This is a genomic window from Nitrosomonas sp. Nm51 (assembly GCF_900111165.1).
In the GTDB taxonomy this organism is placed as follows: Bacteria; Pseudomonadota; Gammaproteobacteria; order Burkholderiales; family Nitrosomonadaceae; genus Nitrosomonas.
On sequence record NZ_FOGH01000016.1, the window covers coordinates 1 to 56,717 of the forward strand.

The window sequence follows — 56,717 nt, forward strand, 5'->3', positions numbered from 1 at the left end:
GCTGGTCGGCCAGGTGGTTGCATTGAACCGGGTGCAGAAGCTGGTGAAATCGATGATAGGTATCGTGATTGCCGAGGCCAGCTTGCTCAAGTTTGCCCTTCGTCTTCACCAGGCGCTGGCAACCTGGGAGCATCAGGCTACAGCATGGATGCTCGACGCACCAGCAATCAACGTAGACGAAACATCCTTCCGGGTTGATACGAAGAACCACTGGATCCACGTGTATTCTTCAGGTGACATTACGCTCAAGTTCTTGCACCGAAATCGGGGCAAAGCCGCCATTGACGAAATCAACATCATTCCACGCTATGGGGGCGCCATCATACATGACTGCTGGTCATCCTATTTATCGTACCATGACTGTAATCACGGGTTGTGTGGTTCACATTTGTTGCGTGAACTGACCTTCATTGAATGGTAAACGTGGCAAGCTTGCCAAATCCGACGCACACAACCTTCTGGAAAGACTGAAAGTTCATGAAGCCGCGGTACTGCTGTTTGCTAAAGATCCGCATGTGTCGTTCACCAATAACAGAGCTGAACGGGACTTGAGAATGTCAAAGGTTAAACAAAAAGTCTCGGACCTGAAGTGCATTTATCAGTCTGTAACCGAAGAAGAAGCCTTGCTGGCATTGGATCAATTTGCCGCACGCTGGGACGAGAAATATCCGCAGATCAGCCGATCATGGCGCACACATTGGGACAATATTTGCACGCTCTTCAAATACCCCGAGGATATCAGAAAAGCTATCTATACAACCAATGCCATCGAATCACTCAACAGCGTTATTCGGAAAGCGGTCAAAAAACGTAAATTATTTCCAACCGATGGTTCCGCCAAAAAAGTCATCTTTTTGGCAATTCAGGAAGCTTCCAAAAACTGGGCGATGCCGATTAAAAACTGGAAAGCGGCTTTGAACCGGTTTATGATCGAATTCGAAGATCGACTGATTGAGTATGTTTAACCCAGACAGTTACACAGTTTAATTTACAGTCCCTGTGCCGATGTTGTATCGCGCTGTGTCAACTGAACAACCCCCGCCTTTTGACGGGAATTGTTCAGTTTGGTTGTAATTTACTATAAATTAACCAGATTTTCTTCTGGTGATTCTGGCGAAAATTCACCTTTTTTGTATTGCTGTATTCTAATCTTTGTCCTGACAACGCTTTGTTTATAGCGTAATACTGGTTGCCGGTTTCGATAAGTTGTAATGGCGCATCAATTATCCGAGGTCACGGTGGTCATTTTGGCGCCGATAGGAACGCTATGCCATTCTGCAAATGCGAGATCGGTGATAGTGATCACGCTGATTTGTTCATAAAATCCGGAACAAATTCAAAGAATGGAAAATGGTTTGTTATCGGGAGAGAGGCAGTAAAGAAGCGAGGCGAACGTTATTTCAAGTTAAGTATGTGTTATTAGAAAATATTGATCATAAGAGTAAATCAATTATTCTGATGAGTATGATAATATTCCGCTTATAGTGATTGCCTGATCATTATTGAAAACTTTTTGATGTTACATCTGACGCTACGACAACTGACGGTATTTGAGACTGTCGCCCGCCACTTAAGTTTTTCACGGGCTGCGGAGGAGTTGTACCTATCCCAACCTGCTGTTTCAATGCAGATAAAACAGCTGGAGGAAAATGTAGGCTTGCACTTGTTCGAACAAATAGGCAAGCAAATTCATTTAACTGAGGCAGGAAACGAACTCTATCAGTATAGCCGGGATATTTTGCAGCGTTTGTCTGATCTGGAAGTGGCGTTGGACGAACTGAAAGGCATGGAGCGCGGCAAACTCAATATTGCAGTCGTCACTACCGCTAATTATTTTGCTCCGCATCTGTTGGCCAAGTTCTGCCAGCGCTATAGCGGCGTTACGATAAGCCTGAATGTTTCCAACCGTGAGTCAATACTGAAACAGCTCGACGAAAATACGATTGATCTGGCGATTATGGGGCAGCCTCCGGAAAATCTGGATATTACCAGTCAGTCATTTATGGAAAATCCGCTGGTTGTGATCGCGCCACCAAATCATCCGCTTTGTCAAAGACAAAATATTACACTTAAACGTCTGGCTCAGGAAACTTTTCTGGTTCGTGAGCCCGGATCAGGTACACGCAGCGCTATGGAGCGGTTTTTTCAACAACATGACGTTCGTATCAACAAAGGCATGGAAACCGACACAACCGAGGCTATTAAACAGGCGGTGCAGGCGGGCATGGGGTTAGGCATCGTGTCGCTGCATACTGTAGAGCTGGAATTGGAAACAAAACGATTAAAAATTCTCGATATTCAAGGATTTCCAATACATCGTTTCTGGCATGTGGTCAACCGGAAAAACAAGCGCTTGCCTGCATTGGCGCAGACATTCAGAGATTTTTTACTACAGGAGGCCGCCGCGTTGATACATAAATCCGAGAAGACCGATTAAGTGTGATAGTTCAAATCATTCTAAATGGTATAGTCGCCTATTCCTGACCTCGCATGCGCATCGGACCGATATATTGCGATGCGATTACCAGATTATCGATGTATACAAAATACGTGGATGCCGGTTTGGCGGTGCCGCCATGGAAAAAATTGAGCCACAAGCTTTCTATTTTCAGTTCAGTCGTTTCACGAAAGCGGAAATCAGATTTATGAAAGACCTTGCGGCCATCGATCCATACCGTTAACTCGCCATTGGCCATGTCAGGGTCGTTCAGTTTCAAAAATTGTTCAACTGCGTACCAGCGGTTTTTCTGCAACAGACTCAGCGTATTGTTCCAGGAAATCATGTCACCGTAATTTGATTGACTGTCTAGGTGATAGACATAATTGCCAAGCGGAATTGCACCACTGTACTTTGAGTTGGGCGACGCTTGCAGAAAGTAGGCGCCACGCGCTGACCAGCCGTTATAACCGTCAATAGCCCGGCCACCCCACCCAGCCTTGTTGTAAGTACCGGAAAAGCCAGGCATTTTACCGGTCTCGTTCGGTCGCCAGTTATTACCAAAGCGCAGATAATAGCGGAAAAACATTTGTTCCGGTTCGCGGCCAATAAGCTGTTGAAAACGGTAATGGCCGGTAAAACCAAAATTTGTTTTGGGATTAAAGGCGATTTGCAAAGCGCTGCCATCCAGTGGTTCGTAGCGATTGGCGCTGTAATCACCATTGACCAGTTGAAATGTGTCGTGATGACCTAAATCGCTAAGGGATTCTTGCCAGCCGGTATTCAGTGCTAAAAAACTTCGTGACTTATCAAAAGTCTCGGCGAGAATGACGTCGGGATGGTCTGCCAGATTGCGGTCGCCCGGATAATGCCAGGCGATGCCGCGTTCGATTTCGCCGGCCGCAACCATTGGAGCAACTGCGTAGACACCGATCCGTACGTCGCCAAATTGTTTATCGGTGGTTGTTAAGTATAAGCTTGCTTTGGTGATTCTGGTACTGTCCAGTTCCAGAAACTGTTCATTAAACGCAAGCAGGGCGGCGGCATTTGAAGTGACCTGAAATTGAGTTTGATGCCCCAGCGATTGATGCGTTGTAGTCGATAATGTCGCATCGCTGACGACTTCAAATGTTTTAACTTCATTATCGCTTGTATAAATGGCCAAAAAGGGTGCTGCCGTATGGCCGGTTTCAGACGCATTAAAAACAACTGTGCCACGGCCGGATTCCTCTTTCAGATAGGCGCCATGATAACTGTCTGGCTTGTCGAGCCAGTATTTGACCAGCAGGGTAGCATCCAGCGAGACCAGTCTGGCTGCATCAATATCTTCGATAAGCGTAGTTGAAAATGCCGCTTTACCGTACGGTTCACCATGGCGGTCGATCCAGTCACCAAGTTCGCGCCGCCATAACAGTTTTGCAGAACCGTCCGCATAGATAAACGTTGCACCGTCCCTGATTGCTTCGCTGCCCTGTGACCAGTATACATTTCCGAGTGTATTAAAGGAGAGTAAGAGCAGATAGACTGTGATGATGAAATGAAACATAGTATGTAAAAGGTTAGGGTTGGGCAAGCTAGTTTTAATGTATGTATTGTTGCATATAATACACATGCGTGTTAACAATTAATTGTTCAGCGTGTCCAGCCCTGTTATCCCTGTGAATTGTCGCTGATTCGCCGCTGTTACAGGAGCAACGGAAATAATTCACCGATTGTTAACACCTCTCAAATGTGCTTTTCCATATATTCAATTGTCAATCCTGGCACTTTAGGGGCGCCGGTTTTCAACTGTAACGGATAGGCTTGTGCGTTGCCGATGCGCTGATAGCCCCGGCGTTCATAAAATGCGATTAGTTCAGGGCGCTGCGAAACAACAAAAATGCGGATTTTTGCGGCGGTAAGCTGTTGCCTGGCGATGGCTTCAGCCTGACGCAGGATATGCTTGCCTACGCCGCGGCCCTGGTAATCCGGATGCACCGAGAAAAAACCGACATATGCAAAGTACCGTTCTTTTGCCAGATAAATACATGCGGCCAGCAATTGCCGCTGATAAACGACATAAAATTGTGCATCAGGCTTTGCCATTGCTGCGGCAATTTCGTCAAGCGTAGTGCGGTTGCCACCAATGATATGGGTTTCACGGGTCCAGCCGGTTTCTCCGCGATACGTCAAATTGACCAGATCGCAGATGTCGCTGCAGTGGCCGGGGATAGCCTGTTGAAGGGTGAACCGGGAAAAATCGATGGCTTCCGGTTTCAATGTCAGTAGGTGCTAGGTGTTTTTTAAAACAAGCCCAGAACGGGGCTTTTGGTTAGTGCGACCATTACAATATAAATAAAGACGCATTCGGCAGCAACCCAGGCTCTAATTCGTGCCCGACGCGTTTTGCCAAAGCGCATCGCGACCATGCCCAGACCAATGTAGATCAGAATACCGATGACTTTGGCTGTTAGCCAGGCATCTATAAACGGGCTTTGCTGGATTTTAAAGGCCAGAGTAATCGCGCTGGTCAGCAGAATGGTATCGACGGCATGCGGCAGAATCCTGACCCAGCGCTGGCGCAGCATGGGTGAATCCTTGATCAGCCAGATACCGCGTACGAAGAAAAGCAAAAAACTGGTGATTACACTGCCGACATGGATCATTTTGATTAACGCATAACTCATATGCGGCCTCCCGGTATCAGCCAGCCGTGGCTGCCTGCAACCGCGCCGGCGATGGTGATCAGGCTCAGAATGAGCAGAATCATATGCTTGCGCTGGATTCTGGTGAACGTTTGTGCAGTGATATTGGTTTGTGACGGCTGCTTTCGCCGTCTTGATCGCGGTTCAAAGACGAAGAGCATGACGGTAAACAACAGCCAGATCAATACCATGGTATGCATCCACCAGTATTGCCATTGCATGAAACGATGCCAGGCATCGAGAACATAGGTCATATACAAACCACTCAGGCCAACCAGTAACGTCGTATAGCGCGCCTGGGCGGCAAAACGGCGTCTGAAGTCTATAAAAAAGTTCATGGCTTCAGCGGGTGACGCCATGCGCTTCAATCCGGGAAGCAATACCAAAGTGACCATCGCCACGCCACCGATCCAGAGTACGACGCCAATGACGTGCAGTACTCTGGCTAAAATGAGATCATCCATAGTGTGATTGCAGGATGCGGATTAATCGATGACAGCCAGGTTAACTGGCGGCCGATGAGGAACCTTCACGGGTAACCCAGTTAATGGCCTTGTCATAGTCATCGAACACAACCACTTCGGCATCGATAAACAAATTAGATATCCAGGCGCTCCATGCCTGCCATTGATTATCGGTTACAATGGCGATATGACTGAAATCATTGCCATGTTCGTGCATGAATTTGATATCTTCCCAGGCAACGTCAACTGTGTAATCAATCATGTCGCGTAAGTCGACAACGACATTCACTTTTCCTTCGAAGGTGGATTGATAGAGAACCTGGTCTTCAAATGATTTGTAATCGGATAAGGTAAATTCACCAATGACGGCTGCGATAATCAGGCTATTTCGTTTTTGTATGGTAATCATAAGCTCACCTCAGATGATAACAAGCTGATAACAGCTTCATTATCGGCAATTCAATTAAATGGTGCAAATGCTGCATTCGTTTTGTCCGTTGCGTGTAACAGTCAATGATTTTAAAAAGCGGGTTTAAGGGGTTAAAAACCTGCATTTCGTCAATGGCGGGAAGGCGGCAGTATGATATATTCGCTGACATTGTGGTTAAATTGCTCGCTGCTTTTTTATGCACCTAGCATATCAATCAGAATACGTACAGAATTCATTATAAATCAACTATGTCTCTGCTCATTTATAGAATAATAGTCGAATAACCAGTTAGTAGCTTATGGATGCCAACCCGTCAATTATAGCGCGTAAAACATTACTCAGGCTTGCTGAATTAAAAATTCAGCCAACGCCGGATAACTATAACAAAATCTACGATGAAATTGCTGGAAACCCGAACCATCGAATGAGTGCAACTACATTCAAGTTGTTGTCTTCATTTGTGAAGGAATTTCCGCGTCATACACAGGAATTAAATCATTTCGCCAACAAATTGGACCGCGCTATTCAAAATAAAAACTGGAATGAATACAAAAGCGTGTTAATGAAGCTGGCCAAAATGGTTGGAGATTCCGGTCGGCAGCCGGATTCCGCGGAGAATCAGGATCTATCGAACAAAGTTTCCTGGGCGGATACGATTGCCGAACTTTTGAGTCAACTGAACGCCAATCATGCAAAAGTCACGTTAGCCAGAAAACGCGAGGGTTTAAATCAGGTATTAACCGGATCATCAACAGATTCCGCCGGGCTGCAAAAAAAAATTACCGCCTTGATGGAATCATGGGATTATCTGGCGCGTAATGAAGACCAGGTAAATGAAACCGGGGGTACCGATCCAGACAATTTTTTAACGCCGGCAACGGTTGTGAGTGCCAAAAATGATGTTGTAGATGCCACAGACAACCATCGACAGCTGAACCAGGATGTCGATGGTAATACTAATGGCCAGCTGCTGGAATTATTGATGCAGATTTTAGCGCATGTGGCCTCTATAAAAGATACCGATAAATCACTGGGTAGTGAAGCTGAGGCTTTATCACAAAAAATACGGGGGGTTGAGAGTAAACAGGAGTTGGAGCAATTTGTCTTATCCTTTAAACAATTTCTGGACAAGTTTGATTATTTCGTTGAAGGCAATGCAAAGTTGCGGCAATGTTTGTTGCGTTTGCTGGATAAACTTCTGGACAGTACCGGTAAACTTTTCTCGGAGGATGAATGGATAAATAGCCAGATATCCAAATTACGGGCAACAATTCATCGCCCCCTGGATAAGCGCCTGATGATTGAAGCAGAAAATTATCTGGATGAAATCATCCAGAGGCAAAGTATCATCAAACGCAGTCTGGGTGATGCCAAATCTACGTTAAAGCAAATGGTAACCAGCCTGATCAGCAATATTGAAGAATTGTCCGATGAAACGGGTGAATATCATGCGAAAATAGAAGTTTATTCTAAACAGATCAGCGAGACAGATGATTTGCAGTCGCTCAACCATCTGCTGGTTGAAATTATGCAGGACACCCGGAAAATGCAGGAAAGTACACAGGTCTACCGGGACGGATTTTTGTCTGCGCGCGAGGAAGTCGAAGTGGCTCAGGAAAAAATTGTTCAATTGGAAACTGAACTGCAGCAAATGAGCGAAAAGATACACGAAGATCACCTGACCAAGCTGTTAAATCGCCGCGGTCTGGATTTGGCGTTTGAACGTGAAGTGCAGCTTGCACAGCGACAGCAGCGGCCGATCTGTTATGCATTGCTGGACATTGACAATTTTAAAATGCTCAACGATACGCACGGTCATAAGGTTGGCGACGAAGCAATTGTGTATCTGGTGAATGCTGTTAAAAATGTTACACGCAATGAAGATATTGTAGCGCGGTATGGTGGGGAAGAATTCGTCATTCTGTTACCTGACACCGAATTGGCGGAAGCGGTTGACGTCTTGTCCAGAATCAGGCGCGATCTGACCAAAAAGTTTTTTCTCCATGAAAACAAAAGAATTCTGATTACTTTTAGTGCGGGCGTCGCGGAGTACAGGCAGGGTGAGCGGCAGGATCAAATTTTCAAACGGGCGGATGAAGCTTTGTACCTTGCGAAAAAGAATGGCAAAAATTTGATTCTGGAAGCGGCCTAGCTGGACCGGATGTATCGGATTTTAGTCAACTGCACTGTTTTTATGTTTTGCGGATCGTGGTTTTCTTTCTTTTATCGCAATGCCGGTAGCGTGTATTGCGATGCTATTTATTAATTCTGTCATGCGCATCAGTTACACTGGAATAAGATAAGAACAGAACAATTATTTCGCTGTGTATGCCTGCGGCGTAACCGAACACATGGATACAACAGATCTTAAAAATCCGACCTTGTATATCAACCGCGAACTGAGTTTACTTGAATTTAACCGGCGTGTTATCGAGCAGGCGAAAGATGAAAATCTGCCATTACTGGAACGCCTGAAATTTCTCTGCATAGCCAGCACTAATCTGGACGAGTTTTTTGAAATTCGTGTAGCGGGACTCAAACAGCAGATCAAGTACGGCTCAGTTCAGACGGGCGCGGACAATTTGCTGCCCGCAGAGGTGATGACGCGGGTCAGTGAAACGACGCATCAAATCGTCGACGAGCAGTATGAAGTATGGAATAACCTGATGATTCCGGCCATGGCGAAAGATAAAATCAGATTGTTGCGCCGTTCACAATGGAAGCCTGTGGTGAGCCGTTGGGTGCAACGCTATTTCAATGCCGAGGTGTTGCCAATTTTAAGTCCGATCGGACTGGATCCCGCACATCCGTTTCCACGGGTCTTGAACAAAAATCTTTACTTTATTATATCGCTGGAAGGTAAAGATGCTTTCGGTCGTGATTCAGGTCTTGCAATCGTGCAGGCGCCGCGTTCCTTACCGAGAATTGTTCAGATACCAGCTGCACATAGTAACGGAAATCATGATTTTGTCATGCTTTCTTCCATTATTCACGCGCATGTCAAGGATTTATTTCCGGGTATGAGCGTGCTGGGCTGTTATCAATTCAAGGTCACGCGTGACAGTGACTTGCTGATTGATGATGAAGAAGTGGATGATTTGCTGCGCGCGCTGGAAGGAGAGTTGCCTTCACGCAGATTCAGTAACGCGGTGCGTCTGGAAGTCGCAGATAACTGTCCGGACCGTTTAAGTGATTTTTTGCTGCAAAAATTTGAACTGCAGCACGATGATTTGTACAGGGTGTCTGGTCCTGTCAATCTGAGCAGATTGCTTGCCATCTGTGATTTGGTTGACCGTCCTGAGTTCAAGTTTGCCGGATTTAAGCCGGATATTCCCAACCGGTTGCTTAAAAATATCAATATATTCGAGGTACTGCATCATGGCGATATTCTGCTTCATCATCCGTTCCAGTCTTTTGCACCAGTCATAGATTTTGTCCGGCAGGCGTCCGCCGATCCGGATGTGCTGTCAATTAAGCAGACACTTTATCGTACCGGTCCAGAGTCGGCGCTGGTTGAAGCGTTGAAAGTTGCGGCCCGCGCCGGCAAGGAAGTCACGGTAGTGATAGAATTGCGGGCCAGGTTCGATGAGGAAGCGAATATCGAACTGGCCAGTGAACTGCAAAAAGCCGGCGCGCATGTGGTTTATGGCGTTGTCGGTTTTAAAACCCATGCAAAAATGATTCTGGTTGTTCGGCGCGAGGGACGCAGTTTGCGGCGTTATGTACATCTGGGTACCGGTAATTATCATGCCAGGACCGCGCGGCTGTACACCGACTACGGGTTATTGACCTGTGACAAGTCGATTGGTGAAGATGTCAATAAGCTTTTTCATCAATTAACCGGGCTAGGGCGCGCGGGCAAATTAAAGAAACTGCTGCAATCACCTTTTACGCTATACAAAAGTATGCTGGGTTTTATTGAAGGCGAAATCAAAGCGGCGGCAGAAGGAAAAAAAGCCTGGATTATCGCTAAAATGAATGCGCTTACGGACCCTGAAATCATTATGGCATTATACAAGGCTTCCCGGGCAGGCGTTAAAGTCGACCTGATTATCCGCGGTATTTGTTGTCTGCGACCGGGTATTCAAGGTGTGTCTGAAAACATTCATGTGCGCTCTATTGTCGGCCGCTTTCTTGAACATACGCGCGTTTACTATTTTTATAATGGTGGAAAGGAGCGCGTGTTTTGCTCCAGTGCTGACTGGATGGCGCGTAATCTCCATTATCGTGTGGAAGTCAGTTTTCCGATTGAGGAAAAACGCCCGAAAGATTGTGTTGTCGCGTACGGTCTGCTGAGTTATCTTTCAGACAATACACAGGCGTGGGTACTGCAAAGCGATGGCTCGTATAAACGCGGCAAAACAGGTTCACAAAAACCGCGTTCCGCTCAGCAGCATTTACTGGAGCATTATTGTAATTAAGGCTTATTGGAAAGTGAGCGTAAAGCCGGCTGCCTGAAGATAATTCTGCTCGGTTTTCAGATCGGCCAGGGTTAGTGGATGACCAAATAGCCACTGCGGTGGAAAATACAGGTTGATCGTGTCTTCATTTACATCGATGCGAATATCAGGCAGCGGATTATTAGAACGGCTTCTATGCAAAACCGCGGCCAGCCTCAATAGAATACTGAGCCTGATTACGGATTGTTGGGCTTGACTGGAAATGGCTTCAAATTCATCGCGGGGAAATTTTCTGCGATGACTGCGCACCAGTTTTGCCAGCTTGATTTGCTCCTGGCGTGAAAAACCGGCCAGATCGGAATATGTAATTAGATAGCTGCCATGTTGTTGATACTGGGCATGTGCGATAGACAAGCCTATTTCGTGAATCAGCGCACCCCACTGCAGCAGCTTCAGCGCTTCTTTCTTATGTAATGCCCAGTCAACGCTAACCTGATGGAAAAGTTTCTCTGCCGTCTCTTTGACGCGGTTTGCCTGATCTTTGTCTACGCCATAGCGCTGGGAGACATCCATAATGGTTTTGTCGCGTATATCTTCATTGTGCATACGCCCGATCAGATCATATAGCAGACCTTCGCGTAATGCGCCGTCGGAAACGCCAATTTGATCCAGCCCCAATCCTTCAAAAATGCCAGCCAGCACTGCGACGCCACTGGCAAAAACCGGTTTTCTGTGTTCCGATAAACCTTCCAGCTCTATGGCATTGCTATTGCCAAAATCTACCAGTGCATCAATTAATTTAGACAGTGCGTCTGCTGTAATACCGGTTTCACACCATTTTTGCGCCTGTACAACATCCCGTATCGTAGTAATGGTACCGGAAGAACCCAGTACGAGATCCCAACCGGTTTTTTTATACGCGGCCTCAATTGATTCCAGTTCCTGGCGGACGTATAAAGTAGTTTTATTGATTTTTTTGGTTTTGATTTTGCCGTCGTCAAAAAAGCGTTTGCTCATATTGACGCAGCCCATGTAGAGGCTGCCCAAGCTGAAAACCTCAAATCCGCGTCCGATAATCAGCTCTGTGCTGCCGCCGCCGATATCAATCACCAGTCTCTTGTTGACTTCATCGTAGGTGGTATGTGCTACCCCCTGATAGATTAGCCGAGCTTCTTCCTGACCGGCTATGATTTCTATCGGGTGTCCCAAAGCCGAATCTGCAAGTGACAAGAAGTATCCGCCATTACAGGCTTGCCGTACTGTATTTGTACCCACTGCACGTATGTTGGCCTGTGGGATTTCCTTGATGCGTTCGCCAAGGCGTTGCAGGCATGCCAGTGCCCGTTGTATTGAATCCTCCGACAGTTCGTTATTTTCATCAAGTCCGGAAGCCAATCTGACCATTTCTTTAATCCGGTCTATGATTTGCAAACGGCCGTCCGAGTAATTGGCGACAATCATATGAAAACTGTTGGAGCCTAAATCGATAGCTGCATAGGATTCATCTTGTTGCGGTTTCATATATTCAGTCAGGCAGAAAAGCTACGTAAAAAACGCGTGTAAAGATAAGTGCATTCAAACGCGGGACACCATGATACGCCTGTTTTTTAACAAGAATATTCAACGCGCTGCAAAAGATAAAACATTTTGGTGAGTATGACAGCGAAACAGAGAAGCAACGTTTTGATCGTGTTCAGTTAGTGCATGCCGTCATGAACGCTGTCTTTTATGTCATGCGTTTCATGCCGGATGTGATTATGCTCGTGCTCGTGTTCGTGTTCGTGTTCATGTGTATGTGGGTGGTCATCTTCGACATGCGTAAGTTCTATATATTGACTGACAGGCATATCACTCAGTCGCTGAACAAAAAAAGCCATGGCCCAGATAATATCATCGTCGTGTGTTAAACCCCAGGCAGGCATGGCCGTCATTTTAATACCGTTTTTGATGACCCAGAAATAGGCTTTACTTTGTTTTTGCAAGTCTTCAGGGCTGGTTAAAGCGGGACGAACATGAAAAGCGGGTGCTTGCGGGTACAAGCCCTGTGAAAGTTCGGTGGGTTCCTGGCCTGGTGCGAGATGACAGTCGGCACACATCGCATCGTAATGCAGTGCACCTGTCACCATGAATTCAGCTTCGTCCATTGCTGGAACCGTAAGCTGATTTGCGCGTGCTGCAATAGAATTGATACGCATCCATTCAATAAGTTTTTCTGTAACCGGCCAGTGTTTGTCCGTGGCAGCCATGTTATATACGCCTGTGCCCATGATGTATGCCGCTGCTATGAGTGCCGCAAGTAGCAGGCCAAAAATTGCTTTCATTTTTCGCCCTCCTGATTTAAAGCGTTATTATAGATTTACACAATAGCATATTGGAATTAATCACAGGAAATATTAATGCAGTCCGCCGCACGGCTAAAGGCGGCTGCGTAAGGATCTCCGGTTTGATTAACATGCAAGCAGAAATAAATGAAAACTCGGAATGTGTATCGGCTTATACGCCGGTCTCGTCACAGCGATCTGTCAAGCAACGGTGACTTCTTTGGACAGATACACGTCCTGAATCGCGTTAAGTAATTTAATGCCTTCAGCAAACGGTTTTTGGAATGCCTTGCGGCCTGAAATCAAGCCCATGCCGCCGGCACGCTTGTTAATAACAGCTGTTCGTACGGCCTGATGCAGATCGTCGCTACCGGATTCGCCCCCAGAATTAATCATGCCAATGCGGCCCATGTAGCAGTTGGCGATTTGATACCGCACCAGATCTACTGGATGATCTGTAGTCAGTTCGTCATACACTCTGGGACTGGTTTTGCCGAATTTCAATGCCATGTAGCCGCCATTGTTGACAGCCATTTTTTGTTTGATAATGTCTGCGCCGATGGTTGCTGCCAGATGGTTGGCCTGTCCCGTCAGGTCGGCGCTGACATGATAATCTTTTTCCGCAGTTTTGAACGCCGCGTTACGTGTATATGCCCATAATATGGCCGCCATACCCAAATCATGTGCGTGTTCGAAAGCCTCGGTGATTTCCTGAATCTGGCGGCGCGATTCCGCAGATCCGAAGAACACAGTAGCGCCGACTGCACAAGCGCCCATGTCGAAAGCCTGATCGACACTGGCAAAAAGTGTCTGATCGTAATGGTTGGGGTAGGTCAGCAGTTCATTATGGTTAATCTTCAGAATCATCGGTATTTTGTGCGCGTATTTGCGCGCAATACTGCCTAGAACGCCCAACGTGGAGGCGACACCGTTACAACCGCCTTCGATGGCTAATTCAGCGATTTTTTCCGGATCAAAGAACATGGGGTTGGGTGCAAATGAAGCGCCGGCAGAATGTTCTACGCCTTGATCAACCGGCAGCAGGGATACGTAGCCGGTTCCTGCTAGCCGTCCGTGATTGTAGAGTGCTTGAAGATTGCGCAATACGCTTGCTTTGCGGTTGTTGTCAATCAATACGCGGTCAATAAAGTCCGGACCCGGCAGATGAAGCGTTTCTTTAGGGATGCTTTGACAGACATGATTGAGCAGCTTGTCGGTTTCATCTTTCAGGATGGTGGCGATGCTCGTCATTTTTTCTCCTTTTGATTGCCAGATTGAAACAAAAGTGACGTACGAATTATTCGAAAACAATCATTTGTCAAATTCTTGACGAATCCTAACATGATTCAATATTAGCATGTAATCCTCAGGAGCCACGAATAAATAAGTGTGACAATCGGGCGCGTCTGGCGGGATGCAATGCAAGGCGGGAGGATGAGTCATGGCACAAGCTATGGCGACGACGAACAACGCCGCAGCGTGCCCGCCAGGTGCGAATCCAGGTGTTACAGTTATTTATGAACGACTCCTTAGCTAATACATTGATCGTTCAGTATACTGAATCGTAAGCGTCCAACCCCACCATCTATAAATCAGAATCTGATCTGTTTATCCTCGGGTATTTTCAAAGGAGGATGAACGATGATTACACAGAAACAACAGTTGCGTCATATCAGGGCGTGGCAGTTTGGCGGATTGTCGCAGACGGCTTATTGTCGTGAGCATGATTTGAACAGCAAGACCTTTGGAAATTGGCTGCGGGCTTACCGGGGAACGCAATTGCGTAATCAGCCGGGATCAATGATACCGGTGACGGTTACACCGGCTGTGCCGGTTACGGATTACCTGAAGCTGCATTGTTCAGGCGGTTATACACGCGAAGTGCCGGCGAATGTATCACCGCATTGGCTGGGCGAATTGTTGAAATGTCTGGGCTGATAAAGGATAACTGTCAGGCATCTCAAGACTGGGTAACCTTGAATCAATTGGAGAGTTTCATCAAGTGCTTTTTGAATTTTTCAGCTGGCATTGGCTTGGCATAATAATATCCCTGACCGAATTTGCATTTTTCCATTTGTAAAAAATCATGCTGCTCACCGGATTCAACGCCTTCTGCAATGACTTCAAGTCCAAGCGATTTCCCCATGCTCAGGATAGCTCGCGCAATTGCTACATCATTAGTATCGTCGGGCAGGTCCTGAACAAAAGATTTATCTAATTTTAATTTAGTGACAGGCAGACGTTTTAAATAACTGAGCGATGAATATCCAGTACCAAAATCATCAATTGCGATCCCGAATCCCAAATCGCGTAATCGATTCAATGTGGAGTCTGCGTCATCACTTGCTTTCATAATGACGCTCTCTGTAATTTCAAGCGTAATGATTTCTGGCGGGCATTCGGTAGCACTCAGGGTATTATCGATACTTTTCTTAAAATTGCAAGAGGCCAGTTGTTTTCCAGATACATTAACAGATAATATGCCTGGGTTGAGATTCGCTTCAAACCAAGACTTCATCTGTTGAAATGCCTGCTGTAAGACCCATCCACCTAATGTAAAAATCAGATCGTTGTCTTCAGCCACGGACACGAATTTGTCCGGTGGAATCCAGCCAAGTTCGCTATGTTTCCATCTTAGTAAAGCTTCTGCACCAACATAGTCACCAGAGTCGAAATCTATGATGGGCTGATAATAAAGCTGCAAGTTGTTTTTCTGCAGAGCGTCCCGCAAATCGGTCGACAATCGCATGCGCTCATGGACCCGTTTGGACATTTCGTGCGTATAAAAGTGAAAATGGTTACGCCCGGCTTCTTTTGAGCGATACATAGCAAGGTCAGCATGCTTGAGCAAGCTTTCGATATCTGTTCCATCATCCGGAAACAGAGTTATTCCGATACTTGCTGAAATATAGACTGGTCCGCTTGGTAATTCGAATGGGTTTTCCAGGATTTTTAAAATCTTTTCTGCCACCAACCGAGCATTATCTTCGTTAACATCGTCTTCAATCAGCACCGTAAATTCATCCCCGCTAAGTCGGGATACGGTATCAGTCGCCCGCATGATTGAGGTGAGTTTCTGTGCTACCTTGCAAAGCAATTCATCGCCAATGTGGTGACCATGCGTATCGTTAATTTGCTTAAAGTGGTCGAGGTCAATGAATAACAGAGCAAGTTTGGTTTGGTTACGCTTGGCTTGTGCCAGCGCATGTTTCAGCCGTTCGGTAAAGAGGGCACGGTTCGGCAGTTGCGTCAATGCATCGTAATGTGCAAGATGATTAATGCGTTCATGATAATGCTTTTGCTCGCTGATATCATACATAACAGCAATATAATGGTCTGTATTGCCAGTCGGGTCCTTTAGTGTTGAAATGCTTAACCATACCGGAACAATATGGCCGTCTTTATGCCGATCCCAGATTTCACCGTGCCAGAATCCTTCTTTATGAATTTTCTTCCACATTGCACGGTAAAAATCATCGTCGTGCCGGTGTGATCTTAAAATTCGGGTATGCTTGCCAACAACATCTTCGGATTTGTAGCCCAGGATGTTTTCGAATGCTTTATTGACTTTTATAATGATAGCCTTATCATCAGTAATGATGATACCGTCGAGGGCGTTAGAAAACACATTCGCGGCAAGCCGTAATTCTTCTTCTGATTTTTTTCGTTCGGAAATATTCTGGATCAGCGCAATAAAGTATTTTGGCGTTCCGGAGTAATCTTTAATTGTTGCCTTATGCAAGTTTGCCCAAATGACGCTTCCCCTTTTGTGAATAAAACGTTTTTCCAGATAGTGATTATCTATCTTTCCGGAAAGCATTTCATCAGCGTAGCTTAATGTGGTCTGTAAATCGTCTGAATGGGTGACTGAATACACATCCCGCCGGAGCAACTCTTCCTGGGAATAGCCAAGAATCTCGCATAATGCCGGATTAACATCCACAAAGTGCCCCTCGGTTGACTGCAAGCAAATGCCAATGGGCGCATGCTGCATTGCCTGGCTGAACTTGACTTCACTTTCATGAAACGCCGCCTCGGCGGTATGCTGCGCGCTGATATTGTTGAACAGAAGAATGGCGCCCGCTATTTCATTCTGACTGTCACAATACGGCATGACGTATAACTGAAAAACTCTGTCTGTTTCAGGGTGTGTGATTCTGTTCTCAAACCGGGCATTTTCCCGAATTACCTTGTGTACTTGATTATATAGTCCGGGGATTTCAATTAGCCACTGGACACTATTAAGTAAACTGTTCTCCATAATGCTGTCCAGTGTAGCCACCTCGGTGCAGGCGCTATTGGTCTGGGTAATCCGTAACTGTCTGTCGACCACTATTAATGGAAAATCCAGGCTTTGTTTGACGTTAACGAGGTCCGAACTGGTTTTTTCGAGTTCGGCTGTTTTTACCTGCAACTCTTCGTTGACTGTCAACAGTTCTTCATTGGTTGATTGCAGTTCTTCATTCGAGGTTTGCAGCTCTTCATTGGTTGATTGCAGCTTCTCGTTTGCCGACTGCATCTCTTCATTCAACGACTGAAGTTCTTCATTGGACGTTTCCAGTTCCTCAACAACTATGTTCAGGTGCGTGCGTGTATTGGTTAGCTCTTTTTCCAGCTCGTTGATAATAAGGCTGTCACGTTCTGCGTCGGCTGAAATATTGACAATTGAATTCGATTTATCACCATGTTGCTCGCTGATAGCAATGAAAGACACAAGAAGTAAAGACTCTTTACCATGTTCTAATGGACGTACTGCAATTTTTACAGGACAACGCTTGCCGTTAATTTCAACCGACCTGATGGAGCCCTCGGCCGGTTCAGACTTGCGGCGGCTTCGATATACCAGCGCTCTTAGTTCAGTGCGCAAGGAAGCCGGAATCAAGTCGAATAAATACATCTCGGCCTTGCCCTTGGGAAAATTAAGATATGACTTCAGGTTGCCTTCGAAATGTACGATGCTGTTACCTTCGTCGATGACCAGCGAAGGAGGGGCATAACATTGCGTCAGCTCTTCCAGTGTTCTCATGGTGATGTAGTCGGTGCTGGTGGCAATGTTGACCAACGAATCGCTTTTCTCCGAAGATATGGTTGGCACTTCCTGCGATATTGGCAGAGAGTAATGCATGGCAGAACCGCTGGGCATATATATGTGCGCTTTATAGTTTATCGTTTCGAATAGATCTTTGTGTAAATCCAGGTTTTCAGATTTGCCGAGAAACAGGTAGCCGTCTTTATTTAATGCATAGTGAAATACCTGCAGCACCTTCTTTTGGGTATCAGGCGTCAAATAAATCAAAAGATTCCGGCAACTGATCAGGTCTAATCGGCCAAATGGCGGATCTTCAATGACATTCTGACGTGTGAAGACAATCCGGTTTCGGATACTTTTTACAATGCGTCGATGGTCGCCTGTTTTCTCGGTGTACGCATCAAGCAGTGATTTTGGCACAGTTTCCAGTTCGCTGACCGGATAAAGGGCTGCGCGTGCGCGATCAACGGCCGCATCATCCAGGTCTGAAGCGAAGATCATGTATTGCAGGTCAGTTCGCTGTTGTTTTAGAATCGATTCTTCAAACAGCATTGCAATGCTGTAGACTTCTTCACCCGAGGCGCATCCCGGTATCCAGCAGCGAATGATGTTGTGATTGGCCTGGGAATTAACAATTTTGTCGATTATGAGTTCCAGTGCAGCAAAAGCTTCCTTGTCCCGGAAAAAATACGTCACACTGATAAATGTGTCACGTATGAGCAGATGCGCTTCCTCCTTGTTCGCTCTCAGGTATTTGGTATAGTCGCTCAGCGAGTGGATTCCCAAAATACTCATACGCCTTGCTATCCGTCGCTGGACTGTGGCTGACTTATAGGCGTCCAATTTGAATGCCGTGTAGTTTCGTACCAGATTGTAGATCTGGCCGTATTCATCGGTTTTGTCTTCCGTAGTCGTCAGCAGTTCTGTGAAATCGGTAGGGTGATCCAGCAGGCGCGGTAGTACCTTGCCGATGTCCGAAGAAGTTAATGTCAAATCCACGCTTCCGGTATAAAGTGCCGCTTTCGGCATTCCATCATACTTGGCTGTTTCGGGATTTTGGGCTATGGTAATTCCGCCGGCTTCTTTGATCGCTTTTATTCCGGATGCGCCATCGGAACCGGTTCCCGACAGGATAATGCCGATGGCATGCTCTTTCAGTTCGTCGGCAAGCGAGAAAAAGAACCGGTTGACAGATGGCTTTGGGCCAATAGAATGTTGTGGCTTTACCAGACGAAACAGCCCCTTGTCCAAAACAACGTCATTATTCGGCGGTGTAATATAAACATTTTTGGGTTCCGGCAGTTGCTGATCTTTTAAATCCTGAACGGTTAGGTGCGTCAAAGGTGACAACAGGTTTATCAGCATACTCACGTGTGTAGGTGAGACATGCTGGGCAATCACATAAGACAGGCAGTCTGATTCCGGCAATGATTCCATTAGATCGCGCAGCGCTTCAAGGCCCCCGGCTGATGCACCAATACCCACTAATCTAAGATTGTTGGGATTAATCTTGTTTCCACGTTGTTTTGCCTTGGAATTCTTTCGCATAAGTTTTCTCCCGGGTAAGTCTTGGGAGTCGTTCATAAATAACTGTAACACTTGGATTGTATCTGGCGGGCACACTGCGGCGTTGTTCGTCGTCGCCATAGCTTGTGCCATGACTCATCCTCTCACCTTGCATTGCATCCCGCCAGACGCGCCCGATTGTCACACTTATTTATTCGCGGCTCCTAACAAAGCCTTTCAGTAACTTGTACTGATATTTTGTCACAAATACAAAATGATACTGTATCTTGAAAACTGTATAAAAGAATATATCCTGGAGTTGTTTTGTCTGTCTACTCTTGGATCTTCAATACCTGAAAAATGGTGAATGATTGATGATATTGGTTTATCTATCATTTGAATTCAAATGATAGATCCAATACCTCAACCAAGTTCTATTTTCAAGTGTTTTTGAGCCCGATTGCCCTGTTCACCTCCCGCTGCTTGATTGCTAAAATCTTAGATTGACATATTATGACGGCGTTGAGTGGGAGGAATTGGGCTAGATGGTCGTAATGGACGCATACATTGAATCCGTAAACGTGCCGAACCGGTAGCATGTGCCATGGCGGAAATTTAAAATCGTTCTGTTTTTCAGAAAACCCCGTTTGTGTTGCATGGAGCCGCCTTGCCGTTGAAGGTTTTTTGTTTCCTTCAGCGTGCCGATGCAGTATTGGGTTAAACCATTAACACAGAGATACAATCAGGTTGATTGATTCTGAGCCTGTTTTATTTTTGCAATGCGCGCTTCGCGTACTTTTGTATTGATGGCAGCAGGTAGTAAAGCGTAATCGGTTATCTTTTTTTGGAGTATGCCGGCGATTTCTCCCGCGTTTACACTGCGGGCAGCCGACAGAGCTCTGTTTAAACGGTCAGCGGGTGGATAAGCTTCGCGCGTGAAACCAGGGCGGCCATGAAAATCGCATGCACAGGCCTGCAGGAATTCCTTGAAGCGGTACGGTTTGCGGTAGGCGTCAGCAGCCTGAAATAAATCCGCAACTGCCGATGGCTTGAGCGTTTCGGCGCAGTGCACTTTTCCGTGGAATTGTGCCACCAGAATGGCCAGATCGCGTGAATCCTTGGGTATACGGATGCGTTCGCATAAATCTACAATCAGTTGCATGCTTCGTTGTTCATGCCCAATGTGTCGCGGCCATAATTCCTGTGGAGTGAGACCTTTGCCAAGATCGTGGAGTAACACGGCAAAGCGCACCGGCAGGGAATAATTCTGTTTGGCGGCGTGGTCGATTGCCAGCATGGTATGCAATCCGGTATCAATTTCCGGATGTGCTTGAGGGGATTGCGGCACACCAAACAAAACGTCTATTTCAGGTAGTATGCGAGACAAAGCGCTGCATTCGCGCAGTATATAAAACATACGTGACGGGTTTTTTTCCATTAACCCCCTGGAAATTTCCTGCCAAACCCGTTCCGGTACCAGCGCCTCCACTTCACCGTTGTGTACCATCTCATTCATCAGGTTAAATGTTTCGGGTGCAATACGGAAACTGAAGCGTGCGGCAAAACGTGCCGTGCGAAGTATGCGTACGGGGTCTTCTGAAAAAGCAGGACTGATATGACGAAGAATACCCGCTTCAAGATCGGCAACACCATTGAACGGATCGATGATGTTTCCAGCTTCGTCTTTGGCAATCGCATTAATGGTCAAGTCGCGGCGAACCAGGTCTTGCTGCAATGTGACTTCTGGAGTAGTGAAAATCTCGAAGCCTTTGTAGCCGCGCGATATTTTGCGTTCAGTGCGTGCCAGTGCATATTGCTCTTTGGTTTCGGGATGCAAAAAAACCGGAAAATCCTTGCCGACGGGGCGAAACCCGAGCTTTTCCATTTCCTCGGGTGTGCTGCCGACCACTACATAATCATGATCTTTTACGGGCAATCCCAGTAACTCGTCGCGTACCGATCCGCCAACCAAATAAGTTTTCAAAGTAAAGCGTTTGAATGTGATTAAATAGATAGGGACATGGTAGCTAATATCATATCGATAGAGCACTGGCAGTGCCTTAAAGAAATATCCTATCGCAGAAGTTTATTTTTTGGCAACAATGCCCAAACGTTCTTTTAACGTCGGCGCAGTTTGATCATGTTCAAGTACGTTTGAATAATAAACGGAATTTTTAAGCACTTTTTTTACATAATCTCTTGTTTCGCTGAATGGAATGGTTTCTGCATAGACCGCGCCCTCAAGGCTTTTATCAGCATCGCGCCAGCGTCTCGCACGGCCCGGGCCGGCGTTGTAAGCTGCTGAAGCCAGTAAAGACTGATTGTCCAGCGTTGTAAAAACATGCTTTAAATAATACGTGCCGAGTCGCAGGTTAATATCGATATGCGTGATCAGATTTTGTTGAAAATTGGCTATACCCAGTTGCCTGGCAACCCATTTTGCTGTGTCAGGCATTAACTGCATCAGTCCCATGGCTCCCGCACTGGATCTGACTTCTGTTAGAAATCGGCTTTCCTGTCGAATAAGGCCATAAACCCAGGCCTCATCGAGTTCCAGTTCTTTTACAACAAGGCGTAACGCTTCGCGGTGCGGCGTTGGGAAGCGTAGCCTGAAGTCATGCTGATCGACCGTTTTACTAGCGGTGTTGATCGCGCGGTCATAATGACCGTGGCGTCTGGCAACTTCCGCGGCAGCAAGCAATTGCCGGTCATTAAAATCTTGAATAGTCCACACCCATTCCCAGTATGCTTCCGTGCGTAGATTCATGCGGTAAAATGCCAGTGTGCGTTGTATACCAGGTGCTTCTTCCATGGCTATCACTTCTGTTTCGCTGACCGGAATTGATTCCTGCGGTGTGCTGAGTACAGTACCCAACTCTTCTTTAGCGAGTTGGCCGTAATAATGATGTTGATTGCTGAGCGGAATTAATAAGGCGTTTGCTTCGGACAGTTTGCCTTTGGCCTTGAGCGCCCTTGCTTTCCAGTATTGCCATGTACTGTTTGATTGCTCAGTATCAGACATACGGCTGATGCCGTCCAGCGCACTGTTCCAGTTTTCGGCGCGCAAAGCTGCTCGAACCTGCCATGCCAGTAACGTATCGGTCATGGGATAGGAATCTTTCGATTGATGGGCGGCACGAAACCAATCCAGCGCGCGCGTATCGTGGCGCATTGCAGCCCGATAACCCAGTCTGCCAAGAAAATAGGACTGATCGGAATCCGTCAGCTTTTCCTTGATTTCCAACCATTTTATCAAGGCGGGATTGGTATCGTTGCTTAACAGGCGCAATAGTGCGAACAATACAATTTCACGGTCTGCGCGCGTTCTGATTTTGTCTTGCCGTGTTTTGAGGTAGCGCAGCGGGTTTTGCGCGGCTGCGTTTAGTTCATCGACATTGAGCGCTTCACTTGCAGGTATGCGGCGGTTGATATAACGCGCCATGCCGGTTTGTCCTGCTTCCAGCGCCAACCGGATGCGCGCCCACCTGTCATTTACAGTGATGATGTTTTTTGAAATCAGTGCATTAAAGACGGGTGTACAGCTGTCCGGCATGCTGTTGGCTGTAAACCACAGGGCACGCGCGCTATTGATTGCTTCCTGATTTTGTTTTTCAATTCGGTGTTGATAGGCGAAACAGAGCAATTCGGTATTTTTATTCACCAGCTTTTCAAATTCGTGTTCAAAAAGCTGCCATTGCTGATTTTGAGCCAGCAATTTTAACCAGTCAGCGCGCAGCCTGTCGGCAATCAGGCTGTTTTTATGACGTGCTAAAAAGGCTTCAATCGTCGCAATGTCGGCGGATTTTAGGTGCATACGTAGTAAGTAGTACTCTACATAAGGTGCCAACACATGATGCTGCAAATGCTGGGCATAGTCGGCAACGCGAGCCGCTTTTCCTTCTCGAAATGCTTTTCGTGCGGTCAGAAAATCGTCATCGAGTTGTGACTGGCTTGCAACCAGGGCGCCAGCATAAGTTACAAAAATTAGACTAATCAATATGTTGTATACGGCAAGGCGATACAAGCTAAGCATAAATTTTGAGAAACTAATCCATAAAACGTCATAAAAGCGCGTAACCGAGGCGCGACATAATTGTATAGATTGTATCGGCACTATCGTGTCAAAATGCAACTGCCGCAGCAAAATTATCATGCTGCGGCAGTTCGGAAATGCTATCACAGATGCATTTTATACGCTGAAATCAGGCATAGAAAATCAAGTCACACCCTGTCCAAGCATGGCATCGGCAACTTTTACAAAACCGGCGATATTCGCTCCGTCGACATAATTTACGCTGCCATCGGGTTTGGTACCATATTGCAGGCAGGATTTATGAATTGCCTGCATGATTTCCAGTAAACGTGCGTCAACTTCGTCATGTGTCCATGCGAGCCGCATGGCGTGCTGACTCATTTCCAAACCTGAGGTGGCAACACCGCCGGCATTACTGGCTTTGCCCGGTGCATACAGTACGTGATTTTGCTCAAAGCATTCGACAGCATCGGCTGTCGACGGCATATTTGCGCCTTCGGCAACACATATAACGCCATTTTGAACCAGTGTCCTGGCATCTTCACCACTAATTTCATTTTGCGTCGCACAAGGTAAGGCAACATCGACAGGCACATGCCAGGGTTTTGTATTTGGAAGAAAAGTTGCATTAACACGCTTGGCGTATTCGTCGACGCGTGCATACAAATGGTTTTTGACGTCAGATAAGACGGACAGCTTTTCTGTTGTAAAGCCAGCCTCATCAACAACTGTGCCGCTCGAGTCGGATATGGTGACAACTTTTGCACCTAGTGTCAAGGCCTTCTCGATTGCATACTGCGCGACATTGCCTGAGCCTGAAATGGAGACGCGCATGCCGTCAAATGAACGGCCCGCATGTTTGAGTACTTCATTGGCAAAATAAACAGTGCCGTAACCAGTTGCTTCCGGGCGAACCAGTGAGCCGCCGAAACTAAGGCCTTTGCCGGTAAAAATACAGTCGGACCGGTTGGCCAGTTTTTTGACCATGCCAGCCATATAACCGACTTCACGTCCGCCAACGCCGATATCGCCTGCCGGGACATCGGTGTCCGAACCAACATGACGGAACAGCTCGCTGGCATAAGCCTGGCAGAACCGCATGATTTCACCCGGGCTTTTTCCTTTGGGATCAAAATCCGATCCGCCTTTGCCGCCCCCCATTGGCAATGTGGTTAAAGCATTTTTAAACGTTTGTTCAAAGGCCAGAAATTTTAGAATTGATAAATTGACTGATGGATGAAACCGAGTGCCGCCTTTATATGGGCCAATAGCTGAGCTGTGTTGGATGCGATAACCGCGATTGACTTTGACTTCACCATGGTCGTCGACCCATGCTACGCGAAAAATAATGGCGCGTTCGGGTTCGACGAGGCGGTCCAGTACACCATGCTCAGCGTAACGTCGATGCTCACTAATAAATGGCCATAAGCTTTCCATGACCTCCTGCACGGCCTGTATGAATTCCGGCTGAACAGGATTGCGTCCTGCGACATAGTCACAGAATTCCTGAAAACTTTTATATTTCATCTTTTTATTCCCCGGTATAAGAAAGGTTATTTGTGAATGCCTAATTCTGCCAAATAAACTTGCAAACTGCATAGTATTTTTTTAAAAAAGGCGGGAAATCACGGCTTTTTTAAATTTTGTTTATAAAAGGCGGGCGATATGGTAGAAAATATTGCAGTTAACTTGGAATCAATGTGATGAAAAAACTATCCAGAAGAAATTTGATGCAATTAGGGATGGTGGGCACAGTAACAGCTTTGTTCAAAGCGAGCGAGAGTTGGGGTGAGATGATTGCAGTGCCGACACCTAAAGAAGTTGAAGGGCCGTTTTATCCAGCTGTCGACCAAATAGATAAAGACGCGGACCTGACGCGAGTCGGGGGCCGAAATGGCCGGGCAAAGGGTCAGCAGATTATTATTCGGGGTTCGGTTAAAAATATCGGGGGGCAGCCTGTTGAAAACGCGATTATTGATATCTGGCAGGCAAATGCCGCAGGTCGCTATAATCACCCTCGGGATTCTAATCCTGCGCCAGAAGATTCTTACTTTCAAGGATGGGCCATTATCCGTAGTGACGCAAGCGGCCTGTATCGATTCAGAACAGTCAAGCCGGGGGCTTATCCTGCAACTAAATCATGGACACGTCCGCCGCATATTCATTTTAAGATTTCCAGACAAGGCTTTCCGCAACTGATCACGCAAATGTATTTTCCTAATGAATCGCTGAACGCAATCGACTTACTTTACAGAAACAAAACCGGAGCCGAGCAAACCCTGATGACTGCACGCCAAACCGGGGAATATGAAGGTATGTTGATATATACATACAATATCGTTTTAGGTAAAAGCTGACAGTTCCATTGAGTCACCTCTGCGTTATTGCTATTGCATTACGAAACAAATTTAAAACGCGAATTTTATATAGCCCGCTTTTTGTTAGGCGCAGACACAGTAAACGCGCCTTGTTTACGCGGATCGGTTGCCAGCCGCTCAAAATTCGTCTCAGATAATTGTGTTACCTGTTTTTTTGTATCAATTTACGGACCGCTTCGAAAACGATTTGTAGCAGCCTGCTAAATTGCAGCGTAAAATCATTTATCGGCTGATATCATTTTATTAAATGAAACTTGATTCGATCAATTTTAAAGCTATCCCAGCACAGCCTGATTTTCTGGCCAGAATTATTCAAATTGACGCTAATTCTGAACATTGCTTTCAGGAGATGGACAGTTTGTTACGTTCCGATCAAGGGGTAGTATCTCTGATACTGCGCGTGGCAAATTCAGCAATGTATAGCCGTGGCAAGCAGATTAAAACAATACCGCACGCAATTAATTTGCTGGGTATCAATGTGATTCGATCTTTGGCTGTTTTGTCAGTCTCTCGCTCAATTTTTACACAAAATAAGAATATGCTGATAAAACAGCATGTTTGGCAGCATTCTTTATTGACGGCACTGGCGTGCCAACAGATTTGTGCTGAAAAAGGCGCGAACAAGCTTAGTGAAGAAGCATTTGTTGCCGGATTGCTGCATGATATCGGGAAAGTGCTGCTATTTTATAATTATCCTGATGAATATATTCAGACACTGGATTATGCATTAGAAACACCTTGCTCATGTGCTGAAGCGGAGAGAAAAATTCTGGGTATTGATCACTATGAAGTAGGAAAAGAGGCGGTTGGGCAATGGCGGCTGCCGACTTACTTTGATTTGTATATAGCAACCGATCTAGACCTGTTAACGTGCGATGCGGCACAAAACAAAGTGATGCAGATTCTTGCTATTGCAAATAATTTGATCAAATACGCGGGATTTGGTGCAAATTCATCGGATTTGCATATGCGTAAGGAAAAATTGATGAATCTCGGTGCCAGTGATAGTCTTAGTGATTATTTGCTGGAAGAATCATTTATACAGCAGTTGATGCAAAACGAAATTTATCTGCTGTGCGTATGAAAGAATAATCGGCACAGGCGCAATTCACATTATTCATGTATGCCCATGGCTGCAACAACTGAAACCCGCTCTTCTCAAGATATCATCATTACATCGCTGGAGAAAAATGTTTGGGATGAAATGCGAACATATCTCGTCAACACGCTAGACCGTCTCGAATTAGGGCAATTGAATGAACCCACTTTTTTTTTGCTGCATCAACTGGTTGTAAACATGGTCAATGTGTTGCATTACCATGTGTTCAAGCAAATCGTACAAACAGACTTTGGCTTAAATGACAGTAATAACGAAACTGATTTGAATGTATTGTTCAATAGCGAGCTGGCCGATCATGGTGATAAAAATATCGCTAAATTCTGTGAACTGAATGAACAGTATATCGCGCTGACTTTTTACGACGCCGGAGATACCATTGTTTTGATCACTGCGCCGAAATTTTGCCAGGAGGCTGTGCGATTAAGTCACAAAATGATTCAAACCTTAGGGTACGAACTTCAAATACTTGAGCCGGCTCGTCCAGAAAAATTTTATACCGCAAGGCTTGTAAAACATCAGGCACACCGCCATCCTGCGGTACAACCCGGATTAATCACGCAGCAGAACGAACGCAGCAGCCTGGAGCAGATTTTTTCTCAGCTTACATATGGCATAGTCTGTTTTACCGGTATCGGCGGTATCCAGGCTGTTTCACCGTCCATATTGGCGCTTCTGGGTCTGGAAGTAAACAAGGCCGCTTATGAACTGTTTGCCCGATCCATTTCCATACATTTTTATAACGATGTGATATGGGGTATGGCACTAGAACCACCCAACGGTAAATTTGAGAATTACCGGGTGCGTGTTAAAACAAATAAATATACTGAAGAATCGACATTATTCAATGTCAGTGGTTTTCGTGATGGCAGTGCTTTTATCCATACGCTCTGGCAGAAAATATCGTTGGACGGCGGTAATACGAGCAGGCTTTCAGAAGGTGACTTGCTAAATGAAGCGAAGGTGCATAACATTACCCGTAACTATGTGCCGCAATTGGTTGAAAAAAAAGCCAGGGAAGTTGTCAGGCTGGGCGGTAACCTGTTGAAAAATGAAGAATGCTATATCGCTGTTTTGTTTTGTGACATTGTCGGCTTCACCAGATATGTCGAGCAGAATGAAAACGAAGAATCAATCATACACATATTAAATTCAGTGTTGCGCAGAATCTCGCTCTCGGTAAAAAAGCATGGCGGATTTATTGATAAATTCATGGGTGATTGCATTATGGTGTTATTTCGCAATCCGCTCGATGCGGTGATTGCTGCACTAGAAATGCAGAAACACTCCCATGACATTAATTTACTACGTGAGCGGGCGGAATTGGGCAAGCTTCAATTGCGTATCGGTATACACTGGGGAAAGGTTGTCATCGGCAACGTCGGCACGCCTGAGCGGCTTGATTGGACGACTATAGGCGATGTTGTGAATACTGCTTCACGCATAGAAAAAAACTGTCAACCCAATGGCGTGCTTATCAGTGGAAAAATGCGCGAGGCAATTGAGTTTACGGAAGAAATGCGTTTTAAGTGTGGTGATACATTTTATATCAACGCACAGGGTAAAAAAGACAAGCTGGCTGTCTGTTATGCATATTCAAGTGATTAACATAAATTGGCAATGCCAGCTGTGTCCATGAATAAAATTGTATCGCTGTAAGCGAAGTTTTATATCGTAATGTCGGCGCGCGAGCACGCTAGATTCGTGTTGATAGCGTCAGCGCTAACATAATAAATCATGATTTTCCATCATCAAGATTAAAAGCCACAGTATTAAATCCGGCATCTACATACGTAATTTCGCCGGTAATCCCGCTTGCCAGATCGCTGCAAAGAAAAGCAGCCACGTTGCCGACTTCCCCAATAGTAACATTACGTCGCAGCGGCGAGATTTTTTCGGTATAGCCGAGTAGTTTCCCAAAATTACCTATTCCGGCGGCTGCTAACGTTTTGATAGGTCCGGCAGAGATAGCGTTTACCCGGATTCCTCTGGGTCCCAGACTCGACGCCATAAAGCGAACATTTGCTTCGAGGCTGGCTTTTGCCAGTCCCATAACATTATAATTCGGCATAACCCGTACCGCGCCCAAATAACTGAGTGTCAATAGTGCAGCATTTCTGTTTTGCATCAGTGGTAGCCCGGCTTTTGCCAACGCCGAAAAACTGTATGCGCTGATATCGTGCGCAATACGGAAAGCTTCTCGATTCACGCTTTCCAGATAATCACCTGTTAATGCTTCACGGGGTGCAAAAGCGATGGAATGAACAATGCAATCCAAACCATCCCAATGATGATGCAGGTCTTCAAAGCATTGTGTAATTTCTTCATCGTTGGTGACGTCGCATGGAAATAATAAATCACTGCCCATATCGCCTGCCATTTTCTCAATCCTGCCACGGATAGTTTCATTTTGGTATGTAAAAGCAAGTGATGCGCCCTCACGATGCATCGCTTTAGCGATACCATAGGCGATTGATCGATTACTGAGTAATCCGGTAATAAGAACGCGTTTATTGGTGAGAAATCCCATAAAATTTCCTTGTAAATTTTTTTGTAATCGTGAATTATTATAGCCGATGCTAGTGTCTAGTACGCTATCCATATGATATTGCCAGGCACAGCGTTACCGTGGTGTTATGCAGCAAGGCACAGCACGCTGGAAAGGGTTGTTTCATTTTCAAGTACTGTAACACGGTTGCAGGACACCACGGTAACGCCCAGTGGGTGAGCTTGTCGGCATCCATGGACTGCGTTGTGTCTTTTGGTAATAGAACGGCTATTTCCTGCAAGACACGCCTTGCCATGTACGCTGACAAGCGCACTGAACCTGGCAATATCATATGGATAGTGTACTAGTAGAATGAAAACAGCAAATTGGGAGACTGTAGATTTTTACGGATTGGTTTTTTCTATGGAATTAGTTGACCGCGGGGTTTGCAGTGTTTTCAGATTTTTTTGCTAGACTCTCTAGAACAACATAAACAAGGGTAAAACGCAGACATGTATTGCATTGATAATGAAACTGTTTAGAAATCGGACAAGAACTGTATTTGTTTTGATGGTGGCAGGTGTTGTCGCCACTTTATTAGCTGCATGTGATCAGATGCTCTGGAACAATCCCTATCCGGCACATGATGAGGGTAAGAATATTCTTTACAATGTATTTACCGAGCGCCCTAAGCACCTTGATCCTGTTCAATCATACAGTGCAAATGAAATACAATTTACCGCGCAGATTTATCAACCGCCTTTGCAATATCATTATTTGAAACGGCCGTTTACATTAATACCTTATACTGCGGTTGCAATGCCGATTGTGACTTATTACGATTATGATGGTTATCCGTTGCCAGATGATACCGAAGTCGACGAAATTGCCTATACTCAATACGAAATATCCATCAAACCAGCTATTTTTTATCAACCGCATCCGGCGTTTGCAAAAAATGATCGAAATGAATTCTTGTTCCATCAATTGGATGATGATGCGCTTGCGTCCGTTTATCAATTGTCCGATTTTCCTGAGACTGATACCCGCGAACTGACGGCACACGACTATGTTTACCAGATAAAGAGATTGGCGCACCCTGGGTTGCACTCACCTATTTATGGGTTAATGGCTGATTATATTGTCGGACTGCGTGATTTTGCCGGTGTGTTGAGAGATGCGCTAAATGGCGAAAGGGGGAGTGCCGCTTTTCTGGATCTTAATGCTTATCCTTTGGAAGGCGTGGAAGTTGTGGATGATTATACATATCGGATAAAAATAAACAAAAAATACCCACAGTTCATTTACTGGTTGGCCATGCCTTTTTTTGCGCCGATTCCGTGGGAAGCCGATAAGTTTTATTCTCAAAAAGGTCTGATTGAAAAAAATATTTCGTTGGATTGGTATCCGGTCGGAACAGGCCCCTATATGCTAACGGAAAATAATCCAAATTTACGTATGGTGCTTGAAAAAAATCCCAATTTTTATGGCGAGTTTTATCCTGATGAGGGCATGCCCGAAGATTATATAAGTGGATTACTTGCTGATGCCGGCAAACCCATACCGTTTATCGACAAAATTGTCTATTCGCGTGAGCGTGAAGGTATTCCCCGCTGGAACAAATTTTTACAGGGTTATTATGATTCCTCGGGCATTGGGTCAGACAGCTTTGATCAAGCGGTTCAATTGGTTGGGCAAGGAGAGGCCACAGTAACCGAAGCGATGACTAAACAGGGAATAAGGCTTGAGACAACTGTGGCGGTTTCCACATTTTATATCGGATTTAATATGCTCGATTCGGTTGTGGGAGGCGGTGTAACCGACGAATCGCGTAACGCGGCGCGCAAACTCCGGCAGGCGATATCGATAGCGGTTGATTACGAAGAATTTATTTCAATTTTCGCCAATGGACGCGGGTTACCGGCGCACGGTCCGATTGCTCCAGGCGTGCCGGGACATCGATATGGCGAGGCGGGCATGAATTCAGTGGTTTATGATTGGGTAAACGGCGCTCCGCAGCGTAAATCGATACAAGTAGCACGGTATCTGCTTGCTGAGGCTGGCTATCCGAATGGAATTGACCGCAAAACCGGGGCTCCGCTTGTTTTGTATTTTGATGTAACCGCCCGTAGTACAGAGGATCGTTCAATGCTCGACTGGATGCGTAAGCAGTTTCAGAAGTTGAACATTCAGCTGGTCGTTCGAAGCACGGATTATAACCGTTTTCAGGATAAAATTCGAAAAGGTAACGCGCAGATTTTCGAATGGGGATGGCATGCCGATTACCCTGATCCTGAGAATTTTCTTTTTTTGCTGTATGGTCCCCAGAGAAAAGCGGGCAATACGAGCGGAAGTGCTTCAAATAATGCGGCCAACTATAATAATCCGGAATACAATCATCTGTTTGAACAAATGAAGGATATGGACAACGGTCCTGCCCGCCAGGCTATTATCGACCAAATGGTTGATGTCCTGCGGTATGACGCGCCTTGGCTATGGGGTTATCACCCGAAAGAATACGGTCTTTATCACGAATGGTATAAAAATATCAAACCGAACAGGATTTCAAACAATAATGTGAAATATTTCCAAATTGATGCAGGTTTAAGAGAACAAAAACGCCGGGAATGGAATAAACCTGTGCTGTGGCCTGTCGGGCTTGGCGTCATCATCGTGATGATAAGTTTATTTCCGGCTATCGCCACCTATCGTCGCTATGAGGGAAGTAAGGGGATTCAACGTTTACAACAAGGATCCAGCTAGTGCTCTATCAATATGATATAGCCTGGTACAGCGTTACCGTGGCGCTATGCAACAAGGCCCGGCACGCAGGAAAGGGTTGCTCCCTTTTCAAGTACTGTAACGCAGTTGCAGAACACCACGGTAACGCTCTGTGGTTGAGCTTGTCAGTGTCCATGGTCTGCGTTGCGCCTTTTGACAATAGAATAACTATTGCCTGCAAGGCACGCCTTGCCATGTACACTGGCAAGCTCGCTGAACCCGGCAGTATCATATTGATAGAGCACTAGGCTGTATTTATGTTGAGTTACATCATCCGCCGTGTTTTGTACGCGATACCAATTTTGATCGGGGTGAATCTCTTAACATTTGCCTTATTCTTTGTGGTGAATACGCCGGATGACATGGCGCGCATGCATCTTGGAATCAAATATGTAACGCCGGAAGCGATTGAAAAATGGAAAATAGAACGCGGCTATGACCAGCCCTTGTTGTTTAATGAAAACCGGGATGGTCTCGATAAATTTACGCAGACGATTTTTTTTGAAAAATCGATTGCGATGTTTGCATTTGATTTTGGTCGTTCGGACGAAGGGCGCGATATTGGATATGAGATCAAGTCACGCATGCTGCCAAGTTTTGCAATAGCATTGCCGGTATTTGTTTTGGGGTTGATTTCTTACATAACTTTTGCGCTGATCATGGTTTTTTTTCGGACAACATATATAGATTTTTGGGGCGTCGTGTTGTGTGTGGCTTTAATGTCAATTTCCAGTCTTTTTTACATTATTGCCGGACAATTTTTAATCAGTAAATTATGGCATCTGGTGCCAATTTCTGGATTCAGCACCGGGTTAGATGCTGCCAAGTTTTTGATTTTGCCGGTGATCATCGGTGTTGTCAGTAGTGCCGGCGCAAACACACGGTGGTATCGTACGATTTTTCTTGAAGAAATGGGCAAAGAGTATGTTCGTACCGCCCGGGCGAAAGGGTTATCAGAACATCTGGTTTTATTTAAGCATGTGCTTAAAAATGCATTGATACCGATATTAACAGGTGCTGTCGTTCTTGTGCCGCTACTGTTTTTGGGTAGCCTGATTGTGGAGTCTTTTTTCGGAATACCCGGGCTAGGAAGCTATACAATTGATGCCATCAACTCGCAAGATTTTGCAATTGTCAGAGCTATGGTTTTTTTGGGATCGGTGCTTTATATTATAGGCCTAATCTTGACCGATATTTCATATACACTTGTTGATCCCAGGATACGCTTAAACTAATACTCTATCCTATACGCTATCGCCGGGCTCAGTGCGCTTGTCAGCGTACATGGCATGTGCTTGCAGGCAATAAATAGTCGTTTTATTGTCAAAAGACACAACGCAGACCATGGATGCTGACAAGCCCGCCCACGGGGCGTTACCGTGGTGTTCTGCAACTGCGTTACAGTACTTGAAAAGGGAACAACCCTTTCCGGCGTGCTGTATGACTCCTCCCTTTCTGCAAGCAAAATTTGCGATGGTTTTAAGGTGCAACTGCTTTTGTATATCCGGCTGCTCATTGGATAGCCATCAGTTCATTTTGCCACGCAATCACAAGTGACTTTTCCTCTCTACTAAACAAAGTTTGCCGTCTTTGCATTGATAACGCTTCACTCTCTATGCCGCCTTCCGCTAAGATTAGCCACGACTCAATATCGCCCAGGCAATAGGGACATTCTTGCTAGCCAATGCTATCGTTGCAATATTCCTGTTGCGTCGGGCAGCCAGGATTTTTACCCAGCAGCTACGACCGTCTTCTTTATTTTAGGCCATTATCTGAAGGCGCCACAAATATTTCACAAAATCGAATAGAGGATAAGATAGTCTTTATAAATCAATTGTATGGGTATTGATAAGCTGCATGAGAATAAGCGCGGTAAAAATTATCAAGCCTAACAGGCTGAAAAAAGCCAGATTGCGATATTTTTGGGCTAGTTTTTTTTGACTGAATGTCGATAAGATAAACGGATGATGCTTCTGGATTGTGTTACAGAGCGTATAAACTGTAGGCATCCTTGATAATTCTTGCCGGCGTTCCTCAGCTTCTCTGCTGGCTGCTGTTCTGACTTTTTCCCATTCAATCATGTCAAGTACACCGTTCTTATCTTGATCGAACTGATTTAGTATGTGATTGTAATTGTGCTTCCATTCACGAATTACCGTGCCGGTCATTTGGTGATTATTTGGAATGCAGCGTCCTCCGCCACTTGATTTAAAATTTCCGAGAGCATAAATGGAGTCGTGTGTACGTATAAGTTTTTCAATATACCGATAGCGCTTGCCACCGATAATCTTAAAAAAACTTTTAGTGTTATTTGGATGATTTGGTTTTTTTGTATAGCCATACCAGGTGTGCGAGTGACTTGTTTGGACTTCCGCGCCTATAGGATCAATTACGCAGTTTCCAGTATCATCACTAACAACAAATTGCTCGGTGCTTGTTTTTTCTTCTATTGTTGACCAATGACTACTTTTGCCAGAGCGTCGATGACGTTGTATTTTATAAGTAAACCAGACGCAGGCGGTGTTGGAAAGTGGGGCAGACAGCATATGTTTCTGGGGGCTGGATACTGTGCCCACAATTTCAACATAGCCCTGGGCGGCAGAGCGAATTTTTGAAGTGGGTGTATCTTCAATCAGTCGGGCGCGCTTGAGGTAATAGAAAGTCAACCAGCAACAAGCGGCTGCCATTATGATTGAAAAAAAAAGAAAAAAAAGCTCGGCGTCACTTTGGAGCAGCGTATTATTGTCAATTAAGATCATTGAAATAACAGACTTACATTAACATCCGCTCTATTGGTTTCGGAAAACTCCAGTAAATCGAATGCTTTGAACCCAAAGCTTTTTGCAACCAGCACATCAGGAAACTGTTCAATTCGAATGTTATTTACATTAGTGGATTCGTTATAAAATTCGCGACGATCAGCTATGTCATGTTCCAGTGATGTGATGCGGGATTGTAAATGTTGAAATGATTCATTTGCTTTTAGTCCCGGATATGATTCCGCCAGAGCAAATAAATTTCCCAGACCCATACGCAGCTGAGTTTCCGCCACACCTAATGCTTTGATATCTGAATCTTGTTGTGCATGAGCTACAGCAGAGCGTGCCTTAATAACAGTTTCCAAAGCATTTTTCTCATATGCCATGTACTGTTTACATGTTTCGACAAGTTTGGGAAGTTCATCGTGGCGCTGTTTAAGTAGGACATCAATATTTGACCATGCTTTAGATACATTATGCTTCAGCTGAATAAGATTGTTGTAAATCAATATTAAGTAAACAATCAATAAGCTAACAGTAATTAAAGTCACTATTGTGGAAATTTCCATCTTTATTCCTATCGTAAAATACAATCAAAAAGTTTGAATACAAAAATCGTGAGCTGTAAGTAGTGAATCTAACGGATTAGTCAGAACCGAAATTGAGTAATTTAAAAAATTATTGTCTGTATGATTGTATGGGTGTACATAACAAGACAGGGTTTAATTCCTAAATAGAGGAATAATCTGTAGCTTTTCTTGCTTTTGTAATAACTAGACGTTAGTATTTATGTGTTGGATTGTAATTATAATTATTCGAATAAACGTTCAAAATCATTGTTAATCTGCCTAAAGTTTATTAGCAGTGTGTCGATGTAACATTCAACTAAAATAATTGATAAGGAATTTAAATTGAAAGTCGATAATTCAATACAATCAGTAACAAATGTTTCATCTGGAGACGTTAAAAAACGTTCTGAAAGCGCGACATCTTCATCGAGTATTCATTCTGAAAATGCAAATAGCGCTGTCCATATCAGCGCACACTCGACAAATCTGAAAGCGGCTGAGAATGTTTCTAATAATGAAGCTATTGTTGATCTGTCCCGTGTTCAAGAAATCAAGTCAGCGATTAGTGAAGGCACTTTTAAAGTCAATCCCGACGTAATCGCTGATCGCTTACTTGAAACTGCAAAGGAATTAATACAGAGTAAAGAAAGGCATTCTTGATGACAGTAATTCAAAGATCGGAAAGTTTTGCTGCTGTCATTGACAGTGAAATTGGTACAGCTAAGGCATTTGTAGAGGTATTAAAAAAAGAAGAGGGTGCCTTGATTCATGGCCGCATTGATGAGCTTGATATGCTGGCTTCGGACAAGACCCGATTAGTTGAAAAACTGGAAAACCTGTCTAAACAAAGAAAACAATACTTATCTTTCTTGGGTTATTCTCCTGATAAAAGTGGCATGCAACTATGGTTGATGAAGCAAGCAGGCGTTGAACTGCAAGAGCAATGGAATCAATTAATGGAACTAGCAAAAACTGCCCAGCAGATTAATCGGACAAATGGAAGCGTTATTTCAACGTATTTGCAATATAATCAACGTGCGTATTTGGCGCTACAAAGCGCTTCCGGTAATATCTCACTTTACGGTCCTAAAGGTCAGGCTTTTATTTAAACTAATCATAGTGCCTATTAAAACCAGCTAATTTTAATTAAGGTTTTGTTTTATAGTCTATTTCTTTGCGGCAGGTAAATATAACTTTGGCCGTCGTTCGCTGTCTTTGCCTGTTTGACGATGCTGGCGTTTCTGGTTGATCAGGTACAACATTGCTGCGTTTTGTTTCAAAGCGGGCAAAGCAAAATACAGAGCGCAATACATATTTCCGGGAGAAAGTGCGTGGATGATTCCTCCTCTACCTCCTCCGGATTGGAAAACTTTGTATAAGACCATCGCCTTTGGTATAAAACCAGCCGTGCCCGTCTATAATGATTCTTCTTGATAGATAGGACCGGGTCAACGTATGCTCGAAGCGTGTTTCAGTTCTAACGCAGCCAATCTAACAACCAGCGTCAGACGGATGGTTTCGCTTTCCCTGAAAAAACAAATTGCATAAACGATCCACCAAATTGAATTTGGAATGAAGGTTTTCGAATTAGCGGGAAGTGCTGGTTAAAAAGGTGTTTAGTTTTTCTCTACACATATAATGATAAAATTCGTTAACAATATGCACACTTTTGCAAAATAATGGGTATGTCTATGAAGAATGTAATTATTCTCACGCATGGATGGACAGGCAGTTCGGTGTTTGCAGCATTATTGGGGAAAGCAGGTTACTGGTATGGCGAGGATACATTTCAAAAAACCGATTATGACACCTACGAGAATCTCAAGTTAGTTGAATTGAATAATCAACTGTTATCCGAATTAGGTTATACGGGAAATCGCGAGCATGAGATTCTTTCTTCGAATGTACTGGATGATTTGGCGCGAAGTGCTGAAAAGATCGACCTTGCGCCGTACAAGCAATTTCTGGAAAATTGCCAACAGCATAGGCCATGGGTCTGGAAAGATCCAAGACTTGCATTAACAATACGTATCTGGGCGAAACTTCTGCCGCTTGATGACGTCACGTTTATGGTCCTTACGCGTGATGATGAACAAGCATGGATTACGTCCAACTTACGCCGACATATTCAAAGTTATGCGTTCACCCGTGAGTATAACGCTGCCATCACCGAAAGTATAAAAAAATTCCTGTACGAGCATCGTCAGGAATTCATCGAATTTAAGTTTGAGGATTTGCAGCTAACACCGGAAAAAACGTTAGAAGCACTCAATCATTTTTTGTATCTCCGCCTGACAATGGACAATTTAAAATCAGTATATAAATTTCCGCTCTACAAAAAGACTAGAGGCCTGAAAGACAAGCTGACCGCGTGGCTCATTTATTTAAAAAACTATCGCCATCGATATGATACACACTCAGCTGAAAACAAATTGTAACTATTTTCCCCTGAGAAATACCAAAAAATACTTGACAGGCTTTGGGGCAATTAAAATTCAAACATTGCACTCAGAAATTATTACCTTTGAGCGGCCTCAGATGAGTCACTGATGAATCTACTGGGCCACAAGATGAACAAAAATCCTCATAAAAACTGCGTAAGCAGGCTTTTAAATGGTAAAAAGGTGATGTTATCATTAAATTCCGTGGTTTCTTGATGACCAGTATAGACAAAACTTGCGTTCGACAACAAACCGACGGCATTAAAGTTGAGTTTGAACAATTGTACAAGCGAGGCAAGATAATGCCTGAAGTGCGTGCATTAATGAACAAGCATGCTGTTGATCATTGATTTGATTCTGTCTATTTTTCAGGAGCGTCGAGCCAGAATTGATGTTCTATTTGGAAAGTGGCTGAGCATATTGATACAGAGATCAAACAATGTCCCCGTTGTCAGTACACCACCAAGGGACACTTTCCTGCAGAACTGTATGACGGAAAACAATATGGCAACGGCGTTAAGGTGCTGATGATCAGCCTGCCATTCTATCAGATGTTGCACTGAACCGGGCAGGTCAGATGGTGCAGCCTTTGATTGACGAGACTTTGTCTGACACGACACCGGCGGACTGGGAAGATCGGGCCATTACGCAATGCTGCAGAGTCCGATTATGTTTGTTGATGAAACCGGATTAAGCGTTGGCCGGAAAAACCACTGGATACGGGTTTGTTGCGCAGGTGGCATTACACTGAAACGGTTGCATCAAAAGCGTGGCAAAGAAGCCATTGAGCCCATCCATATTATTCCCAGTTATGGCGCCATCATCGTGCATGACTGCCGGGAATCCTATTTGAGCTATGATCATTGCTCATTGCGGTCATGGATTGTGCAGTGCGTATTTGTTACGTCAGTTAACATTGTTGGTGGAAGCCAGCCAGTATGCCTGGGTGAAAAATATGAGAAAACTACTGCTAAAGCCCGCCATGAAGTGTCGCAATCGGATGGTAAGTGCCTGGATAGCATCGTATACAAAGAACTTCAAAAACATTATCGCAATCTGTGGGTGCGCAGTGAAAAAGAAATGCCGGGTATCCTGCCCAAAGCTGCAGGAAGCCGTGACAAAACGGGTAAATCCGATGTGCATAATCTGCTTGAGCGATTGCGTAAATATGAATCGACTGTTTTGCTATTTGCTAGAAACCCGCAGCTTGCCTTCACCAATAACCGCAGTGAACGGAACTGTATGGCTAAGAGTAAATAAAAAGTATCCGGCTATTTTCGAAGCGGGCTATATGCGTAGACTTATTGCCGTATTATCGGCTATCTGCAGACTATGGCCAACAAAGTCATCAACCCCATCAACCCCATCAACCCCATCAACCCCATCAACCCCATCAACCCCATCCCCGCTATTCAAATGGCCTTGGCTGGACAGGCTGTTGAAGGGAGCGAGTAGTCACCTGTTTCGTTCATAAAGTCGACACCATGGATATTAGGGCAAAGGTACTTTCTGGACTTCGATGGACTGTGACTGCGCGCTTTGTTGGCCAGTTATTTAACTGGGTAGTAACTATTATCGTGATCCGGATTTTGAGTCCGGAAGATTATGGTTTGCTGGCCATGGCAACAGTATTCGTATCATTCTTATTGTTGTTGGGTACACTCGGCCTCGATGTCCCGCTCGTTCAAAACAAAGATCTGACTGAAAATGAACGTCGTCAAATTTTTGCAGCAGTTGTTTTGGCTAACCTGACAATTTTTGCTGGATTATTATTGTGCGCGCCGCTCATTGCCGGCTTTTTTGGTGAGCCCTTGTTAAGTTCCATTGTTCGGGTCATGTCAATCAGTTTTATATTTGAGATTTTTATAATCTTACCGTTAGTCCAGCTTGATAAAGAAATTTCGTTTAAGTATCGTTCTATTGTTGAATTAATTTCGACGGTATTCGCCAGCCTGTCAGTGTTGCTTTTTGCCTATCAGGGTCTGGGTATTTGGTCGCTTGTATTTGGATCATTAATCTTGAATGCGGGAAGAACGATTGGCATGAATATTATCTCTCCGGCTTGGTGTAAGCCCGATTTCTTTTTTACAGGGCTCAAACATCTGTTTTCATCAGGTGGCTTTGTAGTGCTCGGACGGTGTTTACGGTATGTGCATGCAGAGTCGGACAAACTGATAGGTGGGCGTGTTATGGGGGCCGATCTGCTTGGTTATTATGCCGTAGCATACCATTTAGCTTCATTTCCAATTGAGAAGCTGTCTGGACTTGTCCAGTCCATTGCTTTTCCAGCTTTTTCTAAAGCACAGCAGATTACAAATAAGACGGGTGCCTATTTCTTAAAAGCAAACCAGGTTGCCTGTGTTATAGCTTTTCCAGTTTTTTTGGGGATTTCTTGTACAGCGCCTGAGTTAGTAAAAATTTTTCTCGGTGAAAAATGGGAGTCAGTGATTTTGCCCCTGCAGATACTTGCACTTATTATGCCGTTAAGAGCGCTCGGTAACATTATTACTCCGCTGTTATGGGGAATAGGAAAGCCGCATGTGAATGCATTCAACTTATTTATTGCATCAATTATCATGTCAATTTCGTTCCTGATCGGTGCTCAATGGGAAGCATATGGGCTTGCGTTAAGCTGGTTATTTGCTTTTCCGGTGGTTTATTATTTTTTTCTTATCAGAACATGCCCGCTGATTGGAATTGATGTGTACGACTGCTTGAAAACAATGATAGGTCCCGCGGTTTCGAGTTTTGTCATGTTTTTGTCAGTTATTTATCTAAATCCATTTGCTTTTGGTTCGTCTGGGGATATATTGCACCTGCTTCAACTTGTTGCAATTGGCATTATAACGTATCTGTCTGTTATGTGGTTGTTTTTTCGAGACAATGTCCTTGTTGCATTCGATTTAATAAAAAAGTAATGTAATTGTTCAGTGAACAGCTAACTGGCAGATACCTTCCGCCTGATTAAAAACCATGACGTTATACTAATGCTTGTCCATCCGGCGGTACTGAATTGCCTCGGCAATATGCTGGCTGCCAATTTTTTCGGAACCCGATAAATCTGCGATGGTGCGCGCGAGTTTGAGTATACGGTGATACGCACGGGCGGACAGATTCAGGCAGTCGATCGCCTGTTTAAGCAGTGTTTCGCTGACGGTGTCGAGTGCGCAGTATCGGTCGATTTCTTCTACACTCAGCAGGTTGTTGGTTTTGTTCTGACGCTTAAGCTGTCGCTGACAGGATCGTTCAACGCGTTTTCGTATCACACTGCTTTTTTCACCAGTGGTTTGCTGACGCATCAGTTCTTCCTGTAGCAGTGCCGGTACTTCAATTTGAATGTCAATGCGGTCAAGCAAAGGCCCTGAAATTTTGCCGCGGTAGCGTGCAATCTGGTCGGGTGTGCAGTGACATTTGCCGGAATGATGGCCCAGGTAACCGCAGGGGCAGGGATTCATGGCGGCAATCAGCTGGAAACGTGCGGGAAACTCGGCCTGACGGGCAGCGCGGGAAATAGTGATTTTACCGGATTCAAGTGGTTCGCGTAGTACTTCCAGCACTTTGCGGTCGAATTCAGCGAGTTCGTCAAGGAATAATACGCCGTGCATCGCCAGTGATATTTCACCGGGGCGCGGATAACTGCCGCCGCCCACGAGTGCAACGCCGGATGCTGTGTGATGCGGCGAACGGTAAGGCCTGCGCTTCCAGTTGATAATGTCAAAACTGCCATGGCTTAAAGACTGTAGGGCGGCCGATTCCAGCGCTTCGTCTTCGGTCATGGGTGGCAGAATGCCTGGAAAACGCGCCGCGAGCATTGATTTGCCGGTGCCGGGCGGACCGATCATCAGCACGCTGTGATTACCGGCGGCGGCGATTTCCAGTGCGCGTTTGACTTTCGCCTGTCCCTTGACTTCGACCATGTCCGGATAATCCGGTATACCGTCCCGGGTATCCGGCAGGCTGCTATAAACGGGCAGCGTTTCTTGACCTGTCAGGTGTGCGCAGATTTGCAGTAATGATCGTGCGGCATAGACATGCGCCTGTCTGACCAGTGCGGCTTCAGCAGCATTGTGATGCGGCAGAACAAAACTGCGGCCCGACTGCGCGGCGCGGTAGGTCATGGCCAGCGCGCCGTGTATTGGGCGTAGCTCCCCAGTCAGTGCCAGTTCTCCGGCCCATTCATACTGATCCAGTTTCTCGGCAGGTATTTGTCCCGATGCGGCAAGAATGCCCAGCGCAATCGGCAAATCAAACCGGCCGCTTTCCTTGGGTAAATCCGCAGGCGCCAGATTGACGGTGATACGTTGCGCCGGGATTTTAAAGTGGGCGGTTTGCAACGCGGCTCTGACACGGTCCTTGCTTTCCTTGACTTCAGTTTCCGGTAAACCAACGATCGTGAAGCTCGGCAACCCGTTGGCAATGTGCGTTTCTACCGTGACAAGCGGTGCGTGCATACCCGACAGGGCGCGGCTGTATAAAACGGCTAGCGACATGTGAAAAACAGGCTTGTTTTAACTTTAACTGTTTGTCCATATAAGCGGCTTTTTGCAGGTAAAGTCAACATTGATCTTCCTGCCGCAGTGTATGTTTGCAGAGTGCTTCGCTAGGTTGAAGCGGTTTGCGCAGGGTCGGTATCAGCGTTGCGTTCGGTTTCGGGCTCGGTTGTAGCCTGGTTTTCCGTTTCTGGCAGGCCAAGCTGCTGCTCAAGTTCTTTGACTTTGGTCTCGAGCTGAATCAACTTCTCGCGTGTTCGCAACAGCACTTCATGCTGTACGTCAAATTCCTCCCGCGTTACCAGATCGAGACGGGAGAAAACGCCGGACAATACAGCACGCATGTTTTTTTCGACATCCTTAGCCGGACTGTTTTGCAGGATTTCACTGACTTTTGAATTGATTTCTTCAATAACATTTTTATTCAGCATTGTTTTCTCCATTAGAGTTAGTTGTGACGGCCGGTAGTTAATGGGAAGCAACCGTATCGTGATAAAATGCAGCACGATCAATTGAATTTAATAATGACCGCACGATATACACACTTGTTATTATCAGCGCTTAATCGGCAGCTGTTCGATTTGGTAAAAGTAAAAATATGCCGGTCAGTTTTGATCGTAACAGGATTTGATGGCAGGGTCATCCTCAAACAGATCTTAAAACAGATTTACAACGTTTTAATATACGCATGAATCGCTCTCAACTTCTTGAAAACTGGATACAACATCAGTTTCCGGGGATGCCGTTTACACTGCAGCCGACGTCTGCAGACGCCAGTTTCCGGCGTTATTTTCGTGTTCGTATCGGCGATAAAACGCTGATTGTGATGGATGCGCCGCCTGCGCAAGAAGACTGCGCGCCGTTTATTCATGTCGCGAAATTATTGGCAAATGCGGTGCATGTTCCGAAAATTCACGGGCAGGATGCGTCGCAAGGTTTTTTGCTGCTATCAGATCTGGGTGATTTAACCTACCTGCGAGCGCTCACCGAACAGCCTGAAACGGCGCATCGGCTATATGCACAGGCAACTGATGCGCTGGTCAGTATGCAGTTGATCCAGACATTGGAAAATTTGCCTGCCTATGACGAGAAGCTGCTGCGGTTTGAACTGAATCTTTTTCCTGAGTGGTATATTGCGAGTCATTTACAGGTTGAACTGAGTGATAAACAAAAAAAAGCGCTCGGACAGGTGTTCACACGCATACTGCAGAATAATCTGGCACAACCATGTGTTTTTGTGCATCGGGACTATCATTCGCGCAATCTGATGGTGTCCGAACCTAATCCGGGTATTTTGGACTTTCAGGATGCAGTGGCAGGTCCGGTTACTTATGATCTGGTTTCCCTGTTCAAGGATGCCTATATTCAGTGGGATGAAGCGCAGATTCTCGACTGGACGATCCGCTACTGGGAGAAAGCACGCCGGGCCGGAGTGCCTGTGCAGCGTGATTTTGGTGATTTTTACCGTGACTTTGAATGGATGGGCGTGCAGCGCCATATCAAGGTGCTCGGTATATTTGCACGTTTGGCGTATCGTGATGGTAAGCATGCTTATTTGGATGACATGCCCCTGGTTATGCGTTATTTGCGCAAAACATGCGAGCGTTACCACGAATTGAGCCGCCTGCTCAATTTGCTGGACGAACTGGGCGAAAACGAATCAAACCGGAAAATTGGCTACACATTCTGAACCCGTGCCATACCATGCCATGATTCTGGCTGCCGGGCGGGGCGAGCGTATGCGGCCGTTAACGGATGCACAGCCGAAGCCGTTGCTGCGTGCCGGCAGCCGCCGGCTAATTGAATACCACATCAGCAGTCTTGCGCATGCGGGCTTTCAGCATATCGTCATTAACCACGCGTATCTTGGCACAATGATCGAAGATGCACTGGGCAACGGAGCGCGATACGGTATTCAAATTAGCTATTCACCAGAAAAAAAAGTGCTGGAAACAGCGGGGGGCATCGCGAATGCACTTCCGCTACTGACAGATGCTGGTTATCACCGTCCTTTTCTGGTGGTCAATGCGGATATTTACTGCGAGTTTGATTATACGAGCCTTTTACCCATTCTGCAGGTTATGCACCGAAACAGTTCAGGACGGCATGCACATCTGGTTCTGGTCAATAATCCATTGCATCATGCCGAAGGTGATTTTGCATTGAAACAAGATCGTGTTGTGTTAACAAGGGAAGATTTTCTGACGTTTAGCGGCATCGGTGTTTATCATCCACTGCTGTTTGAGGATGTGACGCCAGGTAAACCGGTTAAGCTTGCACTGATATTGCGTGCGGCGATCAATAATGCATGTGTGACAGGTGAATTTTTTCCAGGCATCTGGATGGATATCGGAACGCCTGATAGACTGATGCAACTGGACAGCCTGCTGAATGCGCGACATGCGAACGGCTAGTACTCTATCAATATGATATTGCCGGGTTCAGTGCGCTTGTCAGTGTTCATGGCAAGGCGTGTCTTGCAGGAAATAGTCGTTCTATTACCAAAAGACACAACGCAGTCCATGGATGCTGACAAGCTCACCCACTGGGCGTTACCATGGTGTCCTGCAACCGTGTTACAGTACTTGAAAAGGGAACAACCCTTTCCTGCGTACTGTGCCTTGTTGCATAACATGCATGGTAACGCCATACCTGGCAATATCATATTGATAGAGTATTAGTCATGTTAAAGTAAAAGACCGATGGAAAAGATTAAACAGTTTTTAAAACGGCGCAAACAATTGGCGTCGATGATGGAAAGCGGCGTTGCTGTCATTCCGACGGCGCCGGAGCGGTTGCGTAACCGTGATGCACATTATCCCTACCGTTTTGACAGCTATTTCTATTATTTAACCGGATTTAAGGAACCGGAAGCGGTTTTAGTCATTGTGACGGCAAAAGAGAACGCTGCCAGACATATTCTGTTTTGCCGGGCCAAAGATCCGGAACGTGAAATCTGGGATGGTTTTCGCTCCGGCCCGGACTGTGCCAAGGATACATTCGGATTTGATGAAGCGTATGCCATTTCAGAAATAGATGAGAAACTTCCGGAACTGCTGGCCAATCAAACTTCGGTGTATGCGGCTTTCGGATATGATGCGGCCTGGGATCAACGTATCACGGGCTGGGTCAATCAAGTGCGTGCGCAAAGCCGCAACGGGGTGACAGCGCCCGGCGAAATCCATGATTATCGTACATTGCTGGATGAAATGCGGCTGATCAAGGACGACAGTGAGTTGCAGATCATGCGCCGCGCTGCCGATATCTCGGTACAGGCGCACCGCAGGGCGATGCAGGCCACGCGTCCCGACAGATACGAATATGAAGTCGAGGCCGAATTGCTCTATACTTTTTACCGTCATGGCGCGCAATCACCCGCGTATACGTCCATTGTCGCCGGCGGTGCTAATGCCTGCATTCTGCACTACATCGACAATAATGCTCAGTTAAAGCAGGATGATCTGCTGCTGATTGACGCCGGATGTGAGCTGGAAGGTTATGCATCCGACATTACGCGTACATTTCCGGTCAGTGGTCGGTTTTCTTCGGCACAGAAAGATATTTATCAACTGGTATTAGCCGCGCAAATGGCGGCCATTGAGCAAGTCAGGCCCGGCAATACCTGGAACGATCCGCATCAGGCGGCGTTGCGGGTTCTGGCGCAGGGTTTTGTCGACTTCGGATTATGTCAGGGAAGCGTGGATGGTGTGCTGGAGTCGGGAGATTACAAGCGTTTCTATATGCATCGCACTGGCCACTGGCTGGGTATGGATGTGCATGACGCGGGAGAATACAAGCTGCAAGGTGAATGGCGCGCGCTACGTCCCGGAATGACGCTGACGGTCGAGCCGGGCTGCTATATCCGGCCTGCTGAAAATGTACCGCAGCAATTCTGGAATATAGGCGTGCGCATCGAAGACGATGTGCTGGTTACAGCTGATGGTAATGAACTTTTAACCGCAGCGGCACCCAAAACTGTGACAGAGATAGAGGAGTTAATGCAATGAATGATGACCAGCGCAGAATAATTATCAAACGGATATCCAGTTACGAACAGCGGGGAGATGATGCTCAGGACCGTGTGCCGCTGCCGCCGATCAACCGCTGGGTCGCGCTGGTGATTATGATTCCTGTTTTAGCGTTGTTGGCAGTGCTCGGTGTATTCTTTTTTACTATTTTTGTCGCTTTGTTTTCCATCATCGCTGTTATTTTCGGATTAAGAATCTGGTGGTTGCGAAAAAAATTTCAGCGGTCCATGCATCATACGAATACTTCCCGGGCGGAACGATCGGCTACTGAGCAGTCTTCAGATTCCGGTATTGTTGAAGATGCCGAAATTATTGAAGAGACCGCCGGTATCAAGGATAGTAAACAATCGGATGCGCACCGTAAATAAAACCGTATTTGGTGCCGCATAGAAAATATTTTGAATTGGCGAACTTTTTATTTGAGCGTTCAAATCACCAGCTTACATACTCGCATTCAGTTGTAGCTGCTAAGGAGTCGTTCATAAATAACTGTAAACACCTAGATCGTATCTGGCGGGCACACTGCGGCGTTGTTCGTCGTCGCCATAGCTTGTGCCATGACTCATCTTCCCGCCTTGCATTGCATCCCGCCAGACGCGCCCGATTGTCATACTTATTTATTCGCGGCTCCTAAGTCACAGTGATAAACCATTGATCTGGATAATACCAGCGTTGTATCTGAATGGCGCTCGCACCTGTTGGCGTCGCAATCACGGCAAATACTACTGTCACCGCAGAAAATAAAATAAATCATCTGGCCGGACGAAAGTTATCGCTTCCCGGAAGTTACGAAAAACTCTAAAAATGTATTTTCTTGCAGAATGGTTTGTCATTCCTCTACAATGCAGAAAACCGATTTGACAATGCTGCGCCCAGCTGCACATAACAACAATAAATTGGAAACGCTGTTACGCTGTTTATAGAATTGGCTGGTCTCTTGCCTGTTATGTATTTTTAATCGTTCTGTCTGCTTTAAGTATTCGATGTCAGCGCCGTACTCTACCGCCCGGTTGTCCTTTCATCTTTTTTATGTCTATGATCCCATGTGCAGTTGGTGCTATGCGTTTGACAATAGCTGGCTCAAATTGCAACAAGTGCTGCCTGAACAGGTGCAAATCACCTGTGTGCTGGGTGGTCTCGCGCCTGACACGACTGAACCGATGCCGGAAGCAATGCGCAGGATGATTCAACAAACATGGCGGAAAATTGAAAAGATGGTGCCAGGCGTGCGTTTCAATTATGATTTTTGGTCGCGCAACACACCGGTGCGTTCGACATATCCGGCATGCAGAGCAATTCTGGCAGCAAAAAAACAAAATCCGGCTGTCGAAGCGCAAATGCTGCGGGCGATACAAAATGCATATTATCAATTTGCTAAAAACCCGTCGCTTTTTGAAACATTGCAGGAATGCGCCGAAGTAATTGGCTTGGACAGCGCCGAATTCAGATCAGACTTATCCAGTGAATATATTGATTCGGCCCTAAAGCAGCAGCTTCATCTGGCAGCCGGGTTAAATGCATTTTCATTTCCGTCGTTGCGGCTGTTACATCAGGATACGGCTTATCCGATTACAGTCGATTATCTTGATCATCAAACAATGCTGAAAGATATTAATAAAGTGATCAATGATGTTTAGCGCTGTTTTTAAAGAAATCCATAACAGCATTGCAGATGGCTTTTTAACAGTCAGTTAAAATTTTTAAGAATAAATGCATACAATAAGGAATCTTCATGAGCAGTATATGGTTTAAGGACTATACAATCGAGTATCTGGAAGGGTTGCGTAATGCCAACATGGGTGAGCATATTGGTATTCATTTTATCGCGGTCGGCCCTGATTTTCTGAAAGCGCGCATGCCGGTTGACAAACGCACCACACAGCCCTTTGGTATTATGCATGGTGGAGCAAGCTGCGTATTATCGGAAACGCTGGGCAGCGTCTCAGGATGGATGACTATCGATCCGGATAAATTCCGGGCGGTTGGTCTGGAGCTTAATATCAATCACATCCGCGCGGTGACCAAGGGGCATGTCATTGGCACCTGCACACCGTTACATACAGGAAGACGTACGCAAGTCTGGCAGACCGACATTACAGAAGAAGCCACTGGAAAGCGCGTGGCGATATCGAGACTGACATTGGCGATTATTGACCATGGAACGCTCAGCACGCAAAAAGAACATGTCGCTGTCGACAAAAAGGACTGACAGGTTTTTTAATTGCACGTAACAGTACGTAAATACCTAACAACAAAAAACCGTAAAAAACCCCTCATAATGAGGGGCGCAATATATCCGATTACAGGCAATGAATTATTTTTGCATTGTTTTTCTGAACATACGGTCTATTTTTTCTGCTGTATCCATTGAACGCCTATTCGCTTCGTTGGCAATATTGACGGCATCATTGGCTTTTGCATTGGCTGCTGCAGCATCGGATTTTGCTGCAGCAACATCAGCTGACAGTCTGTCGATCTGAGATTGCATATCGGCTCTTGTGGAATCCAGATCACCCGTCGTTGCACATCCGGTTACACCGATAAATGCGCCCGCTGTTACCGCTAATGCCAGTGTGCGTTTAATATCTGTAGTCATGCTAATTTATCTCCTCTTTCATTTTTAACGATTTATTCACTAATGAAACCAACCTTGTTACGAGGCACTTCTGATTTTTAATATCAGCAGTCATTTAGCATATTAGCTGATTTATTCTGTAAAATAAATGGCTTCCAAGGCGATTATGAAATCTTTTTAACCGGGCATTTTCCGGGTAACAGCCAAGCCTAACGGATTTTAACCATAACGCCGGGTTTTATCCATTTTCCCAGGAGGTCGATCTGTTCATTTGTTAATGCAATACAACCGTTGGTCCAATGAAACTGGTCATGTATCTCGGGGTCGCCGCGGCCAATGCCATGAATACCAATATAACCGCCTAAAATGGTATTTTGTGGCGGTGTTTTTTCCTGGTTGGTTGCCGTCAGGATTGACCGCCAGGTTTCTTCGGTGATCCGGTTTTCTTCCAGGGCGCGCCGTGCTGTTTCTCGGTCAGGATAATCCAGACCGAAAAACCGGTAGTATTGGCTTTTTTCATTGATCCAGCCGATCCTGAAGTCACCCAGCGGGGTTTTGTCATCTTTTGTTATTTTATACCAGGTTGTTCCAAAGCGTCCGATGGCGATATTTTCGAATACCTGTTGCACTGTATCGCCTTGCATGACAGTAAGTGTGTGATCGACTGTATTGACATCGATCCATATTTCATTGGCATTTGCACCGAAAGCCAACGCGCAGAAAAAAAACAGACCAATGACTTTAGTCGATAACCTCCAGTTTTGCATAATCACCACCCTGCTTATCTTTATCTACAGATATCAGTATCAATGTATTCGGTGATTATGTCATAATTTACGCGTTAGGGACTCTTTTGTTGAAATTTTTATATGTGTCTGGCAATCCCGGCGCGGATTGAGTAATTGACTGACGATGATAACCCCGTTGTCGAACTGTCCGGTGTGTGTAAGGAGTCGTTCATAACTAACTGTAGCACCTGGATCGCATCTGGCGGGCACACTGTGGCGTTGTTCGCCATAGCTTGGTGCTATGACTCATCCTCTCGCCTTGCATTGTATCCCGCCAGCCGCGCCCAATTGTCACACTTATTTTTTCGCGGCTCCTAAGGATGCAGGCCAAAATAACTTGAACAATATGGCCTAAGTACTCCCTCGTAAAATGCCCGATACAGGCTAAAGTGTTCAAGTTATTTTGGCCTTGCTCCTAAGGAAATTTCTCTGGCATTGGCTGAGCAAATCGAACGAGGGGATTATGTGATTGTGTATGCAGGTTATGCAATACAGAACTCACTGTCGCGGAAGCGGAACGGACACTGGCTTTGTTTGATGGATTATACAAACAAGCTGAAGAACATTAACAAACCGATCCTGTATGAAGAGTACTGAAGTATTCCGGGACGGTAAGCTCGCACGTAAAATCGCCACAATGATTGCCAATGTGCAATGCGGCTGATCCACACCGCCAATATTACCTGATGGGATTTTCACCGTATTCAGCAATCATGTGCTTACGCCGTCGGCGATTTCACACATTCTTCAATCGCCGGAAATACGGCAACTGGGGCTGGCGCAGCTGGATGGTTTTATTGGTCCGGCGCATGCGTTTACTGCGATCGGGTCCAGACCGTATGAATATTTTGCCGAAGAATTTCAGAAACCGGTTGTAATTGCCGGATTTGAAGCGCTGGATGTAATGCAGGCGATACTGATGCTGATCCGGCAGTTAAATGCAGGCCGCGCTGAAGTGGGAAGCGGGTTTGCCCGTGCGGCGTCGTCGCATGGAAATATAAGGCGCAAAGGCTGGTAGCGAAAGTATTTGAATTGCCGCATTCTTTCGAATGGTACGGTCTTGGGAATGTGCCATACAGCGCGTTGCGCATCAAATCCCGTTTCGCAGATTTTGATGCGGAGCAACGATTCGAGATTCCCGCTTTCCGCTTGCAGATTTATAAGGCGTGTGAATGCGGCGCGATTTTGCGCGGGATTAAACATCCGCGTGACTGTAAAATTTTTGGCACCGCCTGTACGCCGGACAATCCCGTCGGTTCCTGTATGGTTTCCTCCGAAAAAAGTGTGGTTCTGAATCCGCGCTATAAAAGCACGGTTAATCTGTACGGTTCGGAGTGCTGGGCTTGTTTACTGCCCAAACGGGTTGACCCGGACAAAGCGGCACCGTTTACACAAAACCGTTTGCCGATCAGCTCCAGTGAGGCCTGCGATATGAGGCTGATTGACGATTGCATTGCGTTGGATAGGCCGCGATTTATTGGTCGTGAGGCCGAACAACGTGCGCACGCGGCAGACTATACATCACGGTTACAACAGAAAGTGCAGCGATGCAACCAGGACGAGCGGCAAAAGCCGCTGCAACAATACTGTGAGGAAGAACTGCAGCATATGCAGCGCAATTTCTACGGTTTTGACCCAAGCTATCATGTTGCGCGCCACCATTTCGTCTGCAAAATTCCGCATGTCCGGATGCCGCTGTATCTGGCAGGGCACCAGCGTATCTGAGATAAGGCTTGGTCATAAACATTGTGAGGAAAATCACTGATTACTGACTGGCAGATTGAGACAATCGGTTTGTGAATTGTCTGTCAAAGTAGGTCTGTTGTGGTGATTGGTTATGAATGAGCAGAATAAACCAGATGGTGCACCAGCCCAGTTGCCCGGATATGCGATTATTGCGTTGATCTTGGGACTATTTGTTTTTCAGGACACTTTTTTTGAATCTTCGCGCCCTGCAATGTCGGAGGCTGAAAAAAGCAGTAGCGAGGATGTGCGGTCCAGGCTATGGCAAGATCCTTTTGAAGCCGTGACATTACACCGCAAAAAATTTCGTCAATTTCCAAATGAAAATAATTACAAAATAACTGTTAGCGATGATGACGGTACGTATGCCTATCAATTGGATCAGTCAATACAGCGCGTTTGTTATTCTAATGACCCTGATACCCGTGCGCACTCGATTAAGGAATTACGCTGTCAAATGCAATTGAATTCAGAACTTGCCAATGAAAATGCGAGCGCCGATGGTGTGCATGTATTGGCCGTTATGGTCCCTGGCGGGCCTTATGCTGAAGATCAGGAATGGCGGCTGCGCAGTCGGTTCGCATTGATATCAGGACTTAGTGCAGCCGGTTATGTGCCGGAAGAAGCCGAGCATATCGGTTTTGTCGATTTTTCTTCGGCATGCAAGTCAGCCATTGATTCCTCTGACCATGGCGCTATTAAATTTTGCGACAATCCTGCTTATATGCCCTATGAATGGTTTAAACCGTTATTCCCACGTACTAACGGATTTGTTGGTGACCGACGAAATCCATTGAAAAAAATTTTGGTGCTTTGGCTGGATAACGATGTATTTTCTCGCACCGATATGCCTTTAAATCTACTCGGGCGTTTAATTAACGGAATTACACCTGGAGAAGACACAGAAAAACCGGCTGTTAAGCCCAATTTCAGTATTATCGGACCACAAAGTTCTAATGTGCTGAAAAAAATGTTTAACGAGCTTCAAAAGATCGCTGAAATCTGCTCGAGCGCACCGGAAAAAAATATATGTAGAAATCATAATTATCATGATCTATTGACCACATTAATTTTTTCACCATTTGCAACTAAAAATGTAGAGGTGGAAATAAATGGGGGTGACAGGAATTCAGCTGGATTTTCTTTGACAGGTGAAGCAAATTATGACTTTAAGTGGCTTAAAGACCGTGTAATCAGGACAATCAGTACGAATGAAAGACTGGCCAAGACTTTGGTTTGTGAGCTGGCGCTTCGAGGTGTTAGTTTTGATTCCGCCATGGGTGGCGTTGAAAATGCAGAGAACAAATGCCCGCTGTCGGTATTTAGTAGATCGCAAGTCAAAGAGAAAAAAGAGCATATCGTGTTGATTGGTGAATGGGATACTGTGTATTCCAGAAGCCTAACTGAGTCCGTAAAAGAGCAAATAAAAAAATATAGCGATGACCAAGGAAGTATCGATGAATGGGTGCACAGTTTTAATTATTTGCGCGGTATTGATGGTATTAGTGCCGAGCAAGCAACAAGCATCCAAACGAACAGGAAAGAAGATTCCCAAAAGGCTGACTTATCCCGGCGCCAAAGTTTAAAGCAGTTGCGCCGTCCGACGGGTTCTAACCAATATGATTACCTGCGGCGCTTGGTCGAGCATCTCGAATATCTTGAAAAAACTAAAGCAAAAGAGGGCGGGATCAAAGCGATTGGTGTATTGGGCAGTGATCCATACGACAAGCTTTTAATTCTGCAGGCACTGCATAAACGGTTTCCTCGGGCAGTTTTTTTTACGACGGACCTGGATGCAAGATTCTTGCATCCAGCTGAACTCCCATGGACACGTAATCTGGTTGTTGCGTCATCATACGGCCTTAAATTACATGAAACATTGCAGCGTGACACTATGCCTTTTCGCGACAATTATCAGACTGCATTATATCTGAGCACCAAACTGGCAATTCATTGTCGGCTTGAATCTTTGGTCTTTTCATCCTACTCCAGCGTGAAATGCAATGATAAGAATCTGCAAAAGATAATCGATAGTGAAAAACTAGTAAAACAGCCAAGGTTGTTTGAAATTGGCAATCGCACTGCAGTTGACTTGAGTCATACGCCAGGGCATGGCATTCATCCTGAACCTGAGTATTCATCCGATAATTTAGGTGGTATAGATCTCATGTTATTTATAGCTTTCATTCCCTTGATATCGTTCCTTTTAGTTAATCTGACACCTAAAAGATCTGGGCCTGTCGTTTACCTCCTGGCATCGGGTTTGATTGGGGTTTTGATCTTATACATGATACTGCAATCGCGAGAAGATGCCGTTCTGCATACTTTTTCATTTACGAATGGTACAAGTACCTGGCCGGCCAATGCGATTCGGTTTTTTGCATTAATTACTGCAATCGGGTTCTTTATTTTTCTAATACGGCAACTGAATAGAAGTAATCAAAAAATATCGGAGAAATTTATTTGTGCTGCTCAGCCATATAAAGATGGGCAGCAAAATAAAATGTCAGATGACAAAAACTGGCTGTCATTTTTATGTGTTGATGCCTGGCATAACAGAGAAGAGAAAAATAACAAAAGCAATGCAGTATATTTTATCGATTTGTGGAATGAATATCTCAAAATGAGAGAAGCCAAATACTGTGTCTCACGAGTGGTTATGACGCTGTTGTTATATGCGGGGTGTATTATCATATTAAACCAAACGAATTTTTTCGAAATGCCCGGTATTCCTGCTCGCGGTGCGGCCAGTCATCGTGTGAATGAATTAATACTCTCTGCAGTTGTTTTGTTGTATCTGGTGCTTATTTTTACCATTGCGGATATTACGCACTTGAGCAGTCACTTTATCATGTTGCTGCGGAAAAATGAGGTGATGTGGCCGCGAGAAGTATTGGATATTTACATTAACAAATACGGAGTATCGCAAAATGAGGATTTAGCAAAAAATAAACTAAAAATGGATATGATCAGCCGCCTTGCCGGTGACGTCAATTCGTTTATTTATTATCCATTTATGATACTGTTTCTGCTAATTTTATCCCGTAGCCATTATTTTGATAACTGGCACTATACACCGCTGCTTTTCATGATAATCAGCTTTACAGCGGTGATTGCTCTGGGTAGTGCTATTAGATTGAGAAAGGCGGCAATTAACGCCAGGGATGATTATCTGGAAAAACTTAATTTTTGCTACTGGCAATCAATAGCGCGTGATGCCCAGCAAAAAAATGATGCAATGCATCATGGAATCAGGCTGTTGACAGAAGAAGTTAAAAATCTGAATACTGGTCCGTTTCAACCTATCGGACGTCACCCTATAGTCTTGTCTTTGCTCATGCCATTAGGCAGCGTGGGCGGTCTTTATCTCATAGAATATTTTTTAGGCGCCGCTTAACTTCTTAAAAACTTCGCAACAACGGAGGCTTTATAGTGACGGATGTTGGTCGTTAAGATTGCTGTTGCTGTTCTTCGGAGTTCATATTATATTCACTCGAAAACCGGTATCCTGTTCCCCTGACGGTCTGCACCAGATAATCCTTGCCGATTTTTTCCAGCACCTTGCGCAGGCGGCGGATATGGACGTCGACGGTTCTGTCCTCGATGAAAACATGGTCGCCCCAGATGCGGTCGAGCAGTTGTGTGCGCGTGTAGACACGTTCCTTGTGCGCCATGAGAAAGTGCAACAGGTGAAATTCAGTAGGGCCGAGTTTGACCTCGGTGTGCTCGTCATCCCTGTCATCGGGATAGGCGAAGACGCGGTGTGTTGTCGGATCGATTTTCAGGCCGCCGGCTTCGATAATTTCTTCCGATATTTCGGGTGCGCGCCGGCGCAGCACGGCTTTAATGCGCGCGATCAGTTCGCGGGGTGAAAACGGCTTGGTAATGTAGTCATCCGCGCCGGCTTCGAGTCCTGTGACTTTGTCGTCTAGGTCTGTTTTGGCAGTGAGCATGATGATTGGGATCGACTGTGTGCGTGTGTTGCGGCGTAACTGGCGGGCGAATTCTATGCCACTGGAATCGGGCAGCATCCAGTCGAGCAGGATAAGATCGGGTAAAACGTTGTTCACCATTACAGTTGCCTGTTCTGCATTCATTGCGCTGACTGGTGTCAGTCCTGATTTTTTCAGGTTATAGGAAATCAATTCCTGAATTGCTGGCTCATCTTCCACGACCAGTACGGTTATAGACATTAGAGAAGCTCCATCTAATTTATATAACGTTGAAAGTATATGCTGGCCGCCATAATTCACATTCATTCACAAATTACTCGACCACGCGAACGGGAAATGTTTCATTATTAATTTAAAGCGCAGCTGTGGCTAGCGGTTTCAGCGCATCACAAATGACAAAATATTACTAAGATAAGATGACATTTTTGTGACAATTTCATAGCGTGCCATCAGCAAGCGGCATTGATTTATGCTTGTCGATCTTTCCGTGGGCTGATTTTCGATCTACAAAAGGCGCCAACAAGCTGCATGTTGGTCTTAATCACAACGGTTACCTGCCTGAGTTCGCAGTCATCACCGATGGAAAAACCAGCGATGTTGAAGTCGGGCGCGCACTGGTATTTCCAAGCGGCAGTATTGTGGCAGGACAGAGGCTATACAGATTATCCATGGTTTAATCAACTGCTTGACCTGCGATTTCAGGCTTCTGATTTCCTGTTGTTCGGGTGTCAGTTTTCCCTTATCGCGAAACGCCTGCCCATCATCTTCCGCGAGAGAACGTTTAACCCACCGTCCAAGCATGTTGGCATTGATTTCCAGACTTCGCGCCGCCTCTGCCAGCGTTAACCCCTGATCCAAAACCAGACTGACCGCATCTAACTTAAATTCCTTTGTATACTGCCTTCTCGTTCCCGTTTTTTCTTCTCCAATTAAGTCTATTTTCTCTTAATTGGAGTGTCCGGGTCTATTAGACCATGCAAAGTTTTTTTGTAAAGCAATTCAATAACTTTATAAAAAATTGGTCAACGTTGAATTTGGTACCATAGTAAAATTTGAGTACTTGAGTATCAGGGCAATCGGGCTTAAAAATACTTGAAAATAGAAATTAGTTGAGGTATTAGGTTTATCATTTTGATTTCAAATGATAGACAAACCAACGGCAACGCCTTCAATCATTCATCATTTTTCAAGTATAAAAGACCCAAGAGTGGATAGGCAAAAGAAACATCAGCTCCAGGATATATTTTTTATCACTCTTTGTTCAGTTATTTGTGGAGCGGACAATTGGGTGGCTATTGAGGAA

At 45.5% G+C, this 56,717-nt stretch carries 47 protein-coding genes and 3 pseudogenes; 26 read left to right on the forward strand and 24 right to left on the reverse strand.

Translation table 11 applies throughout. The annotated features are described in order from the left end of the window. The 3 genes from BMY60_RS07290 to BMY60_RS07300 form a co-directional block, all read left to right on the forward strand. Window positions 1–421 (forward strand): IS66 family transposase (locus tag BMY60_RS07290; protein WP_177166621.1); only part of this gene is annotated, 421 nt, incomplete at its 5' end. Then, on the forward strand, window positions 411–965 hold the full coding sequence (locus BMY60_RS07295; RefSeq protein WP_177166622.1) for a transposase: 555 nt from the start codon (window positions 411–413) through the stop codon (window positions 963–965). The genes BMY60_RS07290 and BMY60_RS07295, both read left to right, overlap by 11 nt. Before the next feature lie 551 nt (window positions 966–1,516). Beyond that, window positions 1,517–2,437: a LysR family transcriptional regulator gene (locus tag BMY60_RS07300; RefSeq protein WP_090332548.1), complete on the forward strand. Its 921-nt coding sequence runs from the start codon at window positions 1,517–1,519 to the stop codon at window positions 2,435–2,437. 37 nt (window positions 2,438–2,474) lie between these two features. Here the strand turns inward: BMY60_RS07300 and BMY60_RS07305 are convergent, their stop codons facing one another. From BMY60_RS07305 to BMY60_RS07325, 5 genes are all read right to left on the reverse strand, one after another. After that, window positions 2,475–3,983 carry a polysaccharide lyase gene (locus tag BMY60_RS07305; protein ID WP_090332549.1) on the reverse strand — a complete coding sequence of 503 codons (1,509 nt, stop codon included), beginning with the start codon at window positions 3,981–3,983 and terminating at the stop codon, window positions 2,475–2,477. 179 nt (window positions 3,984–4,162) lie between these two features. Next, window positions 4,163–4,696: a GNAT family N-acetyltransferase gene (locus BMY60_RS07310; RefSeq protein WP_256250748.1), complete on the reverse strand. Its 534-nt coding sequence runs from the start codon at window positions 4,694–4,696 to the stop codon at window positions 4,163–4,165. A 23-nt stretch (window positions 4,697–4,719) separates the two neighbouring features. Next, window positions 4,720–5,103, reverse strand: a complete 384-nt coding sequence (locus BMY60_RS07315; protein WP_090332551.1) for a SirB2 family protein — start codon at window positions 5,101–5,103, stop codon at window positions 4,720–4,722. After that, a complete protein-coding gene (locus BMY60_RS07320) occupies window positions 5,100–5,585 on the reverse strand; it encodes a hypothetical protein (RefSeq protein ID WP_090332554.1) in 486 nt (161 codons plus the stop codon). The genes BMY60_RS07315 and BMY60_RS07320 overlap by 4 nt, the downstream gene beginning before the upstream one ends. A gap of 40 nt (window positions 5,586–5,625) precedes the next feature. Then, window positions 5,626–5,994, reverse strand: coding sequence for a SpoIIAA family protein (locus BMY60_RS07325; RefSeq protein ID WP_090332555.1), 369 nt, complete (start codon window positions 5,992–5,994; stop codon window positions 5,626–5,628). Between the two features lie 319 nt (window positions 5,995–6,313). Here BMY60_RS07325 and BMY60_RS07335 point away from each other — a divergent pair, with 319 nt between their 5' ends. Both BMY60_RS07335 and ppk1 read left to right on the forward strand, forming a co-directional pair. Then, window positions 6,314–8,167 (forward strand): GGDEF domain-containing protein, encoded by a 1,854-nt coding sequence (locus tag BMY60_RS07335; RefSeq protein WP_090332558.1) that lies wholly within the window; start codon window positions 6,314–6,316, stop codon window positions 8,165–8,167. Between the two features lie 199 nt (window positions 8,168–8,366). Continuing rightward, window positions 8,367–10,436: a polyphosphate kinase 1 gene (gene ppk1, locus BMY60_RS07340; RefSeq protein WP_090332560.1), complete on the forward strand. Its 2,070-nt coding sequence runs from the start codon at window positions 8,367–8,369 to the stop codon at window positions 10,434–10,436. A gap of 3 nt (window positions 10,437–10,439) precedes the next feature. Here ppk1 and ppx read toward each other — a convergent pair whose 3' ends face one another. The 3 genes from ppx to BMY60_RS07355 form a co-directional block, all read right to left on the reverse strand. Further along, window positions 10,440–11,936 carry an exopolyphosphatase gene (gene ppx, locus BMY60_RS07345; RefSeq protein ID WP_090332561.1) on the reverse strand — a complete coding sequence of 499 codons (1,497 nt, stop codon included), beginning with the start codon at window positions 11,934–11,936 and terminating at the stop codon, window positions 10,440–10,442. Between the two features lie 176 nt (window positions 11,937–12,112). After that, complete coding sequence (locus tag BMY60_RS07350) at window positions 12,113–12,736, reverse strand: c-type cytochrome (RefSeq protein WP_090332563.1); 624 nt, start codon at window positions 12,734–12,736, stop codon at window positions 12,113–12,115. A 201-nt stretch (window positions 12,737–12,937) separates the two neighbouring features. Beyond that, window positions 12,938–13,987: a class I fructose-bisphosphate aldolase gene (locus tag BMY60_RS07355; RefSeq protein WP_090332564.1), complete on the reverse strand. Its 1,050-nt coding sequence runs from the start codon at window positions 13,985–13,987 to the stop codon at window positions 12,938–12,940. Window positions 13,988–14,377: 390 nt separating this feature from the next. Between BMY60_RS07355 and BMY60_RS07360 the strand changes: the two genes are divergently transcribed. Then, window positions 14,378–14,674, forward strand: a complete 297-nt coding sequence (locus tag BMY60_RS07360) for an IS66 family insertion sequence element accessory protein TnpA (RefSeq protein ID WP_090332566.1) — start codon at window positions 14,378–14,380, stop codon at window positions 14,672–14,674. A 43-nt stretch (window positions 14,675–14,717) separates the two neighbouring features. On the opposite strand, the gene BMY60_RS07365 is transcribed toward BMY60_RS07360, so the two are convergent. From BMY60_RS07365 to gdhA, 5 genes are all read right to left on the reverse strand, one after another. Beyond that, on the reverse strand, window positions 14,718–19,313 hold the full coding sequence (locus BMY60_RS07365; protein ID WP_177166623.1) for an EAL domain-containing protein: 4,596 nt from the start codon (window positions 19,311–19,313) through the stop codon (window positions 14,718–14,720). Then, a complete protein-coding gene (locus BMY60_RS15725) occupies window positions 19,270–19,431 on the reverse strand; it encodes a hypothetical protein (RefSeq protein ID WP_177166624.1) in 162 nt (53 codons plus the stop codon). The genes BMY60_RS07365 and BMY60_RS15725 overlap by 44 nt, the downstream gene beginning before the upstream one ends. 582 nt (window positions 19,432–20,013) lie before the next feature. Further along, the gene (locus tag BMY60_RS07375; protein ID WP_090332570.1) at window positions 20,014–21,255 is read right to left on the reverse strand and encodes a multifunctional CCA addition/repair protein; all 1,242 of its coding nucleotides are present in this window, start codon (window positions 21,253–21,255) and stop codon (window positions 20,014–20,016) included. Window positions 21,256–21,357: 102 nt separating this feature from the next. Further along, window positions 21,358–23,268, reverse strand: a complete 1,911-nt coding sequence (locus BMY60_RS07380) for a lytic transglycosylase domain-containing protein (protein ID WP_256250749.1) — start codon at window positions 23,266–23,268, stop codon at window positions 21,358–21,360. Window positions 23,269–23,487: 219 nt separating this feature from the next. Then, the gene (gdhA, locus tag BMY60_RS07385; RefSeq protein ID WP_090332619.1) at window positions 23,488–24,831 is read right to left on the reverse strand and encodes an NADP-specific glutamate dehydrogenase; all 1,344 of its coding nucleotides are present in this window, start codon (window positions 24,829–24,831) and stop codon (window positions 23,488–23,490) included. Window positions 24,832–25,007: 176 nt separating this feature from the next. On the opposite strand from gdhA, the gene BMY60_RS07390 reads away from it, so the two are divergent. From BMY60_RS07390 to BMY60_RS07400, 3 genes are all read left to right on the forward strand, one after another. Continuing rightward, entirely contained in the window at window positions 25,008–25,661 is a 654-nt protein-coding gene (locus BMY60_RS07390; protein ID WP_090332572.1) for a dioxygenase family protein, read from the forward strand. Between the two features lie 268 nt (window positions 25,662–25,929). Then, window positions 25,930–26,766, forward strand: a complete 837-nt coding sequence (locus BMY60_RS07395; RefSeq protein ID WP_090332573.1) for an HDOD domain-containing protein — start codon at window positions 25,930–25,932, stop codon at window positions 26,764–26,766. Between the two features lie 45 nt (window positions 26,767–26,811). After that, on the forward strand, window positions 26,812–28,407 hold the full coding sequence (locus BMY60_RS07400) for an adenylate/guanylate cyclase domain-containing protein (protein ID WP_177166625.1): 1,596 nt from the start codon (window positions 26,812–26,814) through the stop codon (window positions 28,405–28,407). A 127-nt stretch (window positions 28,408–28,534) separates the two neighbouring features. On the opposite strand, the gene BMY60_RS07405 is transcribed toward BMY60_RS07400, so the two are convergent. After that, window positions 28,535–29,329 (reverse strand): enoyl-ACP reductase FabI, encoded by a 795-nt coding sequence (locus BMY60_RS07405; RefSeq protein WP_090332576.1) that lies wholly within the window; start codon window positions 29,327–29,329, stop codon window positions 28,535–28,537. Window positions 29,330–29,857: 528 nt separating this feature from the next. Between BMY60_RS07405 and BMY60_RS07410 the strand changes: the two genes are divergently transcribed. Continuing rightward, complete coding sequence (locus BMY60_RS07410) at window positions 29,858–32,050, forward strand: ABC transporter substrate-binding protein (protein ID WP_256250750.1); 2,193 nt, start codon at window positions 29,858–29,860, stop codon at window positions 32,048–32,050. Window positions 32,051–32,325: 275 nt separating this feature from the next. After that, window positions 32,326–33,303, forward strand: coding sequence for an ABC transporter permease (locus BMY60_RS07420; protein WP_090332581.1), 978 nt, complete (start codon window positions 32,326–32,328; stop codon window positions 33,301–33,303). 399 nt (window positions 33,304–33,702) lie between these two features. Here the strand turns inward: BMY60_RS07420 and BMY60_RS16225 are convergent. The 3 genes and pseudogenes from BMY60_RS16225 to BMY60_RS07430 form a co-directional block, all read right to left on the reverse strand. Beyond that, window positions 33,703–33,828 (reverse strand): annotated as a pseudogene (locus BMY60_RS16225) (IS110 family transposase); the annotation flags it as partial. 63 nt (window positions 33,829–33,891) lie between these two features. Continuing rightward, window positions 33,892–34,827 carry a GIDE domain-containing protein gene (locus tag BMY60_RS07425; protein WP_090332583.1) on the reverse strand — a complete coding sequence of 312 codons (936 nt, stop codon included), beginning with the start codon at window positions 34,825–34,827 and terminating at the stop codon, window positions 33,892–33,894. Beyond that, window positions 34,824–35,396, reverse strand: a complete 573-nt coding sequence (locus tag BMY60_RS07430; protein WP_090332585.1) for a LemA family protein — start codon at window positions 35,394–35,396, stop codon at window positions 34,824–34,826. The genes BMY60_RS07425 and BMY60_RS07430 overlap by 4 nt, the downstream gene beginning before the upstream one ends. 342 nt (window positions 35,397–35,738) lie before the next feature. Here BMY60_RS07430 and flgM point away from each other — a divergent pair, with 342 nt between their 5' ends. The 6 genes from flgM to BMY60_RS07460 all read left to right on the forward strand — a co-directional run bounded on the left by flgM (window position 35,739) and on the right by BMY60_RS07460 (window position 40,755). Beyond that, window positions 35,739–36,056 (forward strand): flagellar biosynthesis anti-sigma factor FlgM, encoded by a 318-nt coding sequence (gene flgM / locus BMY60_RS07435; protein ID WP_177166626.1) that lies wholly within the window; start codon window positions 35,739–35,741, stop codon window positions 36,054–36,056. After that, window positions 36,056–36,505 carry a flagella synthesis protein FlgN gene (locus BMY60_RS07440; RefSeq protein ID WP_090332587.1) on the forward strand — a complete coding sequence of 150 codons (450 nt, stop codon included), beginning with the start codon at window positions 36,056–36,058 and terminating at the stop codon, window positions 36,503–36,505. The genes flgM and BMY60_RS07440 overlap by 1 nt, the downstream gene beginning before the upstream one ends. A 582-nt stretch (window positions 36,506–37,087) precedes the next feature. Next, window positions 37,088–37,834: a hypothetical protein gene (locus BMY60_RS07450; RefSeq protein ID WP_177166627.1), complete on the forward strand. Its 747-nt coding sequence runs from the start codon at window positions 37,088–37,090 to the stop codon at window positions 37,832–37,834. Between the two features lie 672 nt (window positions 37,835–38,506). Next, window positions 38,507–39,097 (forward strand): hypothetical protein, encoded by a 591-nt coding sequence (locus BMY60_RS07455; RefSeq protein WP_090332590.1) that lies wholly within the window; start codon window positions 38,507–38,509, stop codon window positions 39,095–39,097. Window positions 39,098–39,169: 72 nt separating this feature from the next. Next, window positions 39,170–39,292, forward strand: coding sequence for a hypothetical protein (locus tag BMY60_RS16230; protein ID WP_256250751.1), 123 nt, complete (start codon window positions 39,170–39,172; stop codon window positions 39,290–39,292). A 29-nt stretch (window positions 39,293–39,321) separates the two neighbouring features. Continuing rightward, entirely contained in the window at window positions 39,322–40,755 is a 1,434-nt protein-coding gene (locus tag BMY60_RS07460; RefSeq protein ID WP_090332591.1) for a lipopolysaccharide biosynthesis protein, read from the forward strand. A gap of 66 nt (window positions 40,756–40,821) precedes the next feature. On the opposite strand, the gene BMY60_RS07465 is transcribed toward BMY60_RS07460, so the two are convergent. Both BMY60_RS07465 and BMY60_RS07470 read right to left on the reverse strand, forming a co-directional pair. Further along, on the reverse strand, window positions 40,822–42,327 hold the full coding sequence (locus BMY60_RS07465; RefSeq protein WP_090332593.1) for a YifB family Mg chelatase-like AAA ATPase: 1,506 nt from the start codon (window positions 42,325–42,327) through the stop codon (window positions 40,822–40,824). A gap of 110 nt (window positions 42,328–42,437) precedes the next feature. Further along, window positions 42,438–42,758: an accessory factor UbiK family protein gene (locus BMY60_RS07470; protein ID WP_090332594.1), complete on the reverse strand. Its 321-nt coding sequence runs from the start codon at window positions 42,756–42,758 to the stop codon at window positions 42,438–42,440. Between the two features lie 257 nt (window positions 42,759–43,015). Here BMY60_RS07470 and BMY60_RS07480 point away from each other — a divergent pair, with 257 nt between their 5' ends. The 4 genes from BMY60_RS07480 (at window position 43,016) to BMY60_RS07500 (ending at window position 46,723) form a co-directional block, all read left to right on the forward strand. Continuing rightward, the gene (locus tag BMY60_RS07480; protein ID WP_090332597.1) at window positions 43,016–44,017 is read left to right on the forward strand and encodes an aminoglycoside phosphotransferase family protein; all 1,002 of its coding nucleotides are present in this window, start codon (window positions 43,016–43,018) and stop codon (window positions 44,015–44,017) included. After that, on the forward strand, window positions 44,001–44,741 hold the full coding sequence (gene murU, locus BMY60_RS07485) for an N-acetylmuramate alpha-1-phosphate uridylyltransferase MurU (protein ID WP_371264196.1): 741 nt from the start codon (window positions 44,001–44,003) through the stop codon (window positions 44,739–44,741). Before BMY60_RS07480 ends, murU begins: the two co-directional genes overlap by 17 nt. Before the next feature lie 288 nt (window positions 44,742–45,029). Beyond that, window positions 45,030–46,334, forward strand: a complete 1,305-nt coding sequence (gene pepP, locus BMY60_RS07495; RefSeq protein ID WP_090332601.1) for a Xaa-Pro aminopeptidase — start codon at window positions 45,030–45,032, stop codon at window positions 46,332–46,334. Beyond that, window positions 46,331–46,723, forward strand: a complete 393-nt coding sequence (locus BMY60_RS07500) for a hypothetical protein (protein ID WP_090332603.1) — start codon at window positions 46,331–46,333, stop codon at window positions 46,721–46,723. Before pepP ends, BMY60_RS07500 begins: the two co-directional genes overlap by 4 nt. A gap of 111 nt (window positions 46,724–46,834) precedes the next feature. Here the strand turns inward: BMY60_RS07500 and BMY60_RS16235 are convergent, their stop codons facing one another. After that, a complete protein-coding gene (locus BMY60_RS16235) occupies window positions 46,835–46,966 on the reverse strand; it encodes a hypothetical protein (protein WP_256250752.1) in 132 nt (43 codons plus the stop codon). A 432-nt stretch (window positions 46,967–47,398) separates the two neighbouring features. On the opposite strand from BMY60_RS16235, the gene BMY60_RS07505 reads away from it, so the two are divergent. Beyond that, window positions 47,399–47,992, forward strand: a complete 594-nt coding sequence (locus BMY60_RS07505) for a DsbA family protein (protein ID WP_090332604.1) — start codon at window positions 47,399–47,401, stop codon at window positions 47,990–47,992. 95 nt (window positions 47,993–48,087) lie between these two features. Further along, entirely contained in the window at window positions 48,088–48,564 is a 477-nt protein-coding gene (locus BMY60_RS07510; protein WP_090332606.1) for a hotdog fold thioesterase, read from the forward strand. A 105-nt stretch (window positions 48,565–48,669) separates the two neighbouring features. Here the strand turns inward: BMY60_RS07510 and BMY60_RS07515 are convergent, their stop codons facing one another. Then, the gene (locus tag BMY60_RS07515) at window positions 48,670–48,951 is read right to left on the reverse strand and encodes an Lpp/OprI family alanine-zipper lipoprotein (protein ID WP_090332607.1); all 282 of its coding nucleotides are present in this window, start codon (window positions 48,949–48,951) and stop codon (window positions 48,670–48,672) included. A 188-nt stretch (window positions 48,952–49,139) separates the two neighbouring features. Beyond that, entirely contained in the window at window positions 49,140–49,697 is a 558-nt protein-coding gene (locus BMY60_RS07520) for a L,D-transpeptidase (protein WP_090332609.1), read from the reverse strand. A 736-nt stretch (window positions 49,698–50,433) separates the two neighbouring features. Between BMY60_RS07520 and hypD the strand changes: the two are divergent. Together hypD and BMY60_RS07530 are read left to right on the forward strand one after the other, a co-directional pair. After that, window positions 50,434–51,443: pseudogene (hypD, locus tag BMY60_RS16630) on the forward strand (hydrogenase formation protein HypD). Window positions 51,444–52,074: 631 nt separating this feature from the next. Further along, on the forward strand, window positions 52,075–54,858 hold the full coding sequence (locus BMY60_RS07530) for a hypothetical protein (protein WP_143057390.1): 2,784 nt from the start codon (window positions 52,075–52,077) through the stop codon (window positions 54,856–54,858). Between the two features lie 52 nt (window positions 54,859–54,910). Here the strand turns inward: BMY60_RS07530 and phoB are convergent, their stop codons facing one another. Together phoB and BMY60_RS07540 are read right to left on the reverse strand one after the other, a co-directional pair. Continuing rightward, on the reverse strand, window positions 54,911–55,654 hold the full coding sequence (phoB, locus tag BMY60_RS07535; protein WP_090332612.1) for a phosphate regulon transcriptional regulator PhoB: 744 nt from the start codon (window positions 55,652–55,654) through the stop codon (window positions 54,911–54,913). A 438-nt stretch (window positions 55,655–56,092) separates the two neighbouring features. Then, a pseudogene (locus tag BMY60_RS07540) lies at window positions 56,093–56,344 on the reverse strand (transposase); the annotation flags it as partial. 211 nt (window positions 56,345–56,555) lie between these two features. Here BMY60_RS07540 and BMY60_RS07545 point away from each other — a divergent pair. Next, window positions 56,556–56,717 (forward strand): transposase family protein (locus BMY60_RS07545; RefSeq protein ID WP_143057391.1); only part of this gene is annotated, 162 nt, incomplete at its 3' end.

Excerpts from the sequence above, each read along its gene's own strand:
- ppx (WP_090332561.1), bottom strand. The coding sequence starts at position 11,936 with ATGAAACCGCAACAAGATGAATCCTATGCAGCTATCGATTTAGGCTCC.
- BMY60_RS07455 (WP_090332590.1), top strand. The coding sequence starts at position 38,507 with ATGTTTGTTGATGAAACCGGATTAAGCGTTGGCCGGAAAAACCACTGG.
- BMY60_RS07505 (WP_090332604.1), top strand. The coding sequence starts at position 47,399 with ATGTGCAGTTGGTGCTATGCGTTTGACAATAGCTGGCTCAAATTGCAA.
- BMY60_RS07360 (WP_090332566.1), top strand. The coding sequence starts at position 14,378 with ATGATTACACAGAAACAACAGTTGCGTCATATCAGGGCGTGGCAGTTT.
- BMY60_RS07405 (WP_090332576.1), bottom strand. The coding sequence starts at position 29,329 with ATGGGATTTCTCACCAATAAACGCGTTCTTATTACCGGATTACTCAGT.
- BMY60_RS07450 (WP_177166627.1), top strand. The coding sequence starts at position 37,088 with ATGAAGAATGTAATTATTCTCACGCATGGATGGACAGGCAGTTCGGTG.
- BMY60_RS07420 (WP_090332581.1), top strand. The coding sequence starts at position 32,326 with ATGTTGAGTTACATCATCCGCCGTGTTTTGTACGCGATACCAATTTTG.
- gdhA (WP_090332619.1), bottom strand. The coding sequence starts at position 24,831 with ATGAAATATAAAAGTTTTCAGGAATTCTGTGACTATGTCGCAGGACGC.
- BMY60_RS15725 (WP_177166624.1), bottom strand. The coding sequence starts at position 19,431 with ATGAGTCATGGCACAAGCTATGGCGACGACGAACAACGCCGCAGTGTG.
- BMY60_RS07305 (WP_090332549.1), bottom strand. The coding sequence starts at position 3,983 with ATGTTTCATTTCATCATCACAGTCTATCTGCTCTTACTCTCCTTTAAT.
- BMY60_RS07460 (WP_090332591.1), top strand. The coding sequence starts at position 39,322 with ATGGATATTAGGGCAAAGGTACTTTCTGGACTTCGATGGACTGTGACT.
- BMY60_RS07365 (WP_177166623.1), bottom strand. The coding sequence starts at position 19,313 with ATGCGAAAGAATTCCAAGGCAAAACAACGTGGAAACAAGATTAATCCC.
- pepP (WP_090332601.1), top strand. The coding sequence starts at position 45,030 with ATGGAAAAGATTAAACAGTTTTTAAAACGGCGCAAACAATTGGCGTCG.
- BMY60_RS07425 (WP_090332583.1), bottom strand. The coding sequence starts at position 34,827 with ATGATCTTAATTGACAATAATACGCTGCTCCAAAGTGACGCCGAGCTT.
- BMY60_RS07430 (WP_090332585.1), bottom strand. The coding sequence starts at position 35,396 with ATGGAAATTTCCACAATAGTGACTTTAATTACTGTTAGCTTATTGATT.
- BMY60_RS07395 (WP_090332573.1), top strand. The coding sequence starts at position 25,930 with ATGAAACTTGATTCGATCAATTTTAAAGCTATCCCAGCACAGCCTGAT.
- BMY60_RS07510 (WP_090332606.1), top strand. The coding sequence starts at position 48,088 with ATGAGCAGTATATGGTTTAAGGACTATACAATCGAGTATCTGGAAGGG.
- BMY60_RS07465 (WP_090332593.1), bottom strand. The coding sequence starts at position 42,327 with ATGTCGCTAGCCGTTTTATACAGCCGCGCCCTGTCGGGTATGCACGCA.
- BMY60_RS07470 (WP_090332594.1), bottom strand. The coding sequence starts at position 42,758 with ATGCTGAATAAAAATGTTATTGAAGAAATCAATTCAAAAGTCAGTGAA.
- BMY60_RS07320 (WP_090332554.1), bottom strand. The coding sequence starts at position 5,585 with ATGGATGATCTCATTTTAGCCAGAGTACTGCACGTCATTGGCGTCGTA.
- BMY60_RS07440 (WP_090332587.1), top strand. The coding sequence starts at position 36,056 with ATGACAGTAATTCAAAGATCGGAAAGTTTTGCTGCTGTCATTGACAGT.
- BMY60_RS07515 (WP_090332607.1), bottom strand. The coding sequence starts at position 48,951 with ATGACTACAGATATTAAACGCACACTGGCATTAGCGGTAACAGCGGGC.
- BMY60_RS07325 (WP_090332555.1), bottom strand. The coding sequence starts at position 5,994 with ATGATTACCATACAAAAACGAAATAGCCTGATTATCGCAGCCGTCATT.
- BMY60_RS07355 (WP_090332564.1), bottom strand. The coding sequence starts at position 13,987 with ATGACGAGCATCGCCACCATCCTGAAAGATGAAACCGACAAGCTGCTC.
- BMY60_RS07300 (WP_090332548.1), top strand. The coding sequence starts at position 1,517 with ATGTTACATCTGACGCTACGACAACTGACGGTATTTGAGACTGTCGCC.
- BMY60_RS07350 (WP_090332563.1), bottom strand. The coding sequence starts at position 12,736 with ATGAAAGCAATTTTTGGCCTGCTACTTGCGGCACTCATAGCAGCGGCA.
- BMY60_RS16230 (WP_256250751.1), top strand. The coding sequence starts at position 39,170 with ATGGCCAACAAAGTCATCAACCCCATCAACCCCATCAACCCCATCAAC.
- BMY60_RS07520 (WP_090332609.1), bottom strand. The coding sequence starts at position 49,697 with ATGCAAAACTGGAGGTTATCGACTAAAGTCATTGGTCTGTTTTTTTTC.
- BMY60_RS07500 (WP_090332603.1), top strand. The coding sequence starts at position 46,331 with ATGAATGATGACCAGCGCAGAATAATTATCAAACGGATATCCAGTTAC.
- BMY60_RS07480 (WP_090332597.1), top strand. The coding sequence starts at position 43,016 with ATGAATCGCTCTCAACTTCTTGAAAACTGGATACAACATCAGTTTCCG.
- BMY60_RS07335 (WP_090332558.1), top strand. The coding sequence starts at position 6,314 with ATGGATGCCAACCCGTCAATTATAGCGCGTAAAACATTACTCAGGCTT.
- ppk1 (WP_090332560.1), top strand. The coding sequence starts at position 8,367 with ATGGATACAACAGATCTTAAAAATCCGACCTTGTATATCAACCGCGAA.
- BMY60_RS07315 (WP_090332551.1), bottom strand. The coding sequence starts at position 5,103 with ATGAGTTATGCGTTAATCAAAATGATCCATGTCGGCAGTGTAATCACC.
- phoB (WP_090332612.1), bottom strand. The coding sequence starts at position 55,654 with ATGTCTATAACCGTACTGGTCGTGGAAGATGAGCCAGCAATTCAGGAA.
- BMY60_RS07400 (WP_177166625.1), top strand. The coding sequence starts at position 26,812 with ATGGCTGCAACAACTGAAACCCGCTCTTCTCAAGATATCATCATTACA.
- BMY60_RS16235 (WP_256250752.1), bottom strand. The coding sequence starts at position 46,966 with ATGACAATCGGGCGCGTCTGGCGGGATGCAATGCAAGGCGGGAAGATG.
- BMY60_RS07390 (WP_090332572.1), top strand. The coding sequence starts at position 25,008 with ATGAAAAAACTATCCAGAAGAAATTTGATGCAATTAGGGATGGTGGGC.
- BMY60_RS07410 (WP_256250750.1), top strand. The coding sequence starts at position 29,858 with ATGGTGGCAGGTGTTGTCGCCACTTTATTAGCTGCATGTGATCAGATG.